Consider the following 43,923-nt stretch of genomic DNA (forward strand, 5'->3'; position numbering starts at 1 on the left):
TCTGCCGCTGAAAAGCGGGGCGCACTGCCGCGGCCTGCTGGTGGTTGAGCCGGACAACCTGCGCCAGCTGATGATTCCCGAACAGCAGCGGCTGGTGGAGACCTTTACGGTGCTGATTGCCAACGCGCTGGAACGCATGGCGCTGTCGCATAGCGAAGCCGCGTCACGGCTGGCCGCCGAGCGCGAGCAGCTGCGTAATGCGCTGCTGTCGGCGCTGTCCCACGATCTGCGCACGCCGCTGACGGTGCTGTTTGGCCAGGCCGAGATGCTGATGCTGGACCTCGCCAGCGAGCAGTCGAAATACGTTGGCCAGGCCAATCAGATCCGCGAACAGACGCTGAGCACCATCCGGCTGGTGAGTAACATGCTGGATATGGCGCGTATTCAGTCCGGCGGGCTCAACCTGCGCGAAGAGTGGGTGGCGCTGGACGAGGTGATTGGCGGCGCGCTAAGCAGCATGGGACCGTCGCTGAAAGGGCACGACTTCACGCTGGATTTACCGCCGGAGCTGGTGCTGATAAAAGGCGACAGCGCGATGCTGGAGCGGGTATTTACTAACCTGATCGAAAACAGCCTGAAGTATGCCGGCAATGCCGCGCGGCACGGCATTCGTGCCTGGCGCGATAAAGCGCGGCTGGAGATCGCAGTCTGGGATAACGGACCGGGCATTGCGCCGGAGAATCTGACGCGCATTTTTGACAAGTTTGCCCGCGGCGACAAGGAGTCGGCCGTGCCGGGCGTCGGGCTGGGGCTGGCCATCAGCAAAACCATTATTGAGTCGCATCGCGGACGCATCTGGGCGGAAAACCGGCCGCAGGGCGGGGCGGTGTTTCGCCTGTCGCTGCCGCTGCCGGCCGCGCCTGAAATTTCTGAAGAAGCACTGAAATAACTTCACATAAGTTCGGTTATACTCGATGGCTTGTCTGTTGATAAATGGGAACTTATGGAACGTTTTACCGAAAACCTGATGTATGCATCGCGCTGGCTGCTGGCACCGGTTTACATTGGACTTTCGCTGGGGCTGCTGGCGCTGACGGTTAAATTTTTTCAGGAAATTTTTCACCTGCTGCCCAACATTCTCAGCATCGCGGAAAACGATCTGATTCTGCTGCTGCTGTCGCTGGTGGACATGACGCTGGTTGGTGGCCTGCTGGTCATGGTGATGCTGTCCGGCTATGAGAACTTTGTCTCCAAGCTGGATATCGATGAAAGCAAAGAGAAGCTGAGCTGGCTCGGCAAGATGGATTCCGGCTCGCTGAAAAACAAAGTGGCAGCTTCGATTGTGGCGATCTCATCGATTCACCTGCTGCGTATTTTTATGGACGCGCGTAACGTCGCCAACGAAAAGCTGATGTGGTACGTGATCATCCACCTGACCTTCGTGCTGTCGGCCTTTGTGATGGGCTGGCTGGATAATATGTCGAAGGTTGAAAAAAAATCGTGACCTTCGCGCACGAGCTAACCCATTGCACCAGGTGCGCATTAATGCGCACCCTGTAAAAAACCGCAGTGCCCCGTAGGGTCGCCATTCATGGCGACCTGGCCAGTTGTAACTGGTGCGCATAAATGCGCACCCTGTAAAAACCGCAGTGCCCCGTAGGGTCGCCATTCATGGCGACCTGGCCCATTACCGCACCGGCTGCGTGCCGGTCAGCTGCGGCATCACGTCCCTGATCATCGCGAAAAAATGCTGCAGGCGGGCCGGATAATAACTGGCCCACGGGTAGGTCAGCCACACCGGCAGCGGCGGTGCCTGCCAGTCGGGCACCAGCTGCACCAGCGCGCCGCTGGCTAAATCCTCCTGCACCACCCATGACGACACAATCGCGGCGCCCATGCCCGCCAGCGCGGCTTTGCGCACCGCGTACAGGCTATCGCTGGCGAGGCGCGGGGCAATCGCCAGGTTGATTGGCTGGCCGTCGCTGAGACGCTGCAGCGCAATTTCATTACGATAAAAACTGGTCAGCGCCAGCCACGGCAGCTGCGTCAGCTGGGTAACCTCTTTCACCGGCGCATGAGCCGCCAGCAGCGCCGGTGCCGCGACGACAAAGCGCGGCACTTCCGCCAGCAGCACCGCCACCACCGACGGATCGGTGGGCGCGCCGACCTGAATGGCGCAGTCAACGTTTTCACTGACAAAGTCCGGCGTGCGGTCGTTGAGCATCCACTCCACTGCCAGGCGCGGATAGCGCTGCAGATAATCCATCAGCGGCGCAATCAACTGATCCTGACCAAACGCATGCGGCGCACGCACGCGCAGCGTGCCGATCGGGTCGTCATTCGCGCCGGTTAACTCATCTTCCAGCGCGTGCCAGGTCGCCACCAGCTGCCGCGCCTGGGCATAGCAGCGCTCTCCGTCGTCGGTGAGTTTCAGCGCATGGGTGGTGCGTAAAATCAGTTTCAGGCCGAGCCGCTGCTCCAGCGCCTGCAGACGGCGACTCACGGTGGGCTGGGTGGTGCCGAGCTGCGCCGCGGCCGCCGATAGCGAGCCGCTTTCAACAATACGGATAAACGTCTGCATCAGTTCGATGCGGTCAACGCTGGTGAGTGTGCTCATACGTACCATGCATAACAGTTCTGTGTCATAGCAGTCTACCGCGTATGGCCGCAACGCGCTTTAATAAGCGCATCATCACGGGGGAAAACCACTATGTCTGCCATGTCTCAATCTTCTGCCATGCCTGCTGAAAAGCTGCCGGCGCCGCTGGTATTTACGCTGGCGGCCGGTGCCGGTCTCAGCGTGGCATCGATTTACTACAGCCAGCCGATGCTGGATATCATCAGTAAGCAGTTTAATGTGGGCATCGGCAGCGTTGGTATGGTACCGATGCTGACCCAGGCCGGTTACGCGCTGGGGATTCTGCTGCTGGCCCCGCTCGGTGACCGCCACGATCGCCGCACCATCATTCTGGTTAAAGGCTTGCTGCTGGTCGCCGCGCTGCTGCTGTGCGGCTTTTCCGGCGGCATCAATGCGTTGCTGATCGCCAGCTTTGTTACCGGATTAACCGCTACCGTAGCGCAGGACATTGTGCCGGCGTCGGCGGCGCTGGCACCGGAGCGCAGCCGTGGCAAAACCGTCGGCACGGTGATGACCGGGTTGCTGGTCGGCATTCTGCTGTCGCGCGTGGTGAGCGGCGTGGTGGCGGAGTATCTGGGCTGGCGCACCATGTACATGATGGCGGCGGCGGCGGTGCTGCTGAGCAGTCTGGCGCTGTGGCGCGCGCTGCCACGCTTTACGCCGGGCACCACGGTGAGCTATCCGCGTCTGCTGCTGTCGCTGGCGCATCTGTGGCAGCATCACCAGACGCTGCGCCGCGCGGCGCTGGCGCAGGGCCTGCTATCGGTAAGTTTTAGCGCCTTCTGGTCTACCCTGGCGCTGATGCTGAGCGATCGCTTCCATCTCGACAGCGCCGTGGCAGGGGCCTTCGGTCTGGCCGGTGCCGCCGGGGCGCTGGCCGCGCCACTGGCGGGCAGTTTTGCCGACCGCATCGGCCCGGCGCGTGTCACTCAGTATGGCGCCACGCTGGTGATGGTGTCGTTTGCCCTGATGTTCCTGCTGCCGGTGCTGCCGGTGCCGGCGCAGCTTGGCCTGATTATCCTCAGCACCATCGGCTTTGACCTTGGCGTGCAGGCCACGCTGGTGGCGCATCAGACGCTGGTCTACAGCCTGGCGCCGGAAGCGCGCAGCCGCCTCAATGCGCTGATGTTCACCGTGGTGTTTATCGGTATGGCGACCGGCGCGGCGCTCGGTAGCCTGGCGCTGGCCCATTTCGGCTGGAATGGCGTGGTCAGCCTTGCGACGGCTGCCGCTGTGCTTGCGCTGCTGATTCGCCTCGCCAGTCGCCATCTGCAAAACTAATTCACGATCCTGTGCCAGGCTTAAAGGAGAATGTTATTTAAAAACGGAGCGTTATGAACTTCCTGGCCTGGACCGCCCTTACTGGCGGTCTGCTACTTTTGATGTCACTGGCTTCCGGCTGGATTCACCGGGGGCCGGTGACGTCGTTTGGTCTCTACCTGTTCGCGGGCATTCTGTGCGGCCCGTGGATGCTTAATCTGCTGCAAATCGACATTATCGGCCACGCCGAGCTCGCCGCCCATATCACCGAAATCACCATGGCCGCCTCGCTGTTTATCACCGGGCTCAAACTGCGTCTGCCGATGAGCGCGCACGCGTGGCGCGTCGGGCTGCGGCTGGCATTCCCGGCGATGCTGCTGACCGTCGGCGGCATGGCCTGCCTGATTCACTGGATTACCGGCTTTGGCTGGCCGCTGTCGCTGGCGTTTGGTGCCATTGTTGCCCCGACCGACCCGGTGCTTGCCAGCCTGATCTCTGTTAACGATGCGCGCGATGACGATGCTCTGCGCGTGGCGCTCTCCAGCGAGGCCGGCATGAACGACGGTTCAGCGCTGCCGCTGCTGATGCTGGCGCTGCTGCTGATGCATCCGGGCGCCTTCAGTCTGGAGTTGCTGGGCGGCTGGGCGGCGCGCGATGTGGTGTGGGCGATTGGCGGCGGCCTGGCGATTGGTTATCTGCTCGGCCGGCTGATCGGCCAGCTGGCGACCCATCTGCGCAGCGCGCATCACGACGTAGCCCCTAATGATTTCCTCGCGCTGGCACTGATCGCCCTGAGCTACGCGGCGGCGCAGTCGGTGGATGCGTCTGGCTTCCTTGCCACCTTTGCGGCAGGCGTTGGCTTACGCCGCGCCGAGCTGCGCGTGACTAAACGCTTTCCACTGGAAGATTTACCGGAAGAGAAGCGCTACCTGCCGGCAGAGGTGCTGGTCAATCCTAACCAGCGCCTGAAGCAGGGGGGCGGCAGCCCGGTAAAATCGGTCGGCCTGGTGGTCGGCGATGCGCTGTCGTTTGGTGATACTATCGAACGCCTGCTGGCGGCAGCGATGATGGTGGTGCTGGGTATTACGCTGGCGCATCACTGGAATCTCACCGGCATCGGACTGGCGCTGCTGCTGTTTGTGGTGGTGCGACCGCTGGCGGTATGGCTGACCACCTGGCGCTGCGAAATGCCGTTTATGCGGCGGATGCTGATTGGCTGGCTGGGGATTCGCGGCATCGGCAGTATCAATTATATTGCTTATGCCTGGGTGCACGGCCTGCAGGGCCCGCAGGCGGAACAGATGATGGACATGGCGCTGACGCTGGTGGTGTGCAGCATTGTGCTGCACGGCATCACGGTGACGCCGCTACTGAACTGGCGTGCTGCCCGGCAGGCGGCACGCACGCAGCAAGATGAAACGTGATTTTCTGGAAATAACGGGAGCTTATTATGAAAGCATTGCTTATCGCCCTGGTAGGGCTGTCGCTGTCCGCCAGCGCGCTGGCGGATGATACGGATGCCGACGCGCAGGAGAATATCTACGCCAGCCAGCTGTGCCACATTGTTAGCGGGGAGCAGAAAACCGGTGACATGCAGAGCTACACCGAGAAAATGAAGTCACAGCTGGCGGCCAGCCAGTCACCGTCGGCCATGAACAAGCCTTCCTTCAACGAGGAAACCGCGCAGGAAGTGGTCAACGGATGGCTGGAGCTGGGTGAAGAAGAGCGGGCGAAGCTGCGTCACGATCAGCAGCAGTGTGAGCAGACGGTGATGACTCAATTCCAGCAGCAGGATTAACTTTTCCCCTTCTCTTCGTGAATACGCGCCTTTTCTGGCGCGTTTTTTTATGGCTTTTTTGTACGAAATGCGTACATTATCGCCAGATTGAAACAGGACCTGCATCACATAATGAGACGCCGCCTCCGGGCTGGCGCATTTTCCATACCGGCTACTGGGCAAGATGATTACACGGCGTCGTTTTCTGTTGGCTAGCGGAGCAACCGTACTCTCCATGACGGCGGGCAAACTGTTTGCCCGGGATGACATTATTCCGCTCTGGCCGGACGAGCCACCGGGCGGCGGCGGTCCGTCTGGCCTGCTGAAAGTCAGCGCTAACGGTTCGTGGACCAATATCGTTTCTCCCGCTATTCAGCGCTTTCGTCCGGAGAATCCCAACGGCGAAGCAGTGATCGTTGCGGCTGGTGGCGGCTACCGGTTTATCGGCATGGGACGTGAAGCCTGGCCGGTGGCGCGCTGGCTCAATGCCAACGGCTATACCGCCTACGTGCTGAGCTACCGTCTGCCGGGTGAAAAGTGGCAGGCCGGCAGACTGGCGCCGCTGCAGGATGCGCAGCGCGCGATTCGCATGGTGCGCGCGATGGAAAATAAGGTGCACCTGCTGGGCTTTTCGGCCGGCGGCCATCTGCTCGGCATGGCGGCAGCGCGGCCTGACTTCGTCACCTATTCACCGCAGGATTCGCTGGATGACATCCGGCCAACCGCAGACAGCGTCGGGCTGATTTACCCGGTTATCACCCTTGAAGCGCCGTATCAGCACACCCGTACTCACCAGATGATCGTGGGCAATGACGCCACGCCGACCCAGGAAGCCAACTGGTCAGTGCAAAATTACGTTACCCGTGCCTATCCGCCAACCTTTCTGGCGCAGGCGGAGGACGATCATACCTCCAACCCCCACAACACTGAGCTGATGCGCGACGCCTGCCGCCGGATGCGCGTGCCGGTTGAGCTAATCGAACTGAGCAGCGGCGGCCACGGCTTTGGCCTCGGTAAAGCCGGCACCCCCGCCGCGCTGTGGGACCAGGCGTATGTCCGCTGGCTGGATAAGCTGGGTTAAGTTCTTTACTGGCACATCAATCGAGGAGCGCTTGCAACGGCGCTGCAATAACCTTCCGCACAAACCGTAGCGGCGCAATTTATTGCGCAAAAAACAGCGGCGCAGCGGTCGGATTAGCGCGATAAATCGCGCCGCTACGATGCGGTGCGCTCAGCGAGCATGGCGATTGAATCAGCCCGTGCCGTCACGTCAGAATAAAATACCGGTCCCAATCGAGGAGCGCTTGCAACGGCGCTGCAATAACCTTCCGCACAAACCGTAGCGGCGCAATTTATTGCGCAAAAAACAGCGGCGCAGCGGTCGGATTAGCGCGATAAATCGCGCCGCTACGATGCGGTGCGCTCAGCGAGCATGGCGATTGAATCAGCCCGTGCCGTCACGTCAGATTAAAATACCGGTCCCAATCCAGGAGCGCTTGCAACGGCGCTGTAATAACCTTCCGCACAAACCGTAGCGGCGCGATTTATTGCGCAAAAAAACAGCGGTGCAGCGGTCGGATTAGCGCAATAAATCGCGCCGCTACGATGCGGTGCGCTCAGCGGGCATGGCGATTGAATCAGCCCGTGCCGTCACGTCAGATTAAAATACCTGTCCGGCTGGCTCGCTGCCGGCAGCGGGAAATCGTTGTTCATCGCTTTCAGATTGCGTTCGATATTCACGCACAGCGCGTCCAGCGGCAGGTGATTGGGCGCGGTGCCGAACGGATCTTCCAGCTCCTCCGCCAGCGACTCCAGTGACAAAAAGGTATACGAAATAAACACCGACACCAGCGGCGTCATCAGGTGCAAATCCGCCACCAGCGCGAACGGCAGCAGGGTGCAGAACAGATACACCGTGCGGTGCAGAATCAGGCTGTAGGCGAAGGGAATCGGTGTGCTGGCCAGCCGGTCGCAGCCACCCAGATACGCCGACAGATGGTTAAGGTTGTCATCAATACTCTGCCAGACGATATCCGTCACTAAACCCTCATCACGCCGCTGCGCCAGCCATTCGCCCATGCATAACATGATTTGCGAGGTCGGCATCGGATGGCCGAGCACCGCGGCGTGCCACGCGGGCGGCAGCAGCCGCTGCAGATCGGCCTGGGCATCGGTTTTACGCAGCCGGTGTTTCAGGCTCCAGCTAAACGCCAGCTGCAGCCCGATAAACTCCTGCACCTGTTCCGCACGCAGTCCGCGCAGCGTTTTCACCTGGCGCAGCAGCGAGCGCTGAGTAATGTGCATATTGCCCCACAGCGTGCGCGCCTCGATAAAGCGCGCGTAGCTGGCATTATTGCGAAAGCCAAGAAAGATGGCGATCGACACGCCAATCAGGCTGAATGGTGCGGTGGTCAGGTGAATGCCGAGCGTGGAATACCAGGGATAACCCAGTATGGCGATCACTGACATCAGCAGGTTAAGCGACAGGCGGAACGCAATGCGAGACAGCACAGAGCCGTGCCAGTCAAACAACCGGAGAAACCAGTGTTGATGAGGACGTACGATCATTTTGCGATGGTGTTTTTTATGATTTTGTCGCCACAGATTACGCCCGTCGCAGGCGCAGAATCAACGTTGGTGAGCCACTGTTTTACCAGCAAAAACGCTGCGCTTGAGTGAATTAATCCATTTAAATCAATCTTCTAAAAACGCTTTGAACAAGTTGTAAAATTCTTTGCGTTATCTCTTTGTCCGCGCTTTCTCTAAAGTTTATTCCAGCAGCACAACACACAAATTTAAAACCACTTTAGAGGAAACTATCATGTCTAAACTCGACCTGCTTGACCCACAGAACTCAACCCTGATCTTCATCGACCACCAGCCACAGATGGCGTTTGGTGTCGCCAATATTGACCGCCAGCAGCTCAAAAATAACACCGTCGCCCTGGCGAAAGCGGGGAAAATTTTCGACGTGCCGGTGATTTACACCTCGGTAGAAACGGAAAGCTTCAGCGGCTACATCTGGCCAGAACTGCTGGCGGTGCACCCGGAATCGAAGCCGATTGAGCGCACCTCCATGAACTCCTGGGAAGACGCGAAATTTGTCGAGGCGGTAGAGAAAACCGGTCGTAAAAAACTGATCATCTCGGCGCTGTGGACCGAAGTGTGCCTGACCTTCCCGGCTCTGATGGCGCTGAAAGCCGGTTACGAAGTGTATGTGGTGACCGATACCTCCGGCGGCACCAGTGTTGATGCGCACGAACGTTCCGTGCAGCGCATGGTGCAGGCGGGTGCGGTGCCGGTGACCTGGCAGCAGGTGCTGCTGGAGTACCAGCGCGACTGGTCACGCAAAGAGACCTATGATGCGGTGATGGATCTGGTGCGTGAGCACAGCGGTGCCTACGGCATGGGTGTCGACTACGCCTACACCATGGTGCACAAAGCGCCGCAGCGTCAGGGCTGATTCAGCGGTAGTGCGGCAGGCGGGTTTTCAATACGTCGATAAACAGCCGCAGCGCCATCGACTGATGCCGGTTCGGCGGGAACCACAGCGCGATTCCCGCCGACTGAATGCGCCAGTCGGCCAGCAGCTCCACTAATTTTCCCTGCTGCAGTGCCTCGCTAACGTACAGCGAAGGCACGAATGCAATCCCTGAACCGTTGATGGCCGCGCGCGCCATCAGCGCGTTATTATCTAACGTCAGCGTACCCGGCACGTCAATCTCCAGACTTTCTTCCGCTCTCTGATACTCCCAGCGATAGCGTTTGCCCCCGGGCAGGCGATGACGAATACACTGCTGCTGCAGTAAATCCTGCGGCTGACGCACCGGCGCGTGCGCCGCCAGATAGTCGGGCGAGGCCACGGTAACGAAGGTCAGCGGGCCGCCGAGCGCAATAGCCACCATATCCTGCGGCACATCCTCAATCAGCCGGATACCGGCATCAAACCCGGCGGCGGTGATATCCACCAGCGCGCCCTGGGCGGCGAAATCAAGCTGAATACCGGGATAGCGCGCGCTGAACTCAGGCACCACCTGATCCAGCAGCAGGCCAATCACCACATCGCTGGCGCTGATGCGCAGCGTACCGTACTGCTGCTGGCGGCTCAGGCTGACGTCGTGCAGCACCTCATCCATCTGATTGAGCAGCGGCGCGAGACGCTGTAATAGTTGCTCACCGGCGTCGGTCAGCGACACGCTGCGTGTGGTGCGCTGAAACAGCTGCACGCCGAGGTTGTGCTCCAGCGTTTTCACCAGGTGGCTGAGCGAAGAGCGCTTCAGGCCAAGCAACTCGGCGGCGCGCCGAAAGCTGCGCTGCTCGCCCAGCGTTTTGATCGCCTGCAGTTCGTGCCAGGAAGGGCGTTTCATTGGTGGTATTTCCTCACCAGGTCATGTGCGATTGGGGAGATTATGACCACCAGTAAAGCGATCTATCATCAGGTTTTCAACATGAGGAGCGCAAAATGAAAACCTGGTTAATTACCGGTGCCAGCAGCGGGCTGGGCCGACTGATGAGTGAACGTTTACTTGAGCGCGGCGATCGCGTGGTGGCAACAGTGCGCCGCGAGCAGGCGCTGGAAGATTTGCAGCAGCAATATGGCGATCGGTTGCTGGTGATGCGGCTGGATCTGGCCGAAACGGCCAGTATCGCACCGGCCATCGCCAGCGCCTTTGCCCGCGTCGGGCGTATTGATGTGGTGGTAAGCAACGCCGCTTACGGTCTGTTTGGCGCGGCGGAAGAGCTCAGCGACGCGCAGATTGCACGCCAGATCGCCACCAATCTCACCGGATCGATCCAGCTGATTCGCGCCGTCATCCCGCATTTGCGCCAGCAGGGCGGTGGCCGCATTGCGCAGATCTCGTCCGAAGGCGGCCAGGTGGCGTATCCCAATTTCAGCCTGTATCACGCCAGCAAATGGGGCATTGAAGGTTTTGTCGAAGCGGTGCGCCAGGAAGTCGCCAGCTTTGGCATCGAGCTGCTGCTGGTGGAGCCGGGCCCGACCGTCACTAACTTCGCCAGCGGGCTGGATATCGCCGCGCCGCTCGACGCCTATCGTGATAACGCATCCGGTCAGTTCCGTCGGGCGATTGAAGCGGGTGACTTTGCTATATTGGGTGATGCCGGAAAATGCGTGGCGGCCACGCTGGCGACGCTGGATCAGGAAACGATGCCGCTGCGGCTGGCGCTGGGCAGCACGGCCTATCAGCACATCGAAGCCGCGCTGGAAGCCCGGCTGGCAGAACTGCGCGCGCAGAGAGCGCTGGCGTTTGGCGCGGATGCGTAACTTTGCCGTGTAACCTGGTTGCGCAGACCGTTATTAATGGCGGTCTGCGGCTGGTTAACACGGACTGGCTGACATCGTTGTCTCTTTTATTTACCTTAACCATAAAAACGATTTTTATTTTCGTTTTTAACGATATGCTTCAATAGATATTGGCATTTATCAACAACATTGCGGGCATTTTTAAACCCCTGTTCAATCACCGCAATATTTAATACATGGTCGTCATGGTTAAACTGCATTGGTTCGGTATCGCACATGTTCCAGGCACGCGTTGTCGCTTCTGTCCAGTGATGAACGCTTTCTCCGGACCAGGCAATATTCTCTTTAAGCATTCTCACTGGGTTCCCGCCCCAGCAGCTATTGGAGTGTATCGTTTTCCCCGCCACCAGACTCATGGCACCAATTACGCTGCCGGAGTGGATCGAGGAACCTTTTAAAATCATCGCGTTTTGTCCGATCCACACGTGATCGCCGATATAAATGCTACGGGAATGATTGATGCGCTGATTATCCGCAATGTTATATATCAGATGAGGATCGGCGGTTCGCATCCAGATACCAAAGGAGAGACAACAATGATTGCCAATGATGATATTTTTTTCTTCTGAGAGAATCAGCGTTAACTTTTCATTGAAGTAATTATGTCTGCCGATGAAGCAGACCGAATTTGAGAATGCAATTATTTTAACGATGTAGGGTATCGCACTTTGGCTCAAATAAATGATTGAATTATCCGCCCGAAAATCCACTACGGAATCCTGCAGGACTACGCCCTCCTCACATATCAGAATATTGTTCTTACCATGAAAATTAATCTGGCTATTGATGAGTGTCGGTTCTTTACCGAGAAATTTGTTACCTTCAATAAGCCTGAGCTGCTCTGGATGTAATATTGTCATTTTTCGCTACGTGAGTCGGGATGGCCGTTTTCAAAGCGGCCTGAATCACGTCGATATTAAGCGTTGGGCATCAGAACAGCAGGCTGTGCGCCGTGGCGCGCAGCGCAATGCCGAGCAAAATGCCGGGCACGGCGAAGCGGAACAGGCGCGGAAAACGGCTGGAGAGCCCGAGGAAAATGCCGATGCCGGGCAGGTCGAAGGTCTGAATCAGCAGGCCTGCCGCGGCGTTGATGTTGTGCGCACTGTACTGCCCCTGTTCGACCAGTCCGGCAACCACGCCGTAATAGGCGGTACCGCCGGCCAGGCATTTGGTCAGCGCAGGCAGCACATACACCTCGGCGATATGCAGTTTGTGTAACAGCGGTGCCAGCAGCTGCGTCAGCAGCTCAATGGCGCCGGCACTCTTCAGGATGCCCACTACCGACAAGGAAAGGATCAGCATCGGCAGCGAACCGAGCGCGAGGCGAATGGCGTCGGCACCCGAGGTGTTGATGATGGCGATCAGTCCCGGCTTCGTGTCGCTGTTCTCCACGCCCTGGTCTTCATCGCGCAGCGCGACGTCGGAAAGTTTGCGGGCAAAAAAATGATAGGTTGAGGCGGCCGCCAGCACGCCGCCGCTGATGGAGAACAGCAGCGCGGCGCTCCAGTTGAGCCCGTCAGGAATCAGCGGATAAAAGGCGTTGGCCTGGCCCATCGCAAACAGCATCGCCAGCGTGGCCGCCATATGGCGGTCTGAAGTGCCGCGCTTCTCCATGATCGCCAGCGCGGCGAGCGGTGCGGCAAAACTGACAAAATTCAACTGGATGAGTGCGAACAGCGCCAGGCCGGTAATCCCCAGCGGCTTCAGTAACGGCGTGGCGTGGCGCACGACAAAATCCAGCACGCCTTTCACTTCGAGGTATTTCATGATGAATAGCATCACCACCATGATGGGAATCAGGGTGTAAAGCGCGACGTCGACCGCAGCTTTGCCCGACTCCATAATTATGCTGATGATATTCACGTGCTGACGTCGTCCCGTTACCGCAAAACGCTGGCCGCCGGGCCAGCAAAGCAAAAATCATAGCGGGTATGCGCGCTGTTGAGTAGTCAGCAAACAAAAAAGCCCCCAGGCGGGGGCTGCGATGATGGCGCGGAGGCGGTGTTAGCGCATGGTGACGAACTCTTCCGCCGCCGTCGGGTGAATCGCCACGGTGTTGTCGAAGTCTTTTTTGGTGGCGCCCATCTTCAGCGCCACCGCAAAGCCCTGCAGCATCTCATCCATGCCGTTGCCGATACCGTGAATACCCACAATCTTCTCTTCCGGCCCCACGCATACCAGCTTCATGCGGCACGGCTGACGGTGCTGGGTCACCGCGGTATACATGGCGGTGAACGACGATTTGTACACTTTTACCTGGTCGTCGCCATACTGCTCACGCGCCTGCGGTTCGGTCAGACCGACGGTGCCAATCGGCGGATGGCTGAACACCACGGTGGGAACGTTGCTGTAGTCGAGATGCTCGTCCGGCTTGTTATTAAACAGGCGTTCGGACAGGCGACGGCCTGCCGCCACGGCCACCGGCGTCAGCTCGACCGCACCGGTGTTATCACCCACCGCATAGATGCCTTTGACGTTGGTGTTCTGGAACTTGTCGACCTGAATGTAGCCTTTGTCATTCAGCGCCACACCGGTCACCGCCAGGTTGAGGTTATCGGTGGCGGGCTCGCGGCCAATCGCCCACACCAGGCAATCCACCGTCTGCTGCTGGCCGTTTTCCAGCTGCAGCGTCAGGCTGCCGTCAGCATTCCTGATCACCGCTTTCGGGATCGATTCGGTGTGCAGCGTCGGACCTTCCGCCTGCATCACTTCAACCAGCGTTTCAACAATCAGCGGGTCGAAGCTGCGCAGCGGCGCATGCTGACGCACAAACAGGTGAGTTTCTGCGCCCAGCGCATTCACCACGCCGGCCAGCTCTACCGCAATATAGCCTGCGCCTACCACCGCAACGCGTTTTGGCAGCGCGTCCAGCTCAAAGAAGCCGTCGGAATCGATGCCGTACTCTGCGCCCGGCACCTGCGGATGGCTGGGACGACCGCCGGTGGCGATCAGTATATGGTCGGCAGTAATGGTCTCGCCGTTCACTTCCACCGTGTGGGCATCGACAAAGCGCGCGAATCCTTTGATCACTTCCACCTTGTTTTTACCCAGCACGTTGTCGTACGAGGTGTGGATACGGTCGATGTAGGCGCTGCGATTTTTCACCAGCGTTGACCAGTCAAAGCGATTAACGGTGGTATCAAAGCCGTAATCCGGACCGTACAGGTGAATTGCTTCGGCGATTTGTGCCGCATGCCACATCACTTTCTTCGGTACACAGCCGACGTTGACGCAAGTGCCGCCCAGCTCTTTCGCTTCGATCAGCGCGCACTTCTGGCCATACATCGCCGCACGGTTAATGGAGGCGATACCGCCGCTGCCGCCGCCAATGGCGAGGTAATCAAAATGTCTGGTCATCCGTTGTGTCCATCTGTTGGAGGAAAACTGGCATAGAGTGTAACGCCGCTTCAGTTACCGGCGCAAAGTTTGCACCTATGTATGTAATAGGGTTGAATGCCGGCAAGGGGTTGGCTTAAAGGAACTTATCATGCACCTGACATTTCTTGGTACCGGCGCGGGCGCGCCCAGCCTGCAGCGCAACGTCACGGCCATTGCGCTGACGCTGTCGAAGCGCGGCGAGACCTGGCTGTTCGACTGTGGCGAAGCGACGCAGCATCAGTTTATGCGATCGGCGCTTAAGCCCGGCAAGCTGGAAAAAATCTTTATTACCCATTTGCATGGCGATCACATCTTTGGCCTGCCGGGTCTGCTCACCAGCCGTTCGATGGCGGGCCTGACCGAGCCGATGACGCTGTACGGTCCGAAAGGATTGCGCCAGTTTGTCGAGACTGCGCTCAGCCTGAGTGGCTCTTATACCGGCTATCCGCTGGAGATTGTCGAGATCGAAGCCGGTCTGGTGCTGGATAACGGTGAGTTTCGCGTCACTGCTTATGCGCTAAACCACGTGGTTGAGTGCTATGGCTACCGCATCGAACAGCATGATAAGCCGGGCTTCCTTGACGCACCGCGCCTGAAGGCGGAAGGTGTGCCGCGCGGCCCGTGGTATCAGGATCTGAAACAGGGCAAACGCATCACGCTGGAAGATGGCCGCGAGATCAACGGCGCCGACTATCTTGGCCCGTCCACCAAAGGCAAAGTGCTGGCGATCTTCGGCGATACCGGCCCCACCGAGGTGGCGTTGCAGCTGGCGGCGAACGCCGATGTGATGGTGCATGAAACCACGCTGGAAGCGGCGATGGCGGAAAAAGCCAACGGGCGCGGCCACTCCACTACGGTGCAGGCGGCCAGCGTGGCACAGCGCGCTGGCGCAAAACGCATGATCGCTACGCACTTTAGCTCGCGCTATTTGTCGCAGGATCGGGAAAGGCTGCTGGCAGAGTGCCAGTCGGTTTTTCCGGCCACCGAACTGGCGCATGATTTTGCGATATTTGAGGTGTAGCGCTTATTCCGGCACGATTTGCGTCACGCTGTAGTGACCGGTGCCGGCGGGCACCAGTTTCTGGTGCAGCCACGGCAGCAGCTCTTCCATCTGCGCTTTCAGCTTCCACGGCGGGTTGATGACAATCATCCCGGACGCAGTCATGCCGCGCTGATCGCTGTCCGGACGCACTGCCAGCTCGATCTGCAGAATATTGCGGATGCCGGTGGCTTCCAGATCCTTCAGCATGTGCTTGATCTGCTGGCGCAACACCACCGGATACCACAGCGCATAGACGCCGGTGGCGAAACGTTTGTGACCTTCCTGAATGCCTTTCACCACATCCTGATAATCGCTTTTCATTTCGTACGGCGGGTCGATAAGGATCAGACCGCGACGAGTCGGTGGCGGCAGTTTGGCCTTCAACTGCTGATAACCATCCGCGCGTTCAACGCGGGCGCGCGCATCTTTACTGAACTCACTGCGCAGCAGCGGGTAATCGGTCGGATGCAGTTCGGTGAGCTGCAGCTTATCCTCGTCGCGCAGCAGATGGCGGGCGATCAGCGGCGAGCCAGGGTAATAGCGCAGCGTGCCGGTTGGGTTGAGGTTGCGAATCGCCGCCAGATAGGGCTTCAGCAGCGCTGGTGCGTCCGGCTGCTGCCAGATACGCGCAATGCCTTCCAGATATTCGCCGGTACGTTCGGCGTGCTCACCGCTCAGCTGGTAACGTCCGGCACCGGCGTGGGTGTCCAGATAGAGGAAAGGTTTCTCCTTCTCCATCAGGGCGGTGAGGATCAGGCTTTCAACGGTGTGTTTCAGCACGTCGGCGTGGTTGCCGGCATGAAAACTGTGGCGATAACTCAGCATAAAAAAGAGGGGTCCGCGGTTGGATCAATGAAGTCGAATAGATCGTGTGTGGCGCGATTATAGCCGCGCCGCATAAAAATTGCTGACGTTTTACCATCCGCTTAAGTTTTCAGCGCCCGGGTCGCTTTAGCGGAATGCGACCGGTCTGGTAGAGAACTAATTTCACTTAGGGATAATTCGACTCTCGAAATTTTACCGCAGATTAAGTAAGTTAGTAGCCGAAAACGAAGCGGTCGCGAGCGAAATGCCAGGAATGCGTCTCTGGCAAGGAAACTTTTCGGCCATGGCCGTATAATTTTTTGCTTCAAGCATCCTTAATAACTCCTGGTGACAATAATGAAAAAAATGACTGGTATCGCGGTGGCAAGCCTGCTGGCACTGGCCGGCTGCGCGAAACAACAGCCTGTTCATAGCCTGGTAACGCCGCCCGCCGCCGACGCTCAGCCGATGGCTGAATCCGCTGCACGGCCTGACGGCCAGCCGTTTGTAACCGAAGCGCCAGCTCAGCCGGCCGCTGCCTCGTTCGCTGACGATCGCGCCAGCAACATTCAGCAGTGCCGTAAAGAGCTGGATGCGATGCGTCTCTACAGCCAGGCGTCTTATGACAGCTACCAGGCGGAATTCCAGAAAATTGGCGCGCAGACCAACAAATATCTGCAGATTAAAGATTCGATCGGCGCGGATATTAACGATTTAGTCATGCCGCGCTATCAGTTCCAGATCCGTGAACTGTGCTTCCGCATTAAAACCCGTCTGTCACAGCTGATTATTCGCCAGGCCGGTTAACAATAACGGCGTAAGCCGACCCCTTTTTTAACAGCGCGACAACCTCGCGCGGTGGATGGCTTCATCTCAATTAACATATTGAGATGAGGCCTTTTGTTTCTTAGCGGCAAGGAGCCGCGACTGGAGGTTTTGATGACACAGCGTCATCTGCTGGCGGTGCTGATTAGCGCGGCCTTACTGCTACCCGGACAGGCCGCGTCAGCGGCTGATGATGACATGCTGCGCGCGTTCAGCGAAGCAGCGCGCACCCTGCCGCCGGCACCGGCAGCAAAACCACAGCCACCTGCAAAACCGGCCGCTAAACCGGCGGCGAAAACCGTCAGCAAGGCAGAGAAAAAAGCCGCAACAGCGCCCGATCACAGTGCGGAACTGACGCGTCTGCGCCTCCGCGTGGCGGAACTCGAAAAGCTGTCTGCGGCACCTGCGGTGAAAGCGGACGATGCGTTAAAGGCGCAGCTGGCTGCCAGCGACAAAAAACTGGCAGCGCTCAGCGCGGAGAAGCAGCAGCAGGAGAAAAACATCGCCACGCTGCAGCAGGCGCTGAAAGAGGCACAGCAGCAGCAAAGCGCCGGCAGTGCCCAGCTGACGAAACAGCTCAGCGACGCGCGCGCGGCGGCCACCCAGAGCGCCGATGCGCTTAAAGCGTTGAAAGCGGAAAACGACAAGGCGCTGGCGGCGTTGCAGGCTGAGAGCAAAAAGCAGCTCAGCGCCCAGCAGGCCGGGAACGATAAAAAACTGGCAGCGCTCAGCGTGGAGAAGCAGCAGCAGGAGAAAAACATCGCCACGCTGCAGCAGGCGCTGAAAGAGGCACAGCAGCAGCAAAGTGCCGGCATCGCCCAGTTGACGAAGCAGCTCAGCGACGCGCGCGCGGCGGCCACCCAGAGCGCCGATGCGCTTAAAGCGCTGAAAGCGGAAAACGACAAGGCACTGGCGGCGCTGCAGGCAGAGAGCAAAAAGCAGCTCAGCGCCCAGCAGGCGGAGAGCGACAAAAAGCTGGCGGCATTACAGGCTGAAAGCAAGCAGCAGCTCAGCGCACAACAGGCTGAGAGCGCCCAAAAACTGGCCGCGCTGCAGACGCAGCAGGCCGAGCGTGAAAAACAACTCGCCGCGCTGGATAGCGAAAAACAGCAGCAGGCGCACAACCTGGCGCAGCTGACGCGGGAACTGGAGGCGGCGAAGCAGCAACCGGCCGCCGCGCCGAAACTTTCTGCCCCGAAAAGCGATGCCGAACGCGATGGCTACACGCTGGGTCAGTTCATTGCCAGCAATGCGGTGGTGCAGCTGCAGATGGTCAAAGACATCGGCCTCAGCATTAGTATGGATCAGCTGATTGCCGGCTTAACCACCCAGCTGCAAAGCGGTGATTCGCTGCTTGATGGCGAAGAGATGGCGCGCCGTTACGCCACTATGCAGGCCTCCATTGGCAAAGGACTGAACGCGCTGATTGAAAAAGGTTACGCGCAGCTGGACAAGAAAGTGGCGAAGCGTAAAGCGCTGAAGAAAGATCTCGGCATGCAGTGGTTTGCGGTGAAAAGCGTGAAAGGCAAACTGCTGCCGGACCAGCAGGCGGCGGTCAGCGTCCGCGTTACCACCCTGAGCGGCAAGGTAATCAATGATTTTTCGCACGATCAGGTGCCGTTCAACGACAGCCTGCCGCCGCTGTTGCAGGAAGGCATGTCGCTGACCGGTAAAGGCGGCGCAGTGGAAGGCTGGGCGCTGGCGAAAGATATTTACGAGCGCGAGCCGCTGCCACCGTGGGTCGCGCCGTATGATGTGATCCATTATCAGCTGACCATCAAATAACCTCTGGCCCGCCGTCTGGCGGGCTTTTTTTTTCAACATTGCGCGCTAGATCGCGCCGCTACTGATACGTGCACTTATTGTAGCGGCGCGATTCATCGCGCGTTTTTCTCTCTGCCCTTGCGGGTGGCATTGATTTTCCCCTCGTCTGGCCGCATGTTAGTAAAATTGCGCCGCGCCCCTGCGCGCGGCCCCACTCCATGATGAAAGGACTGCGCTTATGACCAATCCGTTACTCACGCCTTTTACGCTACCGCCTTTTTCCGCCATCAAACCTGAGCACGTGGTTCCCGCTGTAACTCAAGCGCTGAACGACTGTCGCGCGGCGGTGGAGCGCGTAGTGGCGCAGGGCGCGCCTTACACCTGGGAAAATTTAGTCCAGCCGCTGGCGGAAGTAGACGATCGCCTGGGCCGCATCTTCTCGCCGGTCAGCCATCTCAACTCGGTAAAAAACAGCCCGGAACTGCGCGAAGCCTACGAGCAGACGCTGCCGCTGCTGTCCGAATACAGCACCTGGGTGGGCCAGCACGAAGGCCTGTATCAGGCGTATCGCAACCTGCGTGAGGGCGAGAGCTACGCACAGCTGGATACCGCGCAGAAGAAAGCGGTGGATAACAGCCTGCGCGACTTTGAGCTGTCCGGTATCGGCCTCGATAAACAGAAACAGAAACGCTATGGCGAGATCGCCGCGCGCCTCTCCGAGCTGGGATCGGCTTACAGCAACAACGTGCTGGACGCCACCATGGGCTGGAGCAAACTGATCACCGACGAAGCTGAACTGGCGGGCATGCCGGAGAGCGCACTGGCCGCGGCCAAAGCGCAGGCGGAAGCCAAACAGCAGGAAGGCTGGCTGCTGACGCTGGATATCCCGAGCTATCTGCCGGTGATGACCTATTGTGACAACGCCGCGCTGCGTGAAGAGATGTATCGCGCCTATTCCACCCGTGCCTCCGATCAGGGCCCGAACGCCGGTAAATGGGACAACGGCCCAATCATGGCGGAAGAGCTGGCGCTGCGCCACGAACTGGCCGAGCTGCTGGGCTTTGACTCGTTCGCCGACAAATCGCTGGCAACCAAAATGGCGGAAAGCCCGTCTCAGGTGATCGACTTCCTGAACGACCTCGCCAAACGCGCGCGCCCGCAGGGTGAAAAAGAGCTGGCGCAGCTGCGTGCCTTCGCCAAAAAAGAGTTTGGCGTGGATGACATGAATCCGTGGGATCTCACCTATTACGGCGAGAAGCAGAAACAGCATCTGTACACCATCAGCGACGAACAGCTGCGTCCGTACTTCCCGGAATCACGCGCGGTAAACGGCCTGTTTGAAGTGGTGAAGCGCATTTATGGCATCACCGCCAAAGAGCGTACCGACGTGGATGTTTATCATCCGGACGTGCGTTTCTTCGACCTGTACGACGAGAGCGGCGAGCTGCGTGGCAGCTTCTACCTCGACCTTTACGCGCGCGAGCACAAGCGCGGCGGCGCGTGGATGGATGACTGCGTCGGGCAGATGCGCAAAGCCGATGGCAGTCTGCAGAAGCCGGTGGCGTACCTGACCTGTAACTTCAATCGCCCGGTACAGGGCAAACCGGCGCTGTTCACTCACGATGAAGTGACCACACTGTTCCACGAGTTCGGCCACGGCCTGCACCACATGCTGACGCGCATCGAAGCGCCGGGCGTATCCGGCATCAACGGCGTGCCTTGGGATGCGGTCGAGCTGCCGAGCCAGTTTATGGAAAACTGGTGCTGGGAGCCGGAAGCGCTGGCGTTCATCTCCGGCCATTACGAAACCGGTGAGCCGCTGCCGAAAGCGCTGCTGGATAAAATGCTGGCGGCGAAGAACTATCAGGCGGCGCTGTTCATTCTGCGTCAGCTGGAGTTCGGCCTGTTCGATTTCCGTCTGCATACCGAATTTGATCCGGCGCAGGGCGCGCAAATCCTCGAAACCCTGCGTGAAGTGAAAAAACAGGTTGCCGTAGTGCCGAGTCCGGAGTGGGGCCGCTTCCCGCACGCCTTCAGCCACGTGTTTGCCGGTGGCTACGCGGCGGGTTACTACAGCTATCTGTGGGCCGATGTGCTGGCTGCCGATGCGTATTCGCGCTTCGAAGAAGAGGGCATCTTCAACCGTCAGACCGGTCAGTCGTTCCTCGACAACATCCTGACGCGCGGCGGTTCCGAAGAGCCGATGGAGCTGTTCAAGCGCTTCCGCGGCCGTGAACCGCAGCTGGATGCGATGCTGGAACACTACGGAATTCAGGGATAAACCTGCTTGTGAAGATCGGTTTAGTGGATGAAACAGGCGCCGGAGACGGCGCCTTATTACATTTGGCGCAGCGCTGGGGGCTGGAGCAGGACGACAGCGCCACGCTGGCGCTGGTGCTGACAGCTCAGCATCTGGAGCTGCGTAAAGTCGATGAGCCAAAGCTTGGCGGCATCTTTGTCGATTTCGTTTCCGGCGCGATGGCGCACCGGCGCAAATTTGGCGGCGGACGCGGCGAAGCGGTGGCGAAAGCGGTGGGCATCAAAGGGGATTATCTGCCCGACGTGGTGGATGCGACGGCAGGATTGGGGCGCGATGCCTTTGTGCTGGCCGCGCTGGGCTGTCGCGTGCGTATGCTGGAGCGTCATCCGGTGGTCGCGGCGCTGCTGGAAGATGGTTTGCGGCGTGGTTATGAAGATGCGGAGATCGGCGGCTGGCTGCGCGAGCGGCTGACGCTGCTGCATGTGGTCAGCCAGCAGGCGCTGAGTGATATCACGCCGGCACCGGACGTGGTGTATCTCGATCCGATGTATCCGCACCGGCAGAAAAGCGCGCTGGTGAAGAAGGAGATGCGGGTGTTTCAGTCGCTGGTGGGGCCGGACGAGGATGCCGATGCGCTGCTCGAACCGGCGCGCCGTCTGGCGAAGAAGCGCATCGTGGTGAAGCGCCCGGATTACGCACCGCCGCTGGCCGGCGTCGCCACCCAATCGGCGGTGGTGACCAAAAGCCACCGTTTCGATATTTATCCGCCGTTGTCGTAAGCAGTCACTATGGGCTTAGCGGCGTGAATCATCGCGTCGCTGCAAGCCATATAATTTCATATCATGACGATGCATAACGTGGATTGTGCATAGCCATAAGTTAACTGGTTAAAACTCATATCTTTACTGTCTTCCGCCCGGAAATTCACTCCTTCCAGACTTATGCTAACCCATCAAGTATATTTCCGTTATTTTTTTTTGATATCAGTGTTGCTATTTTTATGTTTTTTGTTTTTAAGGGTGAAATTACTGATAAACATCCGGCTATATAAGATTTTTCCCCTAAGAGATTAATCTTAATATTTATTTAAGTCATTGATAAAATTAATTATCTGTATTTTTTATCTGGATTTGTTTTGCGACATGTCTCAATAAGAAAGTGCGGTCCTTGTTGATATTATTTCCGCGTTAAGGATGGGGCTTTCATTGTGCTCTCTCATCCGGGAAATTTCTCAACGCTAACCTGGTTGTTTAGCGTGACTATTAAAATACATGGACTAAATAAATTATGAACGCCATCCCCGTTAATGTCGCCGTTGTAGACAAAAAAACGGTTGTCGAAGCGCAGGTGCTTCGCAACGGTAAAAATGGAAAACCAGTAAAAATCAAAGCCATTGCCAATGGGAAATATATCCTTGCTGAAGGTGAGAAGGGTGTTGCACCTGAAAACATCACCGTCAAGCGCGTAGGCAAAAGTCTCTGGGTTATCCTGGAGGATGGCGATCTGGATAAACCCGACCTCATCATTGAGGATTTTTTTGTTTACCCTGGCCAGCTGGTTGGTAAAGCAGAAGATAACGCTTTCCATGAATACATCGCCTCTGATGCGCGTGATGATCACGAAGCTGCAGCGCTTGCTGATGGCGATTATTCAGCGCTGGTACTCGGGTCAGATTCCGTCCCGGGGCTGGATAATCTGCTGATTGCCGAAAATGGTCTGATTAATCCGATGTTGTTAGGCCTGGGTTTACTCAGCGCTATTGGTGCAGCGGCAGGCATCATTTATCACAATCACAAAAAAGATCACGGTAAGTCAGGTGAGGGTGAAGGCGGGAATCTGCCTGATCCGGTATTCACGCGAGGCGCAACCATTGATGCGGTGACGGATAACGTGGGCGCCATTCAGGGACCGCTGGCCAGCGGCGACTATACCGATGACGCGACGCCAACTCTGAGCGGCACCGGCACCAATCCTGGTAATACTGTTGAGATCTGGGATAACGGCACAAAAATTGGTGAAGCCATTGTCGATCAGGACGGTAACTGGACATTTACGCCAGGCACGGCGCTGGCTGAAGGCGACCATAGCTTTACGGTGATTGAACGCGACGGTAAGGGTAACACCAGCCAGCCTTCCGAACCGTTTGAGCTAATTATCGATCTCAAAGCGCCAGCACAGGCGACGCTGGACAGCGTATTCGACGATCACGGTTCGCTCACCGGGTTGATTGCCAACGGCGAGGCCACCGATGACAATACGCCGACCCTTTCCGGCAAAGCGGAACCGTACAGTACCGTATCGATCTACGACAACGGTGAAAAAATCGGTGAAGCACTGACTGATGCCAACGGCAACTGGACCTTCACCCCTGCAACGGCACTGGCTGATGGTGAGCACGCATTCACCGTGGTAGCTGCCGACCGTGCCGGTAATATCGGCCTGCCCTCTGCTCCTCACATCATCACTATTGATACGCAGGCACCGGTAAATCCGGGCATTGGTGAAGTCACTGACAACGTGGGTAGCATTGTCGGACCGGTAGACAACGGCGGCAGCACCGACGACAGGACTCCTACCATCGGCGGCGGCGGCACGCCTGGCGACGTGGTAACCATTATTGATGACGGCAAGCCGATTGGCAGCACTGTCGTGGGTGATGACGGCAAGTGGGAGTTTACGCCGGAACAACCCCTGGAAGATGGTGAGCACAACATCGGTATCATCATCACCGATCCGGTCGGCAACGAGTCTGCACCTTCAGATGATTACACCATTATTGTCGATACCCAGGCACCGGATAAGCCGCGCATTGTTGCGGTTATCGACAATCAGGGTGAACAGCAGGGTGAACTGCAGCCGGGCGATACGACCGATGATGCGCTCCCGACCATAAAAGGCGAGGCTGAAGCTGGCAGCATTGTTAACCTGTATGACAATGGCGTGCTGATTGGCTCCGCGCGTGCAGACGCCGCAGGCAACTGGGAATTTACTCCGAACAAACCGCTCAGCAATGGCGGACACTCTCTCACGGCAGAAGCAACTGACGCGGCGGGTAACGTCAGCGAAACGTCTGACAGCTTTGATTTCACCCTGATCACCGGTGGTGTGCCAAGCGCGCCGGCGATTATTGGTGTGCTGGACGATGTGGGTGATATTCAGGGCAACGTCGCGAAAAACGGTGTCACCGATGACACCCGCCCAACCGTGCATGGCACGGCGCAGCCAGGCTATACCGTTTCCGTTTATGACGGTGATGTGCTGCTGGGCACCACCACCGCTGATGAAAACGGCCGCTGGCGCTTTACACCGGAAGTGGACCTGGCTGAAGGTGAACATCAGCTGTCCGCTACTGCTACCGATGCGGCGGGCAACATTAGTCCGCAGACCGGCGTGTATCCGATCATCATTGACACTACCCCGCCAGAAAATAGCGGCGACAACACCCTGACTGATGATGTCGGCGCGATTCAGGGCCCGATTAACAGTGGCGATACCACTGATGACGCCACGCCAACCTTTGACGGTAAAACTGAGCCGGGCGCTGTGGTAATTATCCGTGATAACGGTGAAGAAATTGGCCGCGTTGTCGCGGACAAAGACGGTAACTGGACATTCACCCCGGAACAACCGCTAGCCGAAGGCGATCACAGCTTTACCGTACAACCGGTAGATAACGCCGGTAACAAAGGTGAAGAAAGCGCGCCAGTCGACTTCATCGTCGATACCTCTGGTGTTGAAGTGACGATTATCAACGTCTATGACGACGCAGGCGAAGCTGGCTACGTGCAAAAAGGTGGCGTGACTAACGATGCTACGCCGACCATCAATGGTTCAGCGACGCCAGGCGCGCTGATCCATATTTATGACAACGGTGAGCTGATTGGCTCCGCGCTGGCAAATTACAAGGGCGAATGGTCATTTACACCAGCGGAGCCGCTGAATGAAGGCGAACACAGCTTTACTGCCACGGCGACGACCGAAGCCAATGGCGTCAGCGCACCGACCGCACCGTTTGATCTGATCATTGATATCACTGCCCCAGGCAACGACGGCATTGACGAGGTGCAGGATGACGTAGGTAGCGTTCAGGGACCCGTTGAAAGCGGCGAGGTGACTGATGACAGCACGCCAACGCTGGTTGGTGGCGGCACGCCGGGTGACGTGGTGACCATTATTGATAACGGCGAAACCATCGGTAGTACCGTCATCGGTGATGACGGCAAGTGGGAATTCACGCCAGAAACGCCCCTCAACGACGGTGAACACGAGTTTGAAACCATAATCACCGATCCGGCGGGTAACACCAGCGAACCGTCCGATCCTTACACTGTCATCGTGGATACCACCCCACCCGCGAAACCGGAAATCGGCGATATCATTGACGATGTCGGTAACGAAACCGGGCCGATCGAAAACGGAGAATCAACCGACGACACGCAGCCGACCATCGGCGGTGGCGGCACACCGGGTGACGTAGTAACTATCATCGACAACGGTAATCCAATCGGCAGCACCGTGATCGGTGACGATGGCAAGTGGGAATTTACCCCGGAAGAGCCGCTGGAAGACGGCGAACACAATATCGGCATCATCGTGACAGATCCGGCAGGTAATGAATCCTCACCGTCTGACGATTACACCATTATCGTGGATACGCAGGCGCCAGAAAAACCTGTAATTAAAGAAGTATATGATAATCAAGGTGATAAGCAGGGCGCACTCAATCCGGGCGAGGTGACGGATGACGCCCAGCCGACCGTGCGCGGCGAAGCGGAGCCGGGTAGTCTGGTCAATCTGTATGACAATGGCCAGCTGGTGGGTTCAGCTGTCACGAATGCTGAAGGCCAATGGGAATTCACGCCAACCCGACCGCTGCTGAACGGCGCGCATTCACTCACTGTGGAAGCGGTCGATGCGGCCGGTAACGTTAGCGAACCGTCCGACAACTTTGACTTCATGCTGGAGGCCGGCGGCGCGCCGACCGCACCGGCCATCACCGGCGTAATGGATGATTTTGGCGATGTGCAGGGCACCATCGAAAAAGGCGGCGTGACCGATGACGTTCGTCCTACCATTAACGGTACCGCGCAGCCGGACAGCGTAGTCACCGTGTATGCCGATGGTAAAGTGCTGGGGACCGTCCTGACCGATGCCGCAGGCAAATGGTCATTCACGCCGGATAGCGATCTGGCCGAAGGCCTGCGCAATCTGAGTGCCACCGCGACCAACGCGGCCGGTAATATCAGTCCGTCAACTGGCCTCTACCCGATTGTGATTGACACCACCGCGCCAGATGCCAGCAGCGACAATCAGCTGACGGATGACGTTGGCGACATTCAGGGGCCGATTAATAGCGGCGACACTACGGATGACGCGCAACCAACCTTCAGCGGTGTGACCGAGCCGGGTGCGACCATTATTATCCGCGACAACGGCCAGCCGATTGGCAGCGCGGTCGCCGGCAAAGACGGTAACTGGCGCTTTACGCCGGACCAGCCGCTGGCGGATGGCGATCACAGCTTCACTGCGCAGCCAGTTGATAAAGCCGGTAATAAAGGTACGGAAAGCCAGCCAGTTGACTTCATTGTCGATACCTCTGCGGTGCTGGTGACCATCAATAGCGTCTATGACGATGCGGGTTCTGTCACGGGCAACCTGACCAGCGGTGCGGTCAGCGATGACACCACGCCAACCCTCAACGGTTCGGCGACGCCAGACGCGCTGATTCATATCTATAACAACGGCACGCTCATCGGTTCCGCAAAAGCCAACTACAAAGGCGAGTGGAGCTTTACGCCAGATGTTGCACTGGCGGAAGGTGAACATCACTTTACGGCTACGGCGACAAACGCCGCCGGAACCAGCGCCGAGTCGTCACCTTTTGACCTCACCATCGATCTGACCCCGCCAGTCGTGGGCGGTATTGATAGCGTACAGGATGACGTGGGCACGGTGCAGGGCCCGGTTGACAACGGTGGCATTACTGATGACACCACGCCAACGCTTGTAGGTGAAGGCGTGCCGGGCGACGTGGTGACCATTATCGATAACGGTGAAACCATCGGCAGCGCGGTAATTGGCGAGAACGGCAAGTGGACCTTCACGCCGGAAACGCCGCTCAACGACGGCGAGCACAAATTTGAAACCGTGATCACCGATCCGGCCGGCAACAGCAGCCAGCCGTCCGATCCGTACATTGTGACTGTTGATACGCTGGCGCCGAACAAGCCAGCGATTACCGAAGTGTTTGATGACCAGGGCGATCGCACCGGTGCGCTGAAATCCGGTGATACCACCGATGACAGCATTCCTACCGTGAAGGGCACTGCGGAAGCCAACAGCCTGGTGAAGATTTATGACAACGGTGAACTGATCGGCAGCGTGCGCGCTGACGGGCAGGGCAACTGGCGCTTCGAACCGGGCAAACCGCTGGTTAACGGCGCACACTCGCTGACCGTGGAAGCGATCGACGCGGCGGGCAACGCTAGCGAGCCATCAGAGAAGTTTGACTTCTCGCTGGCAGCCGGCGGTAAGCCAACGGCACCGGCTATCACTGGCGTGATGGACAACGTAGGTGACATTCAGGGTGCAATCCAGAAAGGCGGTCTGACCGACGACGCGCGTCCGACCATCAACGGTACCGCCCAGCCGGGCAGCATCGTTACGCTGCTGGTTGATGGCAAAGCTGTGGGCAGCACCCAGGCCGATGGCGCCGGGAACTGGTCATTCACGCCGGACAGCGATTTGGCGGATGGTGTGCGCAACATCACCGCTACCGCCACTAACGCGGCCGGTAATATCAGTCCGGAAACCGGGGCGTATCCAATTGATATCGATACCTCCGCGCCAGAAGCCAGCAAAGGTAATCAGCTGATTGACGACGTTGGCCTGGTGCAGGGTCCGATTAACAGCGGCGACATCACCGATGACGCGACGCCCACCTTTAAAGGTAAAACCGAGCCGGGCGCCACGGTAATCGTGCGCGATAACGGTAATGAACTGGGTCGCGCGGTAGCTGATAAAGACGGTAACTGGAGCTTCACGCCGGATCAGCCGCTGGCGGATGGCGACCACAGCTTTACCGTTCAGCCGGTGGATAAGGCCGGTAACAAAGGGCCGGAAAGTGACGCCATTGACTTCACCGTAGACACCTCCAAAGTGGTGATTGCTATCACTCAGGTGTATGACGATGCGGGCAGCATTACCGGTAATCTCACGTCCGGTCAGGTGACAGATGACACCACGCCGACCCTGAAAGGCACCGCAACCGGCAACGCGCTGGTGAAAATTTACGACAATGGCCAGCTGATTGGCAGCACGGTGGCAGCCAAAGACGGCAGCTGGAGCTTTACGCCTGGCGTTGCGCTGAGCGAAGGGCCGCACAGCCTGACGGCGACCGCCACCACGCCGGCACACGGCGAGAGTGAGGCCACAGCCGCCTTCGATATCACTATTGATATCACGGCGCCAAACAACGCGGGTATTGAGGATGTCCGTGATGACGTGGGTACAGAGCAGGGCACCGTGGACAACGGCGGCGCGACTGACGATACCACGCCAACGCTGACTGGCGGCGGTAAACCGGGCGACGTGGTAACCATTATCGATAACGGTGAAACCATCGGCAGCGCGGTAATTGGCGAGAATGGCAAGTGGACCTTCACGCCGGAAACTCCGCTCAACGACGGTGAGCACAAATTTGAAACCGTGATCACCGACCCGGCGGGCAACAGCAGTAAGCCGTCGGATCCTTATGTAGTGAATGTGGATACGCAGGCACCGAATAAGCCAGCGATCACTGAAGTGTATGACGATCAGGGCGATCGCCGTGGACCAATCGCTGCAGGCGACACCACTGATGATGCGACACCGACGGTACGCGGTACCGCTGAAGCCGACAGTCTGGTGAATATTTATGACAATGGCGTGCTGATAGGCTCAACCCGCACTGACGGCAAAGGCAACTGGAGCTTCGAGCCACCGTTACCGCTGGCCAACGGTGCCCATGCGCTGACAGCGGAAGCGGTAGATGCCGCTGGTAACGTCAGCGAGTCGTCAGACAAGTTTGAGTTTGGCCTGATCAGCGGCGGTGTGCCGAATGCGCCGGCGATTACCAGCGTAATGGATAACGTAGGAGACATTCAGGGCCTGGTGCAGAAGGGAAGCGTCACCGACGATGCACGACCAACCATTAACGGTACCGCACAGCCGAACAGCCTCGTTACGCTTTATGCAGACGGCATTAAGCTGGGCACGGTAACGGCAGACGCCAACGGTAACTGGAGCTATACGCCAGCCAGCGATCTGCGTGACGGCGTGCATAACATCAGCGCGACTTCCACCAATGCTGCCGGCAACGTCAGCCCGGAAACCGGCGTCTATCCGATTGAAGTGGATACCACGGCGCCAGGCAACATCATCAATCCGGTACTGACGGATGATGTCGGCCAGGTACAGGGGCCGATTCGCAGCGGCGAGACCACCGACGATGCCACGCCGACCTTTAGCGGTAAAACTGAGCCGGGCGCTACAGTAATTGTGCGCGACAACGGCAAAGAGTTGGGCAGAGCGGTCGCCGATGACAGCGGTAACTGGACGTTTACCCCGGGCACGCCGCTGACAGATGGCAAGCACAGCTTCACCGCGCAGCCGGTCGATCTCGCCGGTAATCAGGGCCCAATTGGCGGGGCGATTGACTTTACCGTCGATACTTCTGCGGTGGTGGTAGCGCTGACTCGCGTGGAAGACAACGCCGGCAGTGTCAAAGGCGATCTGAGTTCCGGCCAGGCCACCGATGACACCACGCCAACGCTGTATGGCACCGCGACGCCGAACGCGCTGGTGAAAATTTATGACAACGGCAAGCTGATTGGTCAGGTAAGCGCTAACGCGCAGGGCCAGTGGAACTTCACGCCGGGTACAGCGCTCAGCGAAGGTTCGCACGCCCTGACCGTGACGGCGACCACTGAAGCACACGGCGAAAGTGAGCCAACCAGCCAGTTCGATCTGCTGATTGACATCACCGCGCCGAACAAGGGCGTGATTGACTCCGTCAGCGACGACGTCGGCACGGTTCAGGGACCAATTGGCAAAGGCGGCTACACCGATGACACCACGCCAACCCTGTCTGGCCGCGGTACGCCAAATGATAAGGTCACCATCATCGATAACGGTACGCCGATTGGTGAGGTCACCGTTGGTAACGACGGGCGCTGGAGCTTTACCCCGACTACGCCGCTTAACGATGGTACGCACAACTTCACCGTGGTGATGACCGATCCGGTGGGCAACAGCTCGGCACCGTCTGACGTCTGGCCGGTGATTGTCGATACCCAGGCACCGAATCCGGTAGTGCTCACCAGCATTATGGATAACGTTGGCAGCGTGACCGGCCCGATTCAGCGCGACGGCACGACCGATGATAAGCGACCAACGCTGAATGGCACCGCCGAGGCCAATAGCCTGGTGACCATTTACATTGGTGAAGTTGCAGTAGGCTCGGTGAAAGCGGATGCCAGCGGCAACTGGAGCTTTACGCCGGGCAGCGATCTGGCTGACGGACGCTATGAGTTCACCGTCACTGCCACCGACGCGGCCGGTAACACCAGCTACCCAACCCAGCCGTGGGCGATAACCGTTGATACCGTGGCGCCGAACCTGCCAGCGATTGTACGCGTCTACGATGACGCCGGCAGCATCACCGGTGATGTGCTGAACAACGGCATTACCGATGATAAGCGGCCGACCATCAGCGGCACCGCCGAGGCCAACAGCACCGTTACCGTATACATCGACGGTACGGCTGCCGGTACGGTACGCACCGATGGCAGCGGTAACTGGAGCTTTACCCCGGGCAGCGATCTGGCCGATGGTCTGCACCGCATTACCGCCACCGCCACCGATACCGCAGGCAACACCAGCGGCCAGACCGCGGCGTGGAACATTACCGTAGACACCGTGGCACCGAACGCACCGGTAATTGTCACCATTGAAGATGATATCGGCAGCATTAAGGGCAACATCGATAAAAATGGCTTCACTGACGACAAGCGGCCAACCATCAACGGCACCGCCGAGGTCAACAGCCTGGTAACCATCTACATCGACGGCAAAGCGGTGGGCAGCACCCGCGCCAATGGCAGCGGTAACTGGAGCTTCATCCCGGCCAGTGACCTGTCGGACGGACTGCATCACATCAGCGCCAAAGCCAGTGATAGCGCTGGCAACAGCAGCGGTGAGGCTGTGACCTGGGATATCACCGTTGATACAGTGATCAGTACCCCGACCATCGATACGGTGTATGACAACGCCGGCAGCAAAACCGGTAACGTGGCTAACGGCGGTAAAACCGATGACACCACGCCGACGCTGTCAGGCAAGGCGGAAGCCAACAGTGTGGTGACCATTTATGATGGCAGCACCAAACTGGGTTCGGTGACTGCGGGCGCGGATGGTAAGTGGACCTTTACGCCATCGCCAGCGTTGAGTAAAGGTACTCATAATTTCAGCGTACAGGCAACGGATCAAGCAGGTAATAACAGCGAGAAATCTCCTGGCTGGAACATAATAATTGCTAATGATGTAGATTTGGTTAAAGGTTCAGAGGACTTTAATAATGCCGGTGGTACCGGATATAAAAATTCATATACTCTTCCTAGTGGACTTACTTTTTCCTCTGATGGTGAATGGCAAATAGGGGGGAGCAAAAATGGAACAAATATTTTGGCGATGTGGCAGTATACCACGGTTACATTTACCTTTGGAGTCAATAAAGTAATATCAGACATTGAGTTTACTGTTTTAGGATGGGGATCTGTTCAGGGGCAACCTTCAAGGCCAATGACAATCAAAATTTTTGATGAAGAAGGAGTATTAATATCGACTCAATCAATCTGGGCCAATCTCTACGAATCTAAAAAATTCGAATATGTTGCCCCAGCAGGAAAAGTAATCGGTAAAGTTGAAATGTATACAGATGACCCTTATGGTCTTGGTATAGATAATGTTAGCTGGAGTAAGCATAGTAATGCTGCTTCCTCAACTGCCTATAATGATTTTATAACATCGGAAGATGAAAGCCTTTCTTATATGGTTCAGGATTCTCATCGATTTGAAAAAGAAGAAGAACCCTTATTTACACATGAAAATGAAGAACTGAAAAATATGAATCTTTCAGAGCTTATAGTTTTTTCATCTGAAGGTATTGGCCTTATCTCTTCCAATCAATCAATAATTGATGGTTCGATTGATGACAGAATAATCCTCTCTGATCTCCTTAAGGATGGCACCGATCTCGGCGACTGGTCACAGGTGGCGGGCACGATTACTCAGGGCGGCCATGTCTATGATGTTTATCGTCACAGCGGAGTGGAAGGTGAATTGCTGGTGCAGCAGGGGGTAAAAGTCGAACTGGATAATCATTAATCAGCCGTGGCTTTTTTAACCTGTTAACCATCAATACTAATCGGGTGCCCTTGTGGGCACCCGTGGAGGAGTTATGAAAACTTTCAGCCTTACCCTGCTGGCCGCACTGCTGGCCGGTTCCGCCACCTTTAGTCATACCGCGCTGGCGGCAAAACCGTTCGGTGAACTGTATCAGCCGGTGAGCGGCGTATCGGCATCGCAGACCCAGGTGGTGTACTACCGCACACTGGCGCAGTCGGGCAATGATGCGGCGCACGTGTATGTCGACGGCGAATTCCAGACCGCGCTGCTGCCGGGCGGTTTCAGCGTATTTTGCCTCAAACCGGGCAGCCACTCGCTGGATAACTACATGAAAGACGCGCCGCGCTACAGCGGCAAGCGCGCCCAGGCGTGGCGCGACAACTTTGCCGGCGGCACCACCTACTTTGTGCGCCTCGGCAACGTCACCACTGGCCAGCCGCAGGTGGTCAGCCGCCAGCAGGCGGAGCGGGAACTCAACGGAGCGCAGCAGCAGATTCACGCGCTGTCGAGCGCATCATCGGTAGTGAAGTGTGACAACCTCGCGCCGCGCAGCTACAAAGACTACGTGCTGGCCGGTGACGTGCTGTTTAACTTTGGCAAATCGTCCATTGGCGATATCTCCGCCGCCGGCCGCCGCGCGGTCGGCGCGCTGATTGCCGAGCTGCAGCGCGATCGCGCCGAGCTGAAAAGCCTCGAAGTGATTGGTCACACCGACCCGATTGGTAACGCCAGCGCCAACCGCCAGCTCGGTCAGCAGCGCGCTGCTACGGTACGCCAGATGTTGATTGACGGCGGCCTGCCGGCCACGGTGATCCGCGCCAGCAGCGCGGGCAGCAGTGAACCGGTGGTGGAGTATTGTGAAGGGTCGCGCGCCGCACAGATTGCCTGTAACGCGCCGAATCGCCGGGTCGTCGTACGGGTGGCGCTGAACCAACAGCCGTAAGCGTCAGGAATTTCCCTAAGCCATGTTGTAGTTGTTCTGTTATTGCAGTCTTTTGCCCCTCGGTCCGAGGGGCATTTTTACTGGTTATTCCTCTTCCTCGTCGCGCAGCGGCACAATCAGCATATCGATATGCACGGTATTGATCAGCTGGCGCGCCGACGACATCAGCTTGCTCCAGAAATCCTGATGATGGCCGCACACCACCAAATCGACATCGTATTTTTTAATCGCGTCCACCAGCACCTGGCCGAGATCGCCGCTGCCGCTCAGGGTTTCGCTAATCGGGTAACCGGCGTTGGTGGAAAGCTCGCGCAGCGCGGTGTGTGTCTCTTCCGAAATTCGCTTCTGCATGTCGCCGAGGTTGACGTCAATCAGCCCGGTGTAGAGATCTGAATAGTTCACGTCAACGTGAATCAGCGAGATTTTTGCATCATAAGGACGGGCCAGTGATACCGCTTTATCAACCAGTAACTGGCTTTCCGGGGAAAGGTCTACTGCAATCAGGATGTGTTTATAAGCCATGATAAAACTCCTTTCTCAAGATTCTGGGGCAACCGAATTTCTGCCGTTCGGCTGGCGTAATCCTTTGCGCGTAACGGCGATGAAGCGCCACCAACCACAATGTCAGCCACGCAGGCGAATAATTGTTATATCCCGAGTATAGCCAGAGTGGGTAGCAAATGCTGCAAACCGAAGCCCGGCTGTGAGTCAGATCATGGGTTATCGCTTTTTTCGCTCGCGCTGAACGAAAATCATCGCTGGAAAAAATTTAAACAGATCTCCTACACTGAAAATGAGGGCCACTCCCGTCCGGGTAGCGCGCTCAGGTCCGCATAACAACAATGCAATTCGATTCATCTGTGGCTGGCTTATTTCCCGTGGGGCGTCTGCAGCTTTTCCCCGCTGCAGGTAACGTCATTGCGGCTCCAGCCGGGAGGGGAACATGATCAGCACTATCGCGCTTTTTTGGGCTCTGTGTGTGGTTTGTCTGGTGAATATGGCGCGTTACTTCTCATCGTTGCGCTCACTGCTGGCGGTGCTGCGCGGGTGCGATCCGTTGCTGTATCAGTATGTTGATGGTGCCGGTTTCTTTACGTCCCACGGTCAGCCGAGCAAGCAGGTGCGGCTGGTGCGCTATATCTGGGAGAAACGCTATCGCGATCATCACGACGATGAATTTATTCGTCGCTGCGAGCGGGTGCGTGGTCAGTTTGTTCTGACCAGCGGGCTGTGTTTTCTGGTGGTGGTGAGCCTGATCGCCTTAGCGATTTGGCACTGAGAGGGGGAGCGGGTTCTGTCGCGGCGCGCTGTGTTGTATTCGCAACGCACTACGACAGAACCCTGCAACGCTGAAGCGTTAAATCAGCTTCAGCGCAATCCAGTACAGCGAGCCAGATAGCAAAATACACACCGGCAGGGTGAATACCCAGGCCATCGCGATATTTTTGATGGTGCGGCTTTGCAGACCGCCGCCATCTACCAGCATGGTACCGGCAACCGACGATGACAGAATGTGCGTGGTCGAAACCGGCATCCCGGTGTAGCTGGCGATACCAATCGACACCGCCGCCGTTACCTGGGCCGACATGCCCTGCGCATACGTCATTCCTTTTTTACCGATCTTCTCGCCGATGGTGGTCGCCACGCGGCGCCAGCCAATCATGGTACCAATGCCGAGCGCCAGCGCGACCGCCACGATAATCCAGACCGGCGCATACTCAATGGTGCCGAGCAGATCGCCTTTCAGCTTATTAAGGAAGCGCTTATCGTCGGCGCTGGTCTCCGGCAGCTTAGCGGCTTTGTCCGCGGTGTCGGAGATGCACAGCAGCAGACGACGCATCTGACCGCGCTGGTCAGGCGTGAGATCGCTGTAGCTCTGCAGATTACCCAGCAGACCCTGCGCACGGTTAATCGCATCAAGCGCACGGGAGCTATCACAATGGAACTCCTGCGGGCCGCCGAGCGACTCTTCCGGCGTCGGCACCGCCGGTGGCGCCATCTGCACGATGTGCGTCAGCGACTGGCCGTGCTGCTGGTAATACTGCTCCAGATGGTTCACCGCATCGCGCGTGCGGGTGATGTCATAACCGGAGGCATTCATATTCACCACAAATCCCGCCGGTGCGACGCCAATCAGCACCAGCATGATCAGGCCGATGCCTTTCTGACCGTCGTTGGCACCGTGCGAATAGCTCACACCAATGGCGGAGACAATCAGCGCGATACGCGTCCAGAACGGCGGCTTTTTCTTGCCGTCGATCTTCTCGCGGTCAGCAGGTGTCATGTGGATGCGAGCCCGTTTTTTGGTGCTGCTCCAGTAGCGACGCAGCAGGAAAATCAGGCCACCCGCAATGATCAGACCAACAATCGGCGACAGAATCAGTGAGAGGAAAATATTGATGACTTTCGGCAGGTTCAGCGCATCCACCACCGACGTGCCGGTCATCAGCGCATTGGTGAGACCAATACCGATGATGGCGCCGATCAGCGTGTGCGAACTGGACGCCGGTAAGCCGAGATACCAGGTACCGAGATTCCAGATAATCGCCGCCAGCAACATGGAGAACACCATGGCAAGCCCATGCGCCGAACCGACATTCAACAGCAAATCGGTTGGCAGCATATGCACGATGGCATAAGCCACGCTCAAACCGCCGAGCAGCACACCTAAGAAGTTGAACACACCGGCCATCACAACCGCCAGTTGCGCCCGCATCGCACGGGTGTAAATGACTGTAGCGACCGCGTTGGCAGTGTCGTGAAAGCCGTTGATTGCTTCGTAAAACAACACAAACAGCAGAGCAAGAACCAATAACAGGCCGGTGCTTAGGTCAAGACCAGCAAACAGATGTAGCATAAACGTTACGCCATTTTGGAGGACATGAACGCGGCGCATTATCTGCGACAACGTGCGCTATGGGAAAGAAAAATATAGCTCTTTTTTGTCTTAAATTTGTCATCCGGCAGGTAATTAAAGGCAAAAAGACCGCAAAATGAGCAAGTTACAATATGACACATTTACGGCAATTTTTTGTCGCTGGCGCGAAAAGCCGCAGATCTCTACAATCAGCGCCTTTCAATCAGGTGGGTTATGGCCGTGGAAAAGTTTGACGTTATCATTATTGGTGCAGGCGCGGCCGGCATGTTCTGCGCGGCACAGGCCGGGCAATTGGGCCGTCGCGTATTGCTGCTGGATAACGGCAAGAAGGCAGGGCGCAAAATCCTGATGTCCGGCGGCGGCCGCTGCAACTTCACCAATCTCTACACCGAACCGGCGGCGTACCTGTCGCACAATCCACATTTCTGTAAATCGGCGCTGGCGCGTTACACCCAGTGGGATTTCATCGATCTGGTTAATCGTCACGGCATCGCCTGGCACGAGAAAACTCTCGGCCAGCTGTTCTGCGATGATTCGGCGCAGCAGATTGTTGATCTGCTGCTGAAGGAGTGTGAAGCCGGCCAGGTGACGCTGCGGCTGCGCAGCGAAGTGCTGAACGTGGCGCGCGACGACGACGGTTATACGCTGCAGCTGAATGGCTCGGCGGTTCGTGCGGACAAGCTGGTGATCGCCAGCGGTGGTCTGTCGATGCCGGGACTGGGGGCAACACCGTTCGGTTATAAGGTGGCGGAACAGTTTGGCCTGCGCGTCCATCAGACGCGCGCCGCGCTGGTACCGTTTACGCTGCATAAGCCGCTGCTGGAGCAGCTGAACACGCTTTCCGGCGTGGCGCTGCCGACCACCATCACTGCTCAGGACGGCACGCTGTTTAAAGAGGCGATGCTGTTTACCCACCGCGGCCTGTCCGGTCCGGCGGTACTGCAGATTTCCAGCTACTGGCAGCCGGGCGAGTTTGTCACCGTCAACCTGTCGCCGGAGACCGCGCTGGACGATTTTATCGACGTGCAGCGTGCGGCGCATCCCAACCTCAGCCTGAAAAATAGCCTGGCGAAGATCCTGCCGAAGCGGCTGGTGGAAGTGTTGCAGGAGCTGCAGCAGATTCCGGACGTGACGCTGAAGCAGCTCAACAGCAAGCAGCAGAGCGAGCTGGTGACTACGCTGCACCAGTGGCGCGTGCAGCCAAACGGCACCGAAGGCTATCGCACCGCCGAAGTGACGCTGGGCGGCGTGGATACTTCGCAGCTGTCGTCTAAGACCATGGAAGCACGCGATGTGCCGGGGCTCTATTTCATTGGCGAAGTGGTGGACGTGACGGGCTGGCTCGGTGGCTATAATTTCCAGTGGGCGTGGAGCTCAGCGTGGGCGTGCGCGCAGGCGGTTTAATTTTTTAATAGTCGAGTGGTTTTTCCCTCACCCTAACCCTCTCCCGCAAGCGGGAGAGGGAACTGACCAGTGCATGCCTTTCACATTTCCACTCGCTGCGCCTTCCCGGTTAACAAATGTTACGTACTGCATTCCCCGCCCGCAGCGGACCGCTCCCTCTCCCGCTTGCGGGAGAGGGCCGGGGTGAGGGCAAACCCAAACCCAAACCCAAACCCAAACGACTAAGAATCTCCCCCATTTGTCAGACTGCACTGACCGGCGCGTAGGCCTGGTCTCATTAACCTTAAACCTGCCAGTCCTTAAAATAGCCTGAGGCCAGCCGGTCAGCACAGGGGAAGCGCAGGGATGAAAGACGCATACATGGATTGGTTCATTCACCACTTTATTCAGCCGCCGCGCCAGGCGCGCGTGCGTTTGCTGGCTTATACCGGCGGGCCGGTGGCAGCGCATCAGCTGGCGAACAGCCTGCCGCGCTGGCTCACTAACGATGTGCAGCACCTGCGACGCGGCATGATGCGCGAGTACCGGGCGCAGATTAACGGCATGGCGCATTTTCCGGCGCTGGTGACGGATTTCAATGACGCGCGCACGCTGGCGCTGGGGGAACTGCAGCCGCAAAGGTGTAAGCTAAGGCTGGTGATTAGCCCTGCAGCCGGGAAATTTTTCCTTTTCGACCAGACAGGCGATGTATGGATAGGTTGTATTTAACGTCTGATTTGTTTTGGACACGCCATGGCAGGGGAAATTAAAGCCTGAAAGGATGCTGCTACAACAAAATTTTGTCGCGCTGTTAAAGTTAGCATTTTGTTGTTATCGGATTATTCCCTCCGTGTCAAAAATCGAGCGCTGTTAACGCAAGAAAATTTTATTAACTAAAAGTGACATCATTGTGATGTCCTTGATGCGCACGCCAGCATGGCATTAAGCGATGAAAAACCGCTTCTTGCCAGGCAATTAATTTTGCTACGACTGATTTCACGTGGGTGCAGTCCCATTTCCCGTGCAATCAACGACGGTTTCACTCCGCGTAATAAAGCACAAATAACGCGTTTTTCACGTATGAGGGCGTTTTTCCCGATTAACTGTTCTTCAATAGACTCAGGGTTAGCTTGCAGCAGATTATGTATTACCTGATGCAGCGTCGTTAATTTTTCTTTTTTCATTACCACATCACTGAAGTCTGCATCCAGGAGTGTGCGACGCATCGCCTTAGCTTCTTCATCCAATAAAATCAACGTGCTGCCTTTGAACCATTCAGGAATGAGAAGTAACTCTGCCAGACCTGCCGCATCACGAGGCAGGTCGGTAATCACTAAATCGGCATAACTAAACATGAGCTCATCTGATATCGCTTCTGGCGCACCCAGTATCGTTTGCACTTCACATCCCGGGAGTGAACGGCAAAGCTCTTGTAAACCGGTCTGCGCAAAATTGCAGCTTAGCGCAATAATGATTTTTTTGGGTTTATTATCGTCACCAGTGTTGAACAGAATATCCATTCCCATTTTTGTGCTCTTATTTTATGACGGTTTGTGAAATTGTTTACAGGGTGATTAATTGCGACATAAAGATCATACGATTAATGTTCTTACAAAGATATGGGATTGTTCATCGGTGTCGTGTAGGACATGGCCTACGTTTTGTTATTTGATTATTATTGATTATTTGTTGAATTTATTAGTCTAATAGTTGGATAGAGGAAGTTTATATTTGGCTACTGACAGGAAATGAATCATGGCGAACTTTATCGTCGTCGACGATCATCCCATGGCGCGTATGGCTGTAACTTTTTTACTTGAAAAAGAAGGGCATACCTTAATTGCCGAAACTGATGATGGTCGCGAAGCACTCGAGCTGGTTGATCAGCATTACCCGGAAATCGTCGTAATGGATATTGATATTCACTCGATAAATGGTATTGAAGTCGTAAAAACTCTGCGCGCCAGGAGTTTTCCGGGTATTATTATTATCGTCTCAGGTAAGAATCAGAGTTTCTATGCAATACAGAGTATTCGCTGTGGCGCAAATGGTTTTATCAGTAAAAAAGACAATTTGCCGGAAATCATCACCGCAATTCGGGCGGCACAAAATGGTTATGGCTACTTTCCGTTAGCCGGTATTAATGCACCACCGGAACAGAGCAGCACTCATCCCGATATCCGGCTGCTGGAATCGCTGTCACCGCAGGAATTTCAGGTGTTCACTTATCTGTTGAAGGGGCTGGATAACATGCGCATTGCTAACCGCATGAATCTCAGCAATAAAACCGTTTCAACTTACAAAGGCCGTTTGCTGGAGAAATTGCACTGCAAAAGCCTGCGCGATCTCTTTACCTTCGCCAATCGTAATCATATGGAGTAGCGATGCTGCGCCTGGTCACTCTGCTTCTGCTGCTGTTGAGCCCGCTACTGGCCGCCCAGCCGCAGCCCGAAATATTTCAGTTGTTCAGCCGTGAAAAGCTGGCACCGATGCATATTGAGTTGAGCGGTGACGAGTGGCGCTGGCTGCGCATTAAACATGAGCTGCGCATCGCGGTGTGGGCACCGGAGCTGCCGCCTTATCTGATCTTTCAGGAGGCAGCGGGCAGCGGCAACAGCGTGGAAGGGATCTACGCCGATTATCTGCAACTGCTGGCGCGTAATCTTGGCGTGCAGGCGGTGATGGTGCGTTATCCCAGCCAGGCGGCGGCGCAGGCAGCGGTGAAAAGCGGCGCGGCGGACGCCTTGTTTAGCTCGCCGGGGCGCGAACTGCACGATGCGGCGGCCTTCAGGGCGACAGACAGTTTTCTCATCAATCGTCCGGTGGTGATCGCCGCGGAGAAGCAGGCCTCACAGCCGGTGCCCTACGATGCGCCGCTGCGCCTCGCCATGCGCGAAGGCTCTCTTACCGATGCTCAAATCAAACAGCGTTTTCCGCAGGCCAGTATAGTGCGTTATCCCTCCAGCCAGGCGGCGCTGGCGGCGGTGGCCAGTGGCGAAGCGGATTACGCGCTCGGCAGCCTGCTGGCGGCAGCGTTTCTGATTGAGCGCAGTTATGTCAATCAGCTGGCGCTGGCAGCGATTTTGCCGGAAGACGCGCTGTACGGCAGCCGTCTGGTGGTGAAAGCCGATAATCAGCCGCTGTTGAAAGCGCTGAATGCCGCCATCGCCGCCATTCCCGGCGAACAGCAGCGGCTGATTTCTCGGCAGTGGACGCAGCGGCCGGACGTCTGGCGTTTGCAGGAGCCGCTCAGCCTGACGCCGCGCGAGCAGCAGTGGCTGCAGCAGCATGCGCAGGTGAAAGTGGCGTTCAATCCGTTCTCTGCACCGCTGGCGCTGCTGGATGAGCAGGGTGAATTTCAGGGCATTAGCGCCGATCTGCTGCATCTGATCCAGCTGCGCACCGGGCTGTTTTTCACCCCGGTGCCGGCGTATTCGTGGCATGACGGCCTACAGCAGCTGGAGCAACATCAGGTAGCGATGCTGGCGGCGGTGGCGCAGGATGGCGGCCATCAGGAGGCGGTGCGCTTTACCCGACCTTACCTGAAGGTGCCGCTGGTGCTGCTGGTGCCGGACCAGCCCGATGCGCCGCAGGCGCTCTATCCCGGCATGAAGCTCAGTATCGTCAAAGGCAATCCGGCGCGTCAGGCGCTGCTGGATCGCTTCCCCACGCTGCAGCTGTCTGAAGTGGATAACGCCAGCCTGGCGCTGCAGCTGTTGCAGGAGGGCAAGGTCGCCGGGCTGATCGATAACCAGCTGAGCGTGAACACGTTACTGGCGCGCTACGCGCAGCAGCCGCTGAAGATCGTGTCGCGTCTGGCGCTGCCGCCGGTGGAGCTGAGCTTTGCCGTCAGCCGCGATCAGCCGGAGCTGCTGAGCATTATTGATAAGGCGCTGGCCGACATTCAGCCGAGCGAGATCTCGCTGATTGCCAGCCGCTGGCAGGGCACACCACAGACCACGCGCACCACCTGGCAGCTGTACCGCGCGCAGTTTTACGCCATCACTCTGCTGACCGCGCTGCTGCTAATCGCCTGTCTGGCGTGGGTTTACTATCGCGGCAAAGAGGTGAAGCATCGCCGTCGCGCAGAAGCTGACCTGCAGGCCGAACTGCGCTTTCGCGATGCGCTGCTGAATGGCCTGCCAACACCGGTCTATGTGCTGGATCGCAACTGGAACGTGGTCAGTGCTAACGGTGCGTTTCAGCGCTTTTTTGCCGGCGTCGACGCGCAGCGCCTGAGCTTTTCGCTTTACGATCAACGCCATCCGCTGTCGCCGCTCATCAGCAAACTCTATCCGCTGATGAGCCCGGAAGCGGTCAACGATCCGGAGCTGGTGGCGCTGGCGCACAACAGTCTGTGGGGCGATACCGCCCAGGATCTGGAAATTGAGATCGAAAATGGCAGCGAAGCGCGCATGGTGCACCACTGGGCGCAGGAACAGCGCGATGCGCAGGGCAATATTACCGGACTGATCTGCGGCTGGCAGGATGTTACCGCCTACGAACTGCTGATGCTGGCGCTGCAGGCGGAGAAAAAGGTGGCGGATGAAGCCAACCGCGCCAAGAGTTCGTTTCTCGCCACCATGAGCCATGAGATCCGCACGCCGATCAGCGCCATCATCGGCCTGCTGGAGCTGGAAGGGCGCAAGCAGCGCGACAATGAAGCCATTCAGATCGCCTACGAGTCGGCCAACACGCTGTTGGGGCTGATTGGCGATATCCTCGACATGGCCAAGATTGAGAGCGGCCAGCTGGAGCTGATGCCGGAGTGGGTCAGCACCGAGCAGCTGGTGCTGCCGGTGGTGCGGTTGTTTGACGGCATGGCCAGCGGCAAAAATCTGACGCTGCACTACCACAGCGACACGCCGCCGGGGCTGGAAGTGTTTATTGATGCCGCGCGCTTCCGCCAGGTGATCGCCAATTACATCAATAACGCCATCAAGTTTACCCACGAAGGCGGCGTGGAAGTGCGGGTGATCGGCCATGAGTGGGAAGACGGTTCGCTGGAGCTGGAAATTGAGATCGAAGACAGCGGCGTGGGCATCAGCGCTGCCGATCAGGCCAAACTGTTTCAGCCGTTTGCCCAGACCGAAGAGGGACGCAAGCAGACCGGCACCGGCCTTGGCCTGGTGATCAGCGCCCAGCTGCTGGAGAAGATGCAGGGCACCATGAACCTCAACAGCCAGCCGGGACGCGGCACGCTGATTCAGCTTAATGTAATGATGCCGGCACGCCGGGCGCGCAAGCTGCTGGAGAAAACCCGCGTGGCGCGCAGCCGTGCGCTGCCACAGCTGAATATTCTGGTGGTCGACGATCATCCGGCCAACCGCCTGCTGCTGCGAAGCCAGCTCAGCGAGCTGGGCCAGCAGATCAGCGAAGCCAGCAGCGGCGAAGAGGCGCTGGCGCTGCTGGCGCATCAGGCGTTCGATCTGATTATTACCGACTGCAATATGCCGGGCATGAGCGGCATCGAACTGACGCAGACCCTGCGCCGCAGCGGCAACGCGGTGAAAATTTTTGGTCTGACGGCGAATGCGCAGTCGGACGTGCGCGTGCGCTGTCTTGAAGCGGGCATGAACGCCTGCCTGTTTAAGCCGCTGAAAATTGACAAGCTGGCTGAGCTGCTGAGCAGCAACGAGCCGGCCGCCGAAGTGCCGGCGCTGGATGCGCTGCTGTCGCTCGAATCGCTGCGCGCCATGGTGTATCACGACGATGCGATGGTGGCGAAGATGCTGGAGAAAGTCAGCGAGGAGAGCCGCAACGATATGCAGCAGTGCTGGTATCATTTTGATGCGCAGGACTGGACGGCGCTGGCCTCGTCGCTGCACCGGCTGGGCGGATCGGCGCAGATCATTTACGCCAGCGAGATCGATGATCTGTGCGGGCAGATCGAGCGCGCCTGCCAAAGCGCTGAAGATCAGGAGGTCATCCGCGAAGGGCTTCTCCTGCTGGAAGAGAAGCTGGATACGCTGAACCAGTCGGTAGTGCATTATTTGCAGGCGTCGTGATAGCGCGGTGCGGTAATTGAAATGCGCGATGAATCGCGCCGCTACGGTTTGTGCGAATGGATAATGCAGATATCCCTTCCATGTGTTGCCGCTGATAACCGCACGGATGGTAGCGGCGCAATTTATTGCGCAATGACGTTTATCTAAGAAAACATTTTCATGCCGGTGCGCATGAATGCGCACCCTACGATGCTGTGCAACCTTGCCACAGATGCGCATGAATGCGCCTGACGACAAAACCTGTCCCGCATCGTT

Annotated in this window: 30 protein-coding genes (1 of these 30 cut by a window edge); 20 read left to right on the forward strand and 10 right to left on the reverse strand. The window is 57.5% G+C overall.

Annotated elements, in window-relative coordinates:
• Positions 1-889: the 3' end of a two-component system sensor histidine kinase KdpD gene (gene kdpD, locus OXR61_RS21660; protein ID WP_021507875.1), read on the forward strand. It extends 1,787 nt beyond the left edge of the window; the window shows 889 of its 2,676 coding nt (coding positions 1,788-2,676); the start codon falls outside the window, past its left edge; it ends in the stop codon at positions 887-889.
• Positions 890-943: 54 nt separating this feature from the next.
• Positions 944-1,444: a TIGR00645 family protein gene (locus tag OXR61_RS21665; protein WP_021507874.1), complete on the forward strand. Its 501-nt coding sequence runs from the start codon at positions 944-946 to the stop codon at positions 1,442-1,444.
• A gap of 183 nt (positions 1,445-1,627) precedes the next feature.
• Here OXR61_RS21665 and OXR61_RS21670 read toward each other — a convergent pair whose 3' ends face one another.
• Positions 1,628-2,557 carry a LysR family transcriptional regulator gene (locus tag OXR61_RS21670; protein WP_021507873.1) on the reverse strand — a complete coding sequence of 310 codons (930 nt, stop codon included), beginning with the start codon at positions 2,555-2,557 and terminating at the stop codon, positions 1,628-1,630.
• Between the two features lie 93 nt (positions 2,558-2,650).
• On the opposite strand from OXR61_RS21670, the gene OXR61_RS21675 reads away from it, so the two are divergent.
• The 4 genes from OXR61_RS21675 (at position 2,651) to OXR61_RS21690 (ending at position 6,696) form a co-directional block, all read left to right on the forward strand.
• Entirely contained in the window at positions 2,651-3,859 is a 1,209-nt protein-coding gene (locus tag OXR61_RS21675; protein ID WP_031279767.1) for an MFS transporter, read from the forward strand.
• A gap of 53 nt (positions 3,860-3,912) precedes the next feature.
• On the forward strand, positions 3,913-5,262 hold the full coding sequence (locus OXR61_RS21680) for a sodium:proton antiporter (protein WP_021507871.1): 1,350 nt from the start codon (positions 3,913-3,915) through the stop codon (positions 5,260-5,262).
• A 26-nt stretch (positions 5,263-5,288) separates the two neighbouring features.
• Positions 5,289-5,636: a hypothetical protein gene (locus OXR61_RS21685; RefSeq protein WP_021507870.1), complete on the forward strand. Its 348-nt coding sequence runs from the start codon at positions 5,289-5,291 to the stop codon at positions 5,634-5,636.
• 163 nt (positions 5,637-5,799) lie between these two features.
• Positions 5,800-6,696: an alpha/beta hydrolase gene (locus tag OXR61_RS21690; RefSeq protein WP_031279766.1), complete on the forward strand. Its 897-nt coding sequence runs from the start codon at positions 5,800-5,802 to the stop codon at positions 6,694-6,696.
• A 569-nt stretch (positions 6,697-7,265) separates the two neighbouring features.
• On the opposite strand, the gene OXR61_RS21695 is transcribed toward OXR61_RS21690, so the two are convergent.
• A complete protein-coding gene (locus OXR61_RS21695; protein WP_031279808.1) occupies positions 7,266-8,183 on the reverse strand; it encodes a bestrophin family ion channel in 918 nt (305 codons plus the stop codon).
• Positions 8,184-8,436: 253 nt separating this feature from the next.
• Between OXR61_RS21695 and OXR61_RS21700 the strand changes: the two genes are divergently transcribed.
• The gene (locus tag OXR61_RS21700) at positions 8,437-9,078 is read left to right on the forward strand and encodes a hydrolase (protein ID WP_021508093.1); all 642 of its coding nucleotides are present in this window, start codon (positions 8,437-8,439) and stop codon (positions 9,076-9,078) included.
• A 1-nt stretch (position 9,079) separates the two neighbouring features.
• On the opposite strand, the gene OXR61_RS21705 is transcribed toward OXR61_RS21700, so the two are convergent.
• Positions 9,080-9,982 carry a LysR substrate-binding domain-containing protein gene (locus OXR61_RS21705; protein ID WP_021508094.1) on the reverse strand — a complete coding sequence of 301 codons (903 nt, stop codon included), beginning with the start codon at positions 9,980-9,982 and terminating at the stop codon, positions 9,080-9,082.
• A gap of 95 nt (positions 9,983-10,077) precedes the next feature.
• On the opposite strand from OXR61_RS21705, the gene OXR61_RS21710 reads away from it, so the two are divergent.
• Positions 10,078-10,899, forward strand: a complete 822-nt coding sequence (locus OXR61_RS21710) for an SDR family oxidoreductase (RefSeq protein WP_021508095.1) — start codon at positions 10,078-10,080, stop codon at positions 10,897-10,899.
• A gap of 95 nt (positions 10,900-10,994) precedes the next feature.
• Here OXR61_RS21710 and OXR61_RS21715 read toward each other — a convergent pair whose 3' ends face one another.
• From OXR61_RS21715 to gorA, 3 genes are all read right to left on the reverse strand, one after another.
• Entirely contained in the window at positions 10,995-11,798 is an 804-nt protein-coding gene (locus OXR61_RS21715; RefSeq protein ID WP_059012346.1) for a hypothetical protein, read from the reverse strand.
• Positions 11,799-11,868: 70 nt separating this feature from the next.
• The gene (locus OXR61_RS21720) at positions 11,869-12,801 is read right to left on the reverse strand and encodes a nucleoside recognition domain-containing protein (protein WP_031279810.1); all 933 of its coding nucleotides are present in this window, start codon (positions 12,799-12,801) and stop codon (positions 11,869-11,871) included.
• A 141-nt stretch (positions 12,802-12,942) separates the two neighbouring features.
• The gene (gorA, locus tag OXR61_RS21725) at positions 12,943-14,295 is read right to left on the reverse strand and encodes a glutathione-disulfide reductase (protein WP_021508098.1); all 1,353 of its coding nucleotides are present in this window, start codon (positions 14,293-14,295) and stop codon (positions 12,943-12,945) included.
• A 130-nt stretch (positions 14,296-14,425) separates the two neighbouring features.
• Between gorA and rnz the strand changes: the two genes are divergently transcribed.
• The gene (gene rnz, locus OXR61_RS21730) at positions 14,426-15,337 is read left to right on the forward strand and encodes a ribonuclease Z (protein WP_021508099.1); all 912 of its coding nucleotides are present in this window, start codon (positions 14,426-14,428) and stop codon (positions 15,335-15,337) included.
• A gap of 3 nt (positions 15,338-15,340) precedes the next feature.
• Here rnz and OXR61_RS21735 read toward each other — a convergent pair whose 3' ends face one another.
• A complete protein-coding gene (locus OXR61_RS21735; RefSeq protein ID WP_021508100.1) occupies positions 15,341-16,183 on the reverse strand; it encodes a 23S rRNA (adenine(2030)-N(6))-methyltransferase RlmJ in 843 nt (280 codons plus the stop codon).
• 336 nt (positions 16,184-16,519) lie between these two features.
• On the opposite strand from OXR61_RS21735, the gene OXR61_RS21740 reads away from it, so the two are divergent.
• From OXR61_RS21740 to OXR61_RS21765, 6 genes are all read left to right on the forward strand, one after another.
• The gene (locus OXR61_RS21740; protein WP_021508101.1) at positions 16,520-16,969 is read left to right on the forward strand and encodes a hypothetical protein; all 450 of its coding nucleotides are present in this window, start codon (positions 16,520-16,522) and stop codon (positions 16,967-16,969) included.
• A gap of 132 nt (positions 16,970-17,101) precedes the next feature.
• A complete protein-coding gene (locus OXR61_RS21745) occupies positions 17,102-18,772 on the forward strand; it encodes a hypothetical protein (protein ID WP_021508102.1) in 1,671 nt (556 codons plus the stop codon).
• Positions 18,773-18,989: 217 nt separating this feature from the next.
• Positions 18,990-21,032 carry an oligopeptidase A gene (prlC, locus tag OXR61_RS21750; RefSeq protein ID WP_021508103.1) on the forward strand — a complete coding sequence of 681 codons (2,043 nt, stop codon included), beginning with the start codon at positions 18,990-18,992 and terminating at the stop codon, positions 21,030-21,032.
• 8 nt (positions 21,033-21,040) lie between these two features.
• On the forward strand, positions 21,041-21,790 hold the full coding sequence (gene rsmJ, locus OXR61_RS21755; RefSeq protein ID WP_021508104.1) for a 16S rRNA (guanine(1516)-N(2))-methyltransferase RsmJ: 750 nt from the start codon (positions 21,041-21,043) through the stop codon (positions 21,788-21,790).
• A 508-nt stretch (positions 21,791-22,298) separates the two neighbouring features.
• Entirely contained in the window at positions 22,299-32,435 is a 10,137-nt protein-coding gene (locus OXR61_RS21760) for an Ig-like domain-containing protein (protein WP_021508105.1), read from the forward strand.
• A gap of 73 nt (positions 32,436-32,508) precedes the next feature.
• Complete coding sequence (locus tag OXR61_RS21765; RefSeq protein WP_267412552.1) at positions 32,509-33,399, forward strand: OmpA family protein; 891 nt, start codon at positions 32,509-32,511, stop codon at positions 33,397-33,399.
• Between the two features lie 84 nt (positions 33,400-33,483).
• On the opposite strand, the gene uspA is transcribed toward OXR61_RS21765, so the two are convergent.
• Entirely contained in the window at positions 33,484-33,921 is a 438-nt protein-coding gene (gene uspA / locus OXR61_RS21770; RefSeq protein ID WP_021508107.1) for a universal stress protein UspA, read from the reverse strand.
• Between the two features lie 421 nt (positions 33,922-34,342).
• Here uspA and uspB point away from each other — a divergent pair, with 421 nt between their 5' ends.
• Positions 34,343-34,678, forward strand: coding sequence for a universal stress protein UspB (gene uspB / locus OXR61_RS21775; protein WP_010618665.1), 336 nt, complete (start codon positions 34,343-34,345; stop codon positions 34,676-34,678).
• A gap of 78 nt (positions 34,679-34,756) precedes the next feature.
• Here the strand turns inward: uspB and pitA are convergent, their stop codons facing one another.
• Entirely contained in the window at positions 34,757-36,256 is a 1,500-nt protein-coding gene (gene pitA / locus OXR61_RS21780) for an inorganic phosphate transporter PitA (protein WP_021508108.1), read from the reverse strand.
• 240 nt (positions 36,257-36,496) lie between these two features.
• Between pitA and OXR61_RS21785 the strand changes: the two genes are divergently transcribed.
• A complete protein-coding gene (locus tag OXR61_RS21785; protein ID WP_031279812.1) occupies positions 36,497-37,681 on the forward strand; it encodes an NAD(P)/FAD-dependent oxidoreductase in 1,185 nt (394 codons plus the stop codon).
• Between the two features lie 360 nt (positions 37,682-38,041).
• On the forward strand, positions 38,042-38,389 hold the full coding sequence (locus OXR61_RS21790; protein WP_136548270.1) for a hypothetical protein: 348 nt from the start codon (positions 38,042-38,044) through the stop codon (positions 38,387-38,389).
• 176 nt (positions 38,390-38,565) lie between these two features.
• Here the strand turns inward: OXR61_RS21790 and OXR61_RS21795 are convergent, their stop codons facing one another.
• Positions 38,566-39,186 carry a hypothetical protein gene (locus OXR61_RS21795; RefSeq protein WP_021312984.1) on the reverse strand — a complete coding sequence of 207 codons (621 nt, stop codon included), beginning with the start codon at positions 39,184-39,186 and terminating at the stop codon, positions 38,566-38,568.
• 229 nt (positions 39,187-39,415) lie between these two features.
• On the opposite strand from OXR61_RS21795, the gene OXR61_RS21800 reads away from it, so the two are divergent.
• Positions 39,416-40,042: a response regulator gene (locus OXR61_RS21800; protein WP_021508111.1), complete on the forward strand. Its 627-nt coding sequence runs from the start codon at positions 39,416-39,418 to the stop codon at positions 40,040-40,042.
• 2 nt (positions 40,043-40,044) lie between these two features.
• On the forward strand, positions 40,045-43,668 hold the full coding sequence (locus OXR61_RS21805; protein ID WP_021508112.1) for a transporter substrate-binding domain-containing protein: 3,624 nt from the start codon (positions 40,045-40,047) through the stop codon (positions 43,666-43,668).
• The last annotated feature ends 255 nt before the right edge of the window (positions 43,669-43,923 follow it).

This window comes from Pantoea sp. GM_Pan_4, assembly GCF_026541005.1.
In the GTDB taxonomy this organism is placed as follows: Bacteria; Pseudomonadota; Gammaproteobacteria; order Enterobacterales; family Enterobacteriaceae; genus Pantoea; species Pantoea dispersa.

Excerpts from the sequence above, each read along its gene's own strand:
- OXR61_RS21665 (WP_021507874.1), top strand. The coding sequence starts at position 944 with ATGGAACGTTTTACCGAAAACCTGATGTATGCATCGCGCTGGCTGCTG.
- OXR61_RS21670 (WP_021507873.1), bottom strand. The coding sequence starts at position 2,557 with ATGAGCACACTCACCAGCGTTGACCGCATCGAACTGATGCAGACGTTT.
- OXR61_RS21675 (WP_031279767.1), top strand. The coding sequence starts at position 2,651 with ATGTCTGCCATGTCTCAATCTTCTGCCATGCCTGCTGAAAAGCTGCCG.
- OXR61_RS21680 (WP_021507871.1), top strand. The coding sequence starts at position 3,913 with ATGAACTTCCTGGCCTGGACCGCCCTTACTGGCGGTCTGCTACTTTTG.
- OXR61_RS21685 (WP_021507870.1), top strand. The coding sequence starts at position 5,289 with ATGAAAGCATTGCTTATCGCCCTGGTAGGGCTGTCGCTGTCCGCCAGC.
- OXR61_RS21690 (WP_031279766.1), top strand. The coding sequence starts at position 5,800 with ATGATTACACGGCGTCGTTTTCTGTTGGCTAGCGGAGCAACCGTACTC.
- OXR61_RS21695 (WP_031279808.1), bottom strand. The coding sequence starts at position 8,183 with ATGATCGTACGTCCTCATCAACACTGGTTTCTCCGGTTGTTTGACTGG.
- OXR61_RS21700 (WP_021508093.1), top strand. The coding sequence starts at position 8,437 with ATGTCTAAACTCGACCTGCTTGACCCACAGAACTCAACCCTGATCTTC.
- OXR61_RS21705 (WP_021508094.1), bottom strand. The coding sequence starts at position 9,982 with ATGAAACGCCCTTCCTGGCACGAACTGCAGGCGATCAAAACGCTGGGC.
- OXR61_RS21710 (WP_021508095.1), top strand. The coding sequence starts at position 10,078 with ATGAAAACCTGGTTAATTACCGGTGCCAGCAGCGGGCTGGGCCGACTG.
- OXR61_RS21715 (WP_059012346.1), bottom strand. The coding sequence starts at position 11,798 with ATGACAATATTACATCCAGAGCAGCTCAGGCTTATTGAAGGTAACAAA.
- gorA (WP_021508098.1), bottom strand. The coding sequence starts at position 14,295 with ATGACCAGACATTTTGATTACCTCGCCATTGGCGGCGGCAGCGGCGGT.
- rnz (WP_021508099.1), top strand. The coding sequence starts at position 14,426 with ATGCACCTGACATTTCTTGGTACCGGCGCGGGCGCGCCCAGCCTGCAG.
- OXR61_RS21735 (WP_021508100.1), bottom strand. The coding sequence starts at position 16,183 with ATGCTGAGTTATCGCCACAGTTTTCATGCCGGCAACCACGCCGACGTG.
- OXR61_RS21740 (WP_021508101.1), top strand. The coding sequence starts at position 16,520 with ATGAAAAAAATGACTGGTATCGCGGTGGCAAGCCTGCTGGCACTGGCC.
- OXR61_RS21745 (WP_021508102.1), top strand. The coding sequence starts at position 17,102 with ATGACACAGCGTCATCTGCTGGCGGTGCTGATTAGCGCGGCCTTACTG.
- prlC (WP_021508103.1), top strand. The coding sequence starts at position 18,990 with ATGACCAATCCGTTACTCACGCCTTTTACGCTACCGCCTTTTTCCGCC.
- OXR61_RS21760 (WP_021508105.1), top strand. The coding sequence starts at position 22,299 with ATGAACGCCATCCCCGTTAATGTCGCCGTTGTAGACAAAAAAACGGTT.
- OXR61_RS21765 (WP_267412552.1), top strand. The coding sequence starts at position 32,509 with ATGAAAACTTTCAGCCTTACCCTGCTGGCCGCACTGCTGGCCGGTTCC.
- uspA (WP_021508107.1), bottom strand. The coding sequence starts at position 33,921 with ATGGCTTATAAACACATCCTGATTGCAGTAGACCTTTCCCCGGAAAGC.
- uspB (WP_010618665.1), top strand. The coding sequence starts at position 34,343 with ATGATCAGCACTATCGCGCTTTTTTGGGCTCTGTGTGTGGTTTGTCTG.
- pitA (WP_021508108.1), bottom strand. The coding sequence starts at position 36,256 with ATGCTACATCTGTTTGCTGGTCTTGACCTAAGCACCGGCCTGTTATTG.
- OXR61_RS21790 (WP_136548270.1), top strand. The coding sequence starts at position 38,042 with ATGGATTGGTTCATTCACCACTTTATTCAGCCGCCGCGCCAGGCGCGC.
- OXR61_RS21795 (WP_021312984.1), bottom strand. The coding sequence starts at position 39,186 with ATGGGAATGGATATTCTGTTCAACACTGGTGACGATAATAAACCCAAA.
- OXR61_RS21800 (WP_021508111.1), top strand. The coding sequence starts at position 39,416 with ATGGCGAACTTTATCGTCGTCGACGATCATCCCATGGCGCGTATGGCT.
- OXR61_RS21805 (WP_021508112.1), top strand. The coding sequence starts at position 40,045 with ATGCTGCGCCTGGTCACTCTGCTTCTGCTGCTGTTGAGCCCGCTACTG.